Genomic DNA, 41,066 nt, shown 5'->3' on the forward strand with positions numbered 1-41,066 from the left:
GCGGTAATCTTGAACCCGGAGCCGCTTGTAACGACAATGATTCCAATACGGAGAACGATCTGATCGGGGCAAATTGCACATGCGCCGGAACACTAATTGTCCTTGATTGCAACGGTGTTGCGAACGGACCTGCTCTGCCAGGAACGGCCTGCAACGACAACAACGCAAACACCGGCAACGACACGTGGAGTGCGAACTGTCAGTGTGTTGGTCAAGTGATCGACTGCATAGGAACAATCGGTGGATCCGCTCTACCCGGCTCAGCTTGCAACGATAACAACGCGAACACTACCAATGATACATGGTCAGCAAACTGCACATGTTCTGGAACACCAGTTGTCCTTGATTGCAACGGTGTTGCGAACGGACCTGCTCTACCCGGATCAGCCTGCAACGATAACAACGCGAACACTACCAATGATACATGGTCAGCAAACTGCACATGTTCTGGAACTCCAGTGGTGCTGGATTGCAATGGTGTTGCGAACGGACCTGCTCTACCCGGCTCAGCTTGCAACGATAACAACGCGAACACGGGTAATGACACTTGGAGTGCGAACTGTCAGTGTGTTGGACAATTGATTGATTGCGAAGGAACAGTAGGAGGTTTGCAGATGCCCGGAACCGCTTGTAATGATAATAACGCGAACACTACGAACGATGTATGGTCTGCGAACTGCACATGCGCTGGAACTCCAGTGGTGCTGGATTGCAATGGTGTTGCTAACGGACCTGCACTGCCAGGATCAGCCTGCAACGACAACAACGCGAACACCGGCAACGACACCTGGAATGCGAACTGCCAGTGCGCAGGTCAATTGATCGACTGCGAAGGAACGATCGGTGGGTCTGCTCTTCCTGGAACTGCTTGTAACGACAACAACGCGAACACCGGCAACGACACCTGGAATGCGAACTGCCAGTGCGCAGGTCAATTGATCGACTGCGAAGGAACGATCGGTGGGTCTGCTATTCCTGGAACTGCTTGTAACGACAACAACGCGAACACCGGCAACGACACCTGGAACGCGAACTGTCAGTGTGTTGGTCAATTGATCGACTGCGAAGGAACGATCGGTGGGTCTGCTCTTCCTGGAACTGCCTGCAACGACAACAACGCGAATACCGGCAATGATATCTGGAATGCGAACTGCCAGTGCGCAGGTCAATTGATCGACTGCGAAGGAACGATCGGTGGGTCTGCTATTCCTGGAACTGCCTGCAACGACAACAACGCGAACACCGGCAATGATGTCTGGAATGCGAACTGCCAGTGCGTAGGTCAATTGATCGACTGCGAAGGAACAGTTGGTGGATCGGCTCTACCAGGAACAGCCTGCAACGACAATAACGCAAACACTGCTAATGATACTTGGAGTGCGAATTGCCAGTGCGCAGGTCAATTGATCGACTGCGAAGGAACTGTTGGTGGGTCTGCTCTTCCTGGAACTGCCTGCAACGACAACAACGCGAATACCGGCAATGATATCTGGAATGCAAACTGCCAGTGCGCAGGTCAATTGATCGACTGCGAAGGAACGATCGGTGGGTCTGCTCTTCCTGGAACTGCCTGCAACGACAACAACTCGAACACCGGCAATGATATCTGGAATGCAAACTGCCAGTGCGCAGGTCAATTGATCGACTGCGAAGGAACGATCGGTGGGTCTGCTCTTCCTGGAACTGCTTGTAATGATAATAACGCGAACACTACCAATGATACATGGTCAGCAAACTGCACATGTTCTGGAACACCAGTTGTCCTGATTGCAACGGTGTTGCGAACGGACCTGCTCTACCCGGATCAGCCTGCAACGACAACAACGCGAATACCGGCAATGATATCTGGAATGCAAACTGCCAGTGCGCAGGTCAATTGATCGACTGCGAAGGAACGATCGGTGGGTCTGCTCTTCCTGGAACTGCTTGTAACGACAACAACGCGAACACCGGCAACGACACCTGGAACGCGAACTGTCAGTGTGTTGGTCAATTGATCGACTGCGAAGGAACGATCGGTGGGTCTGCTCTTCCTGGAACTGCTTGTAACGACAACAACGCGAACACCGGCAATGATGTCTGGAATGCGAACTGCCAGTGCGCAGGTCAATTGATCGACTGCGAAGGAACGATCGGTGGGTCTGCTCTTCCTGGAACTGCTTGTAACGACAACAACGCGAACACCGGCAACGACACCTGGAATGCGAACTGCCAGTGCGCAGGTCAATTGATCGACTGCGAAGGAACGATCGGTGGGTCTGCTATTCCTGGAACTGCTTGTAACGACAACAACGCGAACACCGGCAACGACACCTGGAATGCGAACTGCCAGTGCGCAGGTCAATTGATCGACTGTGAAGGAACGATCGGTGGATCTGCTATTCCTGGAACTGCTTGTAACGACAACAACGCGAACACCGGCAATGATGTCTGGAATGCGAACTGCCAGTGCGTAGGTCAATTGATCGACTGCGAAGGAACGATCGGTGGGTCTGCTATTCCTGGAACTGCCTGCAACGACAACAACGCGAACACCGGCAATGATATCTGGAATGCGAACTGCCAGTGTGTTGGTCAATTGATCGACTGCGAAGGAACGATCGGTGGGTCTGCTATTCCTGGAACTGCTTGTAACGACAACAACGCGAACACCGGCAACGACACCTGGAACGCGAACTGTCAGTGTGTTGGTCAATTGATCGACTGCGAAGGAACGATCGGTGGGTCTGCTCTTCCTGGAACTGCCTGCAACGACAACAACTCGAACACCGGCAATGATATCTGGAATGCAAACTGCCAGTGCGCAGGTCAATTGATCGACTGCGAAGGAACGATCGGTGGGTCTGCTCTTCCTGGAACTGCTTGTAATGATAATAACGCGAACACTACCAATGATACATGGTCAGCAAACTGCACATGTTCTGGAACACCAGTTGTCCTTGATTGCAACGGTGTTGCGAACGGACCTGCTCTACCCGGATCAGCCTGCAACGACAACAACGCGAATACCGGCAATGATATCTGGAATGCAAACTGCCAGTGCGCAGGTCAATTGATCGACTGCGAAGGAACGATCGGTGGGTCTGCTCTTCCTGGAACTGCTTGTAACGACAACAACGCGAACACGGGCAATGATGTCTGGAATGCGAACTGCCAGTGCGCAGGTCAATTGATCGACTGCGAAGGAACGATCGGTGGGTCTGCTATTCCTGGAACTGCCTGCAACGACAACAACGCGAATACCGGCAATGATATCTGGAATGCGAACTGCCAGTGCGCAGGTCAATTGATCGACTGCGAAGGAACGATCGGTGGGTCTGCTATTCCTGGAACTGCCTGCAACGACAACAACGCGAACACCGGCAATGATATCTGGAATGCAAACTGCCAGTGCGCAGGTCAATTGATCGACTGCGAAGGAACGATCGGTGGGTCTGCTATTCCTGGAACTGCCTGCAACGACAACAACGCGAACACCGGCAATGATATCTGGAATGCGAACTGCCAGTGCGCAGGTCAATTGATCGACTGTGAAGGAACGATCGGTGGATCTGCACTTCCGGGTTCAGCCTGCAACGACAACAACGCAAACACGGGCAACGACACCTGGAACGCGAACTGTCAGTGTGCAGGTCAAGTGATCGATTGTGAAGGAACAGTTGGTGGATCGGCTCTACCAGGAACAGCCTGCAACGACAATAACGCAAACACTGCTAATGATACTTGGAGTGCGAATTGCCATTGCTTTGGTCTAGTGATCGATTGCGAAGGAACTGTTGGTGGATCGGCTGTCCCAGGATCAACTTGCAACGACAACAACGCAAACACTACAAACGATATATGGTCTGCTAACTGCACATGCGCCGGAACGCCAGTAGTTCTGGATTGCAATGGTGTTGCGAACGGACCTGCACTACCTGGCTCTGCTTGTAACGATAACAATGCTAACACCAGCAATGATACCTGGAATGTAAATTGTCAGTGTGTTGGTCAAGTGGTCGATTGTGAAGGAACAGTGGGCGGAACGGCACTACCTGGAACGCCATGTGATGATGGTCTTGTGGCCACGTTCAATGATACTTGGGGAATGAATTGCCAATGCTATGGCATGATCGAGACCGTTGGTCCGGATTGTGAAGGTATTGCGGGTGGTTCTTCGAATCCCGGAACACCATGTGACGATAATGATCCACAGACGGTGAACGATATCTGGACAGAGAACTGCAATTGCCAAGGTGAACTATTGGATTGTGCGGGTGTTCCGAATGGAACCGCTGAATTCGATGACTGCGGAGTTTGTGCGGGCGGTTCCACTGGTATTGAACCGAATGGTGACGGTGACAATGATGGGGTAATGGCGTGTGATGATAATTGCCCTTCCGTTGCAAATGATACGCAGGTCGATTTCGACGGTGATGGAGTTGGAGATGCATGCGACAATTGTGCTTGGACCTACAACCCTGACCAAGCGGATAGCGATAACGATGGGTACGGAGATGCTTGTCAACTATCACAGGTTTCCATAGAGGAACTGAGCAATGGTGAGGCGTTCAATTTCCATCCGAATCCGACTTTAGGAAATGTAAATGTCAGTTGCACGGTTCCAGGTGTCCGCACACTGAGATTCTACAGCCCAACGGGAGCTTTGGTGCTCGAACGGAGTATTGAGAACAACATGGAATTGGGTGACCTAAGTATGGGCATCTACAACGTGCTCGCGCTGGATGCGGCAGGCAGGCCGCTAGCGCGAACGAGGCTCGTCCGTCAATGACGCGAGACCAAGTTGAAAGGAAGAACCCTCTGAGCGATCAGGGGGTTCTCTATTTCAATAGTGTTACGCTTCCGAAGTGTTCTACACTTTCCGAACTGAATTGATCACGTGCGGTCAAGCGCCAAACATAGACATCTTGCGGAAGAAGCTTACCGTTATTGTTCATGCCGCCATTCCACCCTTGTCCGATCTCATTTGTTGAGAATACTTTGTTGCCCCATCGATCGAAAATGGCGAACGTGAACGACTCAGGGGCAGCACCCAGCACTGAGGGCATGAACTCCTCATTGATGTCATTGCCATCCGGCGTAAACGCATTTGGAACGAAGATGGTCAGCACATCATCCACGATGATCTCCGAACACGTTGAATTGCGGCACCCAAGTGTGTCCGTAGCGATCTTACATAGGGTGTAAATCCCAATGTCCACGGGATCTATGGTCCAATCGAATTCATTGGCACCCGGTAACGTATCGTTGTCCAAGGTCCATTCATACGATACATTGCTTTCAGGAACATGTGATACGTGAATGTTCGGCTCAAGAATGCTCACTCGTTGAGGTGTTACAATGAAATCAGCCTCTGGACCGTTCGATGTGAACACAGCATTCTGCAATACGGTTGTGCCATGACAACCATTGTTATCCACAACTTCAACGGAAATATTGAACGAGCCTATTGCATTATATGTGTGCCAGACCATGCTTGAGGCGTCTTCGCTTTCTCCATCACCGAACGACCATTCGATACTGGCCAATACTACAGGATCCGTTAACGTGAATTGAACCTGCAAAGGCACACATCCACTTGTGGTACCAAGCCCGAATACCGGCTCCGGCAAGTCATTCACGGATACATCCACAAATGATAGAGCTGCTCGGCCTATACATCCTCCGCTACCATTAACGGTATATGAGTACACGCCTGCTGGATCCTGATCGGCGTTGAACACTCCCGAAAAGTTACCTAGCGGTCCCCACCATGTTCCTGTAGGTTCTGCGTTGGGTCCAAGTAATTGAAGCAAGTTCTGCGAAGCATCCGCGCAGAGTTGTAAAATGCCGTCAACACCTGCATACGGAAGATCATCGAAGACAATCGTTACGGTTGCCTGAGCGTTCGGGCAAGGAGCTGTTCCGTTCAATGTATAGATGTAATCACCTGAGATGGCCGTCGCAGCATCCACGGAAATAGTTGCGATCCCATTTGGGTCCAACCAGATCCCGTTGGTATCCGTATTCGGTCCAAGCCATAACATGGGGTCCAACTCCCCAAGATCCTCGCATAGATCCAAGATCAGATCAGGCCCAGCATCAGGAGCTTGCACTTCAGAGAGCGTGATCGTACTGGAAACGTTCGAACAGGGAGCAAGTGCAGTTAGACTATAGGTGTAAACCCCAGGCATATCGCTGCCGGGCGCATAGGTTGAAGGATGTACTTGACCGTCAGGTGAAGTCCAGATCCCGCCCATATCCGGCGAACCACCTAGTACTCCGAATAGATCCACAAGAGTTAAAGCCGTATTGCAGACGGATGTCACATCATCAATTCCGGCGTTAGGTTGTTCGATCACCGAAACAATTACCTCTGCTGTTTGGGCTATGCACGGTGCTGGCGCATTGACCGTGTACGTATAGGTGCCTGTAGATCCAGTTGAAGGGTTGAACAAGCCGACCAAAGGGCCATTTGGTCCTTGCCAACTACCACCCGGATCCGGCGTGCCATTCAACTCAGTGAAAAGGTCAATGGGAACATCCGCTTCACAAAGCGAAACAGCACCATCCGTACCCGGAACGGGTTCAGAGACAATGGTAATATCCACGGTTGCCTGATCGTCAGTACACGGTGCAATACTGGTGACGGTATAGGTGTAAGTTCCAATAGGCGCTAATGATGGGTTCAACATGGCTGGTACGACCGATCCATTCGGTCCGGTCCATGTACCACCGGTAACCGGACTACCACCCAACAGGGTGAATAGGTCAACTGGTTCACCTGTATTGCAAAGCGTTGATACTGCATCGGTTCCTGCATATGGTTGAGGACTCACACTGACCGTTACTGTCGCTGTTGCATTGCTGCAAGGCGCTATCCCTGATACCGTATAGGTGAATGTGCCAGGTATGCTGGTTCCTGGAGTAAAGGTGCTACTTACTGGAGCATTATTGAAGCCGGTCCAGACACCTCCAGGGTCGGGCGAACCGGTCAAGAATTGATCCAGCAGAAAGGGTGGGCTTGCATTGCAAACATCCGCCATGCCGTTTCCACCAGCATTTGGAGCAGGGATTATGGTAACAGTTAGTATGGCTTGGGCCGAGATGCAAGGAGCCACACCATTCACTTGATACATATAAGCTCCACTAATTGCAGTGGCAGGATCCAAAGTTGCGGATACAACCCCGCCGTTAGGGTCTGTCCAAATTCCACCTGTGTTCGGGGTCCCGCCAAGTGAATTGTTCATGTTGAAAGCGGAAGAAGAATTACACACCGTCACAGCGGCATCTATCCCCGCATTCGTTTCCGCGTTTTCCGTAACGGTAACTGTGGCTGAACTGTTGGCACATGGTGTAACTCCGAGCACGGTGTATGTATGGACACCCTGGACATTCGTTGCTGGATCATAAGTCCCGTTGAAGATCGCTCCGCTCGGCCCGGTCCATGTACCTCCAGCATCGGGTGCTCCGCCTAATTCACCGAATAGGTTCGTCGGAGCGCCATTACTACAGATCACAAAAACTGAGTTACTCCCTGCTGATGGCGTTTGATTTACGGTAACATTAACCGTGGCTGAAACAGCGTTACAAGGAGCCGTACCCGGAAATGAATAGGTATAGATCCCTCCAGAGTTTACAGCTGGGTCGAAGGTTCCTGTAAATGGACCTGCCGGGCCGCTCCAAGAACCTCCTGGCGTAGGTGCGCCGCCCAGAAGTCCGATCAATGGGAATGCAGGATCGGAGGCGCAAACAACAGCAATTCCATTTGTTCCAGCAACAGGCTGTTGATTCACGGTAACCGCAATAACCGCTGATTGCGAACAGGGTGGAGCCACATTTGTAACAGTGTAGGTATAGTTACCGGAAACATCCGTGGAGGGTTGAAGCGTTCCGGTATGCGGTGTATTGCTTGGTCCGGTCCAGGTTCCGCCGACATCCGGTGTTCCGGTCAGTGCATTGAACAAAGGCATCGCGGCATCTGTGCTGCAAACACTAATGGGAGCACCCACACCTGGGTCCACATCGCATGCTGCTATAGAAACGAGGCCAGAGAAGACCGATGGGTTGGTATCGCCGCCGCAACCAGCACTGCCCCATGAACCGGTCTGGCTATCGCTAAAGGTATCAATAGTAACACCGCAATCCAGCCCACTGATACAATTTGGACCGGAAACAGTGGTAATGGTCCAGCAGAATTCCCAGTCCGTAGCTCCTGTACAGAAGTCACCAAAATTATTGCTCGGATCACCATCACTGTCCAGGTCAAAGAAGAACCCAGGTCCTTGTCCTCCTACATTTGTCTCCCATCCCCAAGTGCCCGTACTGATGCCGCACGTAGGAGGGGGCGCGCCCGGAACGAGCGTAGCCATATCCCAACCAGGACCAAAATTGGCCTCAATTCCATGGAACCAATTAGAGTTGGTGGAATTCCAATTGGTAACGGTGAAACAGAATGTGACGGTTTCGTTACAACCATAGGTTCCGTTCACAGGCATAGGGCTTGCCGTGGCTGTGAAGCTCGTCATGCAAGGCTGCGCCAAGACGGTACTACAGGACAGTAAAGCCAGAAATAGCGCGTTTCTCAAGAACATTTGAACTCGTGGAGATCCGTCATACCGGAAGACCAATATACGTGACACCGGCAATAGTTGTAAAGTTGCCTCAGGTCGCAAGGATACCAAGGATCCTATAAAGTTCGGGATCGGGCTGCTTTTGCTGACCAATAGCCTCGCTGAAGGGTGTGAGTGCTATGCGACCATTGATCACGCCTACCATGGCATTATGTTCGCCGACCAACAAATACTCCACGGCCGCAACGCCACTTCTGCTGGCAAGTATCCGGTCGTTCGCCGTAGGAGCTCCGCCTCGTTGCATATGACCAAGCACGGAAACGCGGATATCATAATGATCATACCGTTGTTTAACCTTTCGCGCTACATCGAATGCCCCACCCTCTTCGTCACCTTCTGCAACAATAACGATACTGGAAGATTTGGTCTTCGCACCTTCGGCAAGAGCACGCACGAGTTCATCTATCCCTTGGGGCCGCTCAGGAATGAGCACGAATTCAGCACCGGCAGCTACAGCGCATGCCTGTGCGATGAAACCACTGTTACGACCCATGACTTCAATAAAGAACAACCTGTCATGAGATGAAGCCGTATCGCGGATCTTATCGATTGCTTCTACAGCCGTATTTACAGCCGTGTCGAAACCGATCGTATGGTCCGTTCCAAAGAGGTCGTTATCAATCGTTCCGGGTAAACCAAGAATAGGTGTACCGTGTTCTTCGAATAGCATCTTTGCACCCCTAAAAGAGCCATCTCCGCCAATGACCAACAAGGCCTCCATACCGTGAGCCTTAATGTTCTGAGCAGCTTTCGCTCGTCCCTCCGGAGTGCGGAATTCCTCACATCGTGCAGTTCGTAATATCGTGCCGCCGCGTTGAATAATGTTGCTCACATCACGCGCACCGAGTGGCATGTAGCGTGCATTGGTCAATCCGCTATAACCACCTACAATACCGGTAACTCGGATATCCCGCTGCACAGCGGTACGCACAATTGCACGCACGGCAGCATTCATTCCTGGACTGTCCCCTCCGGAAGTGAGAACCCCGATATGTCGGATCGGAGTCTCTAGGCTCATTCGGCGATCACTGTTCCTAGCAACGCTCTATTGCCGCTTCGGTCGATCATCAGGCAACGATATTGACCAGCAGCAAGACCATTGCGCTCAACACGAATAACGGAGTTGGCAACACCATTCTGCCTTGCAACTTCTTTGCCGGTGGCATCGATCAGGATAACTGTCCGTGCATCATCAATAGTTGAAAGGTCCACCGTGAACCCATCCGTGAATAAGGATGGGTAAGGAGAAGGTAGTTCGGTATTGCTCAATGAATTGAGGTCAACGGTACTTCCAGTGATATAATACAGATCCTGCAGAGCACCAAGGTAGAGACGCGTACCAGCAACATGGAATTTTTCCTGAGCCACTTGATCCACCGGAGTGAGTCCGGTGTTGAATGAAGAATAGGTAAGACCATTATCAATTGAAACCGTGCAGCCCCCTTGATTACTCAAAGCGTAGATCTTTCCATCATAGGCTACCATTTCACCTTTTGTTGGGTTGGCAGGGTCTCCGGTGCTTTCGCTCCAAGCGGCACCATCATTCAACGAATAACGGTAGCCGAATGTGGTAACAGCCACCAGTCTGTTAGGCAATACTTGTAGAGCGTACATAGCGAAGTTCGATCCCGCAACGGAACTCCATTGTTGTCCACCGTCCGTACTTTTATAAAGTCCCACGCTGGTTGCAGCATAAAGATTGGTGCCATCAGTGGCAATGTCATAAGCGATCGCGTTGGAACCCATTCCTGAGTTACCTATCAACCAACTATCTCCACTGTCCGTGGTACGATGTATTCCACCGCCATTTGCGATGGAGCCGGTGAATATGGCAAAGGTTGCTACACCGAAATGGAAGAATTTGTTCGCGTAGATCTGAGCACTCGCTCCAAGTGCGCCATTTACGTTGGTCCACATGGCACCATCAGTGCTTCGGTATATACCCGATTGTGTTCCTGCAAAAAGATAGGTGGCATTGTGTCCCACCGAGCGCACATTGTATTGACCACCGACCAAAGTGATACCAGTATTCGATAGGACCCATGATGTGCCGCTATTCACGCTTTTGCTAACGCCCCCGTTATGCGCGGCATAGAGAGCGGATGAGAAGGTGGTTACGCTGCGGACAGGTGAAAGCCCGGTGCCAAGGGCATTCCATTGGCCCAAAGCAATGAGTTGGAATGATGTAGCAGCTATAAGAAGCGAGAGTCGAAGTTGTTTCATGTTCATCATTTAGTGTCGCCAAAGATACTGGATATACAAAACATGGGTCATTCGCGGTCAATGAATGACCGAACACATCCTGGTTATGGACTAATTTTGGATTGTGACGAAATACGATCCCGAATGGATATTTGCCTTGGTTCATTGCACATTGTCGAATGCCTAGCAGCTTGTAATTAGTGAAGATGTTCAGAGCGCGGCTATTTGGATCGATCGTCCTCTTACTTTATTTACCGAATACAGCAGTCCAGGGGCAAACTGTTAATTGCAAATTGGAGTTTTCCGGTACGGTGACGGATGAACACGACGGAACCCCGCTGTCTTACGCCAATGTGGTCTTGGTTGAAGCGGAACGCAGTGCAATTGCAGATGTTGACGGCCATTTCAAATTTATTGGACTCTGTCCCGGAACGTTCACATTGCGCGTTGCACACTTAGGGTGTGAGCCGGTCGAGCGGCAATTGGTCCTTGTGAAAAGTACGAGGTTGGATCTGTTCCTTGAGCATCATAGTGAGGAACTCCACGACCTGGAAGTTATACGTGAAAGACCGGATGAGAACGTTGGTCAGCCGAATACGGTTCTGGACAAGCACTCCATGGAGAAGAGCACCGGTAGGTCTATGGCCGAGATGCTTGCGGTGGTTCCTGGAGTAACAATTCTGAGCACTGGGCCAACGATCGGCAAACCCATGATCCACGGTCTCAGCGGCAATAGGATACTTACGTTGAACCAAGGTATTCGGCAAGAAGATCAACAATGGGGAACGGAACATGCGCCGAATCTGGATCCATTCAGCAGTGATAGGATCACTGTCGTTAAGGGCGCGGCCAGTGTACAATACGGGAGCGATGCAATGGGCGGCGTTATCATTACTGAACCCGTTGATCTACCGAGAACCGCGGGCATCAATGGTGAATTGCGTGGAGTTGGGATCCTCAATGGACGAGGAGGTGGTGGAAATGCGATGCTACAAGGTGGTTTGAAGGGGCTTCGCGGTTTTGGATGGCGCGTTCAAGGGAGCGGAAAAATATTAGGCGATAGCGAAGCTCCTGATTACATGCTCAGCAACACGGGTATTCGAGAACAAGGTGCGTCAGCAACCATCGGCTATCGGGATCTTCGTTTCAGGTCCACGTTGTACTTCAGTTGGTTCCAACGGGAATTAGGTATTCTAAGAGCCTCGCATATCGGAAATTTGACCGATCTCGATAACGCCATCGCCACGGGTACGCCTTGGTACGTAGGCGACTTTACCTATGACATCGATGCGCCACGTCAGACCTCGGATCATTTATTGGCCAAGGCTGAGTTGGATTATGCTTTGACCGAACGGAACAGAATCGTGGTCACGTACGCCTATCAAACCGATTCACGCAAAGAGTACGATATCAGACGTGGTGGCAGAAGCGCGCTGCCAGCTTTGGATCTAGGGCTAACGACCCATACCGCGGATGCATCGTTCAAACATTGGATCGGCAAACACATTCACGGCAGGGCAGGTCTTAGCGGATTATTCCAGCGTAACATCAATGAACCGGGCACAGGAATTCGACCGCTTATTCCGAACTACCAGAAAGAGAGTGGGGGAGTGTATCTCATCGAACACCTTCCGCTTGGAGAGCGCGTTGAAGTGGAAGCCGGGGGCAGGTTGGAAAACACCACTTTGCTCATTGCGAAGTATGATGCTACAGGAACATTGCTCCAACCCGAATTCGAATACACCAACCACGCCTTGGGTGTTGGCGTTAACTGGAGCATCCGGGATAGTGTACGTGTACGGTTCAATTTCTCCACGGCTTATAGACCACCGCATGTAAGCGAACTTTTCAGTGAAGGATTGCACCATGGTGCCGCCGCGATCGAAGTGGGCAACGATCAGCTGGACAGCGAACGTTCATTGAAAGGCACAACGGATATTGATGCGTTGTGGTTCCAAGGTCGATTGCAAACGAATTTCACCTTCTACGCGGATCACATCAGCAACTACATCTACTTGCGGCCAGCCGGTGAACAACTTACCATTCGCGGGGCCTTTCCGGTATTCGATTACGTGTCAACTGATGCGTTCTTATATGGGTTGGATGCCACGTTGCAAGTTGCGGTCACATCCCGTTGGGCAGTTCGATCACGAACAAGCATAGTGCGTGGCCGTGATCTTCGAATGGATCAATGGCTATTCCAGATCCCGAGTGATCGTACAGAAACGACTTTGCTCTATTCGATCGTGAAGACAGGCAAATGGAGAGGCATGGAATTGGGTATTTCAAGCAATTACGTTGCCCAACAAAGACGCATTCCACCAGAGCTTGATTACGCGTCTCCACCTAGGCCATATCATCTCCTGGGTTTTCAGGCGAGTGCTGCACGAAAGCTGGGTAACAACGAGGTCCGCTTCGGTCTACAAGCAACGAACCTATTCAATACCACCTACCGCGATTACATGGATCGCTTCCGATACTACGCTGCAGCAAGGGGAATTGATGTATCCTTATGGGTCCGGTTTAGTTTCGGGAGACCCCGTTGAGCACTGGAATTTTCATCCCTGAAGGCACTTCATAGGCAGCAGCCCAAAGAAAGACGCAACTTTGCACGAACCATGAAACAGCTGATCCTCTTTTTCTTTGCCGTTGTCACATTCACTTCGTGTAAGAAGGACGAGAACCCTATTGTTCCTGTTCAGCCGCCGGCCAATGAAGAAGAAGTGATCACAACACTGGTGCTCACGTTCACCGATATTCAGAGCTTCGAGGATCACGTATTCCGATTCACGGATCTGGACGGCGACGGTGGTAATGCGCCCGTTATCGAAGTCGATGATCTGCCCGGTAACCGTGATTTTGCCGTATTCATTAGTTTTCTGAATGAGAGTGTTTCTCCGGTACAGAACATCACGACCCAGATTGAGAACGAGTTGGAGCAACATCAGTTCTTTTTTCAAACCGTTGGAGTCAACCTTACAATATCCTATGGTGATGAAGATGCGAACATGCATCCCGTGGGACTGATAAACAACTCCACATCCTTAAGCCCGAGCACCGGAACATTGAAGGTGACCTTACGGCATGACCCGGATAAAAGTGCAACCGGTGTTTCTTCTGGGGATATCACGAACGCCGGAGGTGATACGGATATAGAGGTCACATTTCCCGTGGTGATCCTTTGAACCGGTAGGACGCGTTACCTACTTGGTCGAATCGCATTATCGTATACAAACGTAACGATATGTTGATCCGTCTATTAGTGATATGGGCATTGCCCGTTTGGTTATCGTGCCAAGCCACGGAACCTGAACGTTCTGCTTCATCACCTATTCTCAGCTCGAGCAGTGGAGACCCTGAACTTGCAGAAGTATCATTGGAACGCATGGTTGATAGTCTTTCCATTGCAGGAAAGGATATGCATTTCTTGGTGACGAAATCCGAACGGATCTTTCAGGTACTTGGAAAGGGCTTGGTCCTCAAAGAATACCCCTGCGTGCTGGGTGAGGTTCCTGTGGGGGATAAAATGATGCAAGGTGATCGAAGAACGCCTGAGGGTACGTTCGGGATCCGCAGTAAACGCATGCATGATAAATGGCATGCTTTCGTTTGGATCGATTATCCGAATGCGGAAAGCCGAATGCGATTCGCGGCGCGTCTTGCAGATGGTTCAATACCCGGAACCGCCAAGATCGGTGGTGAGATCGGCATTCACGGCGTGCCTGATGGAATGGATCATTGGGTCAACAATGGAAGTGATTGGACATTTGGTTGCATCGCCTTGCGCAACCCGGACCTTGATGAGATCTACCCTTACATTCAAGCGGAATACACGACGATTCAGATCATTCCTTAGGTTAGGGTCACTTATCGAACCCATTGGGGTAATGCTGCTTCAAGGCATTGATCCCTTCACGTACTTTTTCTTCCTGTTCGCCTTTGAAGGCGGTAAATCGCTCGGCTAATTTGGTATTGCTCGTGGCAAGTATTTGTACCGCAAGCAGTCCGGCATTTCGCGAGCCATTCACCGCAACCGTAGCTACTGGAACCCCAGCAGGCATTTGTACGATGGAAAGCAGCGAGTCCCAGCCATCAATGGAATTGCGGCTTTTCACGGGTACGCCGATCACTGGAAGTATGGTAAGCGATGCGATCATCCCCGGTAAATGTGCAGCGCCTCCTGCACCAGCAATGATCACTTTCACGCCACGGTCCGCAGCGCCTTTGGCGTAAACGAACATCCGGTCCGGTGTCCGGTGCGCGCTTACAACGGTCACTTCATGATCGATCCCGAATTCCTTCATGGTGTCGATCGCTTCACGCATTACATCAAGGTCACTGCGGCTGCCCATTACTATACCTACCATGCCATTCTTTTTTTGTTGTGAATCTAATATCGGTTCCAAGTCATTTCAATGGTTCCACACTACAGTGTTCCTTGGCGATATTCAAAGCTACATCCACTTCTTCAGCATTGGACCCAACCAGTGTAATGTGTCCCATCTTACGTCCGGTGCGTGTTTCTTTCTTTCCGTACAGATGGATGAAAGCGCCGGGAAACTCAAGTATTCGCTGCGAACCCACCAACGTAGGTGAGCCAGATCCATTGGTACCGACCAGATTATACATGGCCACAGGTCTGTTCAAGTGCGTTGGCCCCATCGGCCATTGAAGGTAACACCGCAGGAGTTGGTCGAACTGGGAACTGTCACAGGCCTCGATCGTATGGTGTCCGCTATTGTGAGCACGCGGAGCGGTCTCATTCACAAGGATCCGACCATCGGTGGTAAGGAATAACTCCACAGCGTAAAGACCTGGCGCTCCGAATGCATCTACAACGCGAAGAGCAAGACCCTTTGCGCTGTTCAGCACGTCGGTGGGCCTTCTTGCGGGTGCGCGCAAATGGTCCACAAGATTCAGTTCCGGGTCGAAAACCATTTCCACTGGATCGTACGCGGCCACCTCACCATTGTCTGACCGCACGACAAGTACAGCCAATTCCACTTCGATGTTGATCTGCTTCTCTAACACACAAGGACCATCGAACGCTTGCTCGGCATCGCTGAGCGCATTGATCTGCATAACCCCCTTGCCATCATATCCGCCTCCGCGGCTCTTCAAAAATGCAGGGAGGAGATGTTCATGTGCCGATAGGTCCCTACCGTTCTCAAGTAACGTAAATTCAGACGTAGGGATATCGTGGTCCTTGTAGAATTGCTTTTGAAGTCCTTTGTCCTTTATGATCCTTAGGACGGCTGGGTCAGGGATCACACGTTTGCCTTGACGTTTCAGTTCTTCCAAGGCATCAACGCTCACATGTTCGATCTCTATGCCAACGATATCGGCGTTCGCAGCAAAAGAGAGGACAGTGTTCTTATCATTAAGGTCACCTATTAGAAAACGATCCGCAATGGTCGAGCAAGGTGCATCCGGGTCGGGGTCCAGGACGTGGATCTCAGCATTGTAGCGCAATGCATTTTCGATGAACATGCGTCCAAGTTGACCGCCACCTAACAATGCGATCACTGGTTTCTTCGACATTAAGGCCAAAGATAGTGAGGGGTTGAAGTAGCAGCTCAACGCTTCCTATAACTCGTATTGATCTCTCTGAAATGCATCAGGCGATAGCCTACTGTTAATTGTACGGATCTGTTCTTCGGGAATATGGCATCATCATTCAAGAGTAACGGTATCATTCCGCTGTAATAGCGCAGCCCGATATCAACTCCTGAGTTCAGGTCCATCCCGATGCCACCGTGCAACCCGAAGTCCATGGACTTGTATTTCTCCCCGACATCAGACTTTTCGCCGTTCTCTGAACGATGTACCGCCAGTCGTTTTCCCATCTGAACGCCACCACTCAAATTGAACTCATTGCCAAGGAAAAGCTTGAATGATAGTGGTACTTGTAGATAGTATGTACGATCAACGAACTTATCTCCATCCTGTACCATATAAGAGGATCCGCCAACAGTGAGCATTATCCCAGGTTCTATTTCGAATCGTGCCCCAGCATGATAGGGTACATAGATCCCTGCAGTTGCACCAGGAATAATGCCGGTCCTAACGCGTGTTGCATGATCCGTTGACGCAAGAAGACCTCCTCTTATTCCGAAAGCGATCCGCTGCGCAGAGAGGTTTCCCACCAAGGTGAGTCCTAGTATTGCGATCAAATGTTTCGAGCGACTCATGTGCAGGACCTTATTCTGAACTTATTACGGTACAAGTGGTCCTAGGTTCCAGGAACAACGGCCTAGTTCGACAGACTGCGTTCCGGGATCGATTAAATAGGGTCGATAACAAATGGGCCGGATGAAAAACTCAACCGGCCCATTTGTATCTTTAAGAAATAATGGAGATCAATGTACCCTACTGTTCACCAAAAGGGGTTTGGTCTGTAGTTGATCGCCTTGGAGGATCCGCAATACATACGTGCCATTGGAAACACCTTGGAGGTCAAGTGTTTTTAGACTTGTATTGGACGTATAGGTCGCAACAGTTCTGCCCTGCATATCGACCAGTTCAACAAACGCGAATTGGTCAGATGGTAGGACGAGGTGAACGGTTGATCCTGCAGGGTTAGGGTACACTTGAATGGAGCTCTGATCGAACGCATTGACACCCGTATTCACATCGATCAAAATACCATAGTCTTCCGTTTCTCCGTATACATAGGCGTAGCAAGGATCGGTATCAGGTGTAGGTTCTCCTTGAGCATGATACACTCCTCTAACTCGCATGCGCGTATTCCCAATGGTAGCATTTGCCGGAACGGTGAAAACGAAGGTCATTACTTGATCCGCGGAAGAGGATACGACTTCCGACATTTTTTCCGAAGCTTCGAACGTCTCGTCCTGGTCAAGATCGATCCAGGTAGTGTAATGGTCCGGTTGATATGTGCCACCCTGTACTGTTAGCGTGTACTGGGTGCCAACGACAAGCGTTGTGCTGTGGATAGCGCTTAGATCAAAGTAGAACGGTGCGGCAGAAGCACCAGAGTTCAAGTTGTTGATGGATCCAAGTTGAACACTATTGATGAAATCACCTACAGTCGTACCTGTTGTTGACGTCGGAATGCAATAACCTGTTGTGGTAGCCGATTGAATGGTGATCCCATAGTCTTCGGTCTCGCCAAATGCATATGCAAAACAGGGGTCGGTATTCGGGGTTGGTTCACCGGTATTATGATACACTCCACGTACACGCATGCGTGTTTCTCCCAAGGTCGCTGAAGCCGGTACGGTAAATGTGAAGGTCATGGTCTGATCGGCAGCAGAAGAGGTCACTTCGGTCATTTTTTCCGAGGCTTCGAAGGTCTCATCCTGATCATGATCGATCCAAGCAGTGTAGTGGTCAGGCTGATAGGTTCCACCTTGAACGGTGAGCGTATATTGGATTCCTTGCGTGAGGTTGGTGCTGTGCGAAGCACTGTAGTTCGTGTAGGTCGGAGCTGTTATTCCACCCGTATTCAGATTGTTTATGGTACCCAGTTGTACGCTATTGATGAAGTCACCATCACCGGTTCCTGATGCTGCTGTAGGTGTACAATATCCGCTGGTGTTACCGCATGCTGAATTGCTCAACAAGCCTGATCGAACGCCAGTCAGTATTCCGGCCATGTAATTCGCTTGTTGATCAGTGAACATTGCTGAACAATTGCTGTAATCCATGAAATTCTCGTATTGCGTTAGCACACCGCATTTCATCAACGTGGTATTGGAGCAACTATAGGTTGGGCTGTTGGTGTTCGGGGTGTCGGTGAAGCCATCCGCATTGTTACATGTCCCACCGTCGTCGAACGTATGCTGCAAACCGAAATAGTGCCCGATCTCGTGTGTTGCGGTACGGTCACCAGCGTTAAGTCCATAGTTGTAATCGATAACAAGGCCATCGATCCCGGAGCCGACTACGCCACCGACCGGTAGATATGCATAACCTACCGTGATGAACCCACCAGTAGCACCACTGGTAATGTCACAGACCCAGATGTTGAGGTATTGGTTCGTGTTCCACGGCGTTTTCCCGTACTGGGCTTCTTTCATGATATTCGTTTCCGTGTCCGGGTCGAACCATGTTTGCGATGTTTGTGTACGCGTTATCCCGGTGGTTGCATTTCCGGAAGGGTCGATCTGGGCAAGACAGAAATTGAAGCCCACATTCGCCACAACACCACTGAATGCTGGTCGCACAATTCCAATATCGGAGTTGGTCTCGGAATAGTCCTGGTTCATCTGGTTGACCATTGCCATGATCGCAGCATCGGAGACATTTTCAGCCGTTGTGTTGTAAACGACGTGAACGACAACAGGTACGGTGTAGCTACCACCGCGGAACGATCCGTTCACATGCGGCAAAGCTGCCTGTAGGTCCGTACTCAAACCTTGTTGAGCCAAATAGTGTTCAGTGATCGTATGCGCTGTACAATCGTGTTGTGTCGCTTGGCCATGCGCAAAGAAGGGAATACAAGCTGTTGTAAGAAGGATAAGGTTCCGGATCATGCCGCGAAGTTACCGGTCGTGATCCATGTCATTGGGCCACATTTTTCACGATCCCACTGTGGAAAAGAGTGCCTGATTCAGATCCTTTCAAGGTCGATCAAATAATGATCGGAATAGCGGGACGCCCATTTCCAATGTGCGGCATAACGGTCCAGTTTGGCCAGATTATCCAGCGTTCCCGGTTTCTCCAGTAAGCGGGGTTCCAAGGAGATCGGTGGAACGAAAAAACCAATAGGTGCTAGCCGCACTAGCCTGAACCGGTGTGCAAATGCTGTTTCGAGGGCCTTTGGAGAATGGAACCAATTGGCCACGCCACTGCCGCTAAGACCATTCCAGATCGGGTCCTGTCTACCTCTTGCAAATGCTTTTCCGAAACGACCATGTGTAAAATGATGCACTGTTTCTGAAAGACAACGATCAGGCATGACGACAGCAATGAACCGGCCACCTGGTTTAAGGCTATCTGCAATAGGGTCCACCAAGTATTTCAAGTGATCAAGATCCACGCTATTCAACCCACCGGCACCGCTGAGAACAAGGTCGAAGCTGAACGGCCATTGACGATCCTCCAGATCATCGAGGTCCAGTTGCTCATGTACGATCCGATCCTCAACACCCATTTGTCGCGCACGTTCACGAGCGCGACTTAGCATAACGGGACTCATATCCGTGGCAATAACACGGTGACCTTTTCGTGCTAAATGGATCGATTCCTTCCCTGTACCGCAATTCAATTCCAACACGTCCATTCCTGGCAGCCGTAGTAAATGGTCCAAGTGGTCCCATAGCAAACGACGTTGCACCATGGCTACACGGCTCACGGTGTACTCGCGATCGAAGGCCGAAGGGGAAGTGCGAAGTGAAAATGCCATAGCAATGAACGTGTTCAACGGAACTTAATAGCACAAAGTTAGGATCCACAGCTTCGGAATTCGCGCCAATTGCACTACTTATCCAGTGTTCCTGTGGGATAACGTTCTCTGAATAGGATCAGTTCACGCGTACGTACTTGGTCCATCAACGAACGCATCTATCCCATCATTCCTAAGATGGATGCCGCGGGATCGTTCGCTCCGAAAACACTGTTTCCCGCCACGAGCACATCCACACCGTGATCAACGAGTTTGCGAAAATTCCCTGCACTAACTCCACCGTCCACTTCGATCAAGACTCTGGAACCTTTTTGCTCTCTCAGATCACGTAATCGATCCAATTTGGAGTACGTGTTCTCAATGAACTTTTGCCCCCCGAAACCCGGATTCACGCTCATGATCAGCACAAGGTCAAGATCCGCGATGATGTCTTCCAGCGAACCAATTGGTGTATGTGGATTCAGCGAAACGCCTGCTTTCATTCCAGCAGCTTTGATCGCTTGTACGGTCCGGTGCAGATGTGTGCAGGCCTCTTCGTGTACCGTAAGCACATCAGCACCGGCCTCTTTGAACGCGGATATGTAGCGGTCCGGGTCCACGATCATCAAGTGGGTGTCGAATACCTTTTTGGTCAAGGGGCGAATGGCTTTGATAATGGCAGGCCCGAAGCTGATGTTCGGTACGAATAAGCCATCCATTACGTCCAAATGCAGCCATTGTGCTTGGCTTTCATCCACGATTTGCACAGCACTGCGAAGTTCGGTGAAGTCAGCTGCTAGAAGGGAAGGGGCTATGATGTGTGCCATTGGCAGCGAAGGTAGAACAACAAAAAGGGCCGCACATCGGCGACCCTTTCAATTCTATCGGGATACAGTTTTCAACCTAGATAGGCTTTAAGGACCACGCTACGGCTTGTCTGTTTCATCCGGCGAATTGCTTTTTCCTTGATCTGGCGCACGCGCTCACGGGTCAAGTCGAATTTCTGACCGACTTCTTCAAGTGTATGCGGTGGGTTCCCGTTCAATCCGAAGTACAAGCGGATAACATCAGCTTCCCTACCTGCTAGAACAGCGAGCGAACGTTCGATCTCCACTTTCAGGCTGTCGGTCATCAATGTTTCCAAGGGGCTCGGTGCATCGTCGTTCTGCATAACGTCGATCATCGTACCGCTGTCATCCCCTGCACGGAGGGGTGCATCCATGCTGATGTGTCGGCCCATATTGTTCAAACTCACTTTCACCTCTTCCAACGTCATCTCCAGCAATTCTGCTAGTTCAACCGCGGTTGGGGGGCGTTCGTGTTCCTGTTCCAACTTGGCGAATGCTTTGTTGATCTTATTGATCGATCCGATCTTATTCAATGGCAAACGAACGATCCGCGCTTGCTCCGCCAAACTCTGGAGGATCTGTTGACGGATCCACCAAACGGCGTAACTGATGAATTTGAAGCCACGGGTCTCATCGAATCGTCCTGCGGCTTTGATCAAGCCGAGGTTCCCTTCGCTGATGAGGTCGGGTAGCGTAAGGCCTTGACCTTGATACTGCTTCGCAACGGATACGACGAAGCGCAGGTTGGCGGTCGCCAATTGCTCCAGTGCATCTTGATCACCTAGCTTGATCCTCCGTGCCAACTCCACTTCGTCCTGAGCGGTGATCAACTTCACTTTTCCGATCTCCTGAAGGTACTTATCTAGAGAAGGAGTATCCCTGTTAGTCACCTGTTTGGTGATCTTTAACTGCCGCATTCTTGCCATTTCACACTTTTTCTGTTACGAAGAGTGGTCCTTGAACGCTAGCAAACGGTGTAAGGTTACCGCTCTGATCGAAGTTGGTGCATATTGCGGACAGGTGTTGTACTGTAATGCATTGCCTAAGGCCACCAACGAAAAGACCGCCCGATAAAGGCGGCCTTTTCAACGAATATGAAGTTCTCAGAGTTGCGGACCGCTGCTCATTCAAGCAACAGAAGATCCTCAGCTGTCAATTAATCCCGACGCGGTCCACGCTCCCGGAATTCCCGACGTGGACGGTCAGTGCGCTCGCGGCGTTCACCATCCATTGCAGGTTCACGCTCAACATATCCCTCAGGCTTCGGCAACAGCGCACGGCGGCTCAGTTTCAACTTGCCACTACGTGGGTCTTTTCCCGTCACTTGGAATTCGACGATCTCGCCTTCCTTCAGCACATCCTCAACGCGTTCGATCCGTTTCCAGTCGAGTTCGCTAACGTGCAAAAGGCCATCAACACCAGGCAATACTTCAACGAACGCACCGTACGGCATGATCGTTTTTACCTTGCCTTTGTACGTAGCACCAACTTCTGCTTGAGGTGGGTTAGCGATCGCATTCACACGTGCAAGAGCAGCATCAATGCTTGCTTTGTTCTCGCTCATGATCTCAACGATACCACGGCCATCCACTTCATCAATGCTGATGTGTGCACCGGTCTCCGCTTGGATCTCCTGGATCACACGACCACCGGGTCCAATAACGGCGCCGATGCTCTCTTTCGGGATCTCAATGGTGATGATCCGAGGTGCATGGTCCTTGTAATCCGCACGTGGCGCATCCAAGGTCTTCATCATTTCACCAAGGATGTGCAAACGTCCTTGACGGGCTTGCTCCAATGCCTGTGCCAACACTTCGTAAGGTAGACCATCCACCTTCATATCCATTTGGGTGGCAGTGATCCCCTTTGCGGTACCACATATCTTGAAATCCATATCACCGAGGAAATCCTCATCACCGAGGATATCGCTCAGGATCGCATGACGTGTTCCGTCGCTGATCATCCCCATAGCGATACCGCTTACTGGTGCAGTGATCTTCACACCTGCATCCATCAGTGCGAGTGTTCCACTGCAGACCGTAGCCATTGAACTGGAACCGTTACTCTCGAGAATATCGCAGTTCAAGCGAATGGTATACGGGTTGGCCGGTGCTGCTGGAATAACCGGTTTCAAAGCGCGCAGCGCCAAGTTACCGTGTCCAACTTCGCGACGCCCTGGTCCGCGGATCGGCTTTACTTCACCAGTGCTGAAGCTAGGGAAGTTGTAGTGAAGCATAAAACTCTCACTGCTCTTCTTGGTAGCACTATCAATGGTCTGTTCGTCCATTGAGCTTCCCAAGGTCAGCAGGTTGATCGCCTGTGTTTCTCCACGTGTAAAGATCGCGCTACCGTGTGTTCCAGGTAGAACATCCACTTCGCTCCAGATCGGGCGGATCTGATCGGTCTTACGACCATCCAAACGCTTGCCATGATCAAGGCATACATTACGTACTGCCTTTTTCTGGGTCTTCTTGAAGAAGCGACCGAGCATCGCTTTATCCATCTTCTCTTCGTCGCTCAACGTTGCCAAGCACTCTTCTTTTATTGAAGCGAACTTGTCCATACGTGCTTCTTTAGCACTTGGCTCCATGGCGAAGTCATAGTACTGCTGGTAGCAGAGATCCATGATCTTCTTACCGATCGCCTCGTCGTTATTCTCGTGGTTATAGGTGCGCTTGGTCTGGCTTTTGGGGACCATTGCACTCAATTCATCCAGAGCTACGCATTGCTTTTTGATCGCATCATGCGCCAACTTGATCGCTTCGATCATGTCGGCTTCCTGCACCTCGTTCATTTCACCCTCCACCATGAGGATATCGCTCTTGGTACCGGCGACGATAAGGTCCATATCCACGCCTTCCATTTCGGAATGCATGGGGTTCAGGACCATTTTACCGTTCACACGTGCTACGCGCACTTCGGTAACTGGTCCACCGAACGGGATATCGCTTACGGCCAATGCTGCGGAAGCCGCGAGACAGGCCAGTGCATCGGACTGGTTGTCCTTATCGGTGCTCATTAGGGAGATCACGACCTGTGTATCGCCATGGAAATCATCCGGGAATAGGGGACGCAGAGCGCGGTCCACCAAACGACTTGTTAGCACTTCATGATCGCTTGGGCGTGCCTCACGCTTGAAGAAGCCTCCAGGAAAACGTCCAGCAGCGCTGAATTTTTCACGGTATTCCACCTGTAACGGCAGAAAATCGATACCCTCACGGGCTTCTTTGGTAGCCACAACGGTGGCCAATAGGATCGTATCGCCTAATCGCACCGTAACGGCGCCATCGGCTTGTTTGGCCAACACACCGGTCTCGATGGTTATGACCTTGCCATCGCCCATGTCGATGGTCTTCGTAATTGCTTGTGGTTTCATCTTCTTATTCCTCTTAACATCTTTCCGGACGGTCATTCCGGTCAACGAGCCGGAATCCCGTTGCCTTCTTGGCTGAATAGCCTATAAGTAAAAAGGGCGATCGTTGTCAACGACCGCCCCCTCAATTCGATCAATATGTTCCAGCCATTGCAGCCAGTAAAGCGGCCGCAGGCATGGCCTTACTTACGCAGGCCGAGTTTGGCGATGATCGTGCGGTAACGCTCGATATCGTACATCTTCAGGTAATTCAGCAATTGTTTGCGCTTACCTACCAAGGACATCAAGGCTTTTGTGGTGCCGTGGTCCTTTTTATTGGTTTTCAAATGCCCTGTGAGGTGATTGATGCGTGCTGTGAACAGCGCGATCTGGCTTTCAGAAACACCGGTATTCGTGTCGGAACCCCCGTGTTGCTTGAATATTTCCCTCTTGGCTTCGGTAGTTGGATACATCTTCTTTTTGGTAACGGACGGCAAAGATAGGGATATTACGGATCCGACAATGGCCGGTTCAATATTTACCCCCTGAGCAGGGCGAACGTCTGTCCCAAAAAGCCCTTCAGTTGCTTCCGGTGAACGATCTTATCCAGAAATCCATGCTCCTGAACGAACTCGCTCGTTTGGAATCCTTCGGGAAGATCACGGCCAATGGTTTCGCGCACAACTCGTGGGCCCGCAAAAGCAACAAGTGCCTTCGGTTCGGCAATGTTCAGATCCCCCAACATGGCAAAACTAGCCGTAACACCACCGGTAGTAGGGTCGGTGATCACACTGATATAGGGTAGCTTCTTTTTCGCCATTTGTGAGAGTTTGGCGCTGGTCTTTGCCATTTGCATTAGGCTATAACCGGCTTCCATCATACGGGCACCACCACTTTTACTGATAATGACCAACGGACACTTCCGTTTCATGGCGAGATCCGCGGCCATGGCGATCTTTTCACCTACCACGCTGCCCATACTACCACCGATAAAGCGGAAATCCATACAGGCGATCACCACGGTATGCGTATCCAACTTGCCTTCAGCAGCGCGTATCGCATCATTCAGGCCAGAGTCAATGCGGCTTTTCAATAAGCGATCAGCGTATTTTTTGGTATCCTCGAAGTTCAATGGATCACCTGCTATCAGATCTCGTCCGAACTCGGTGAATTTGTGATCATCGAAAAGAATGGCGAAGTATTCTTCGCTTCCGATCTTCTCGTGATGCTCGCACTTGCTACAGACCCAGAGGTTGTTCTCGTGCTCTTCGGAGGTCATTACCTCTTTGCATTCCGTACACTTATACCAAAGACCTTCAGGGGTTTCCTTCTTTTCTTCGGTACTGGTAGTTATGCCTTGCTTAACGCGTGTGAACCAACCCATATCCAAGCAGTGAAGGTGCGAAGTTAGGGTTTGCGATCCATGACCGCCCAAGGCTGCCTGCTTCGTTCATACGAAGTGCTTTATGGTTGATGCGTATTATCATTGATTTTTAATTTGACGGGGCAACGCGATCAGTAGATCTCATGTCTATGACCTATCCATAGTGCATGCGAATTTTGAATTGTGAGCGTGGAACGAATTGTAGATATCAGTAAAACAGATCGAATGAACAAAGTATTTCTCGTCGTAGTGCTTTTATGGAGCAGTGAATGTTCAGGACAGATATTATTGGATAACACACTGACTCCGGAGCAATTGGTGCAGAACGTCCTGTTGGGCGGTGGAGTAACTGCTAGCAATGTTACGTTCAACGGCGTTCTGAATGCTCCCATCGATGTTCAAGTTGGTAGTTTTAATGGAACGAACTGCAATGTTGGCATAGCATCCGGGGTCATTTTGGCCACTGGCGATATCGACGTTGCGTTAGGGCCGAACAACGCTGCCGGAGCAACGTTGGGTGATGGAGATGGTCAAGGCGATCCGGATCTGGATGAGGCCTCTAACTCGACTACATATGATAGAGCCGTGCTGGAGTTCGATTTTATTCCAAGTGGAGATTCGTTGGAGTTCCGGTATGTATTTGGAAGTGAAGAGTATTTGGAATTTGTGAATGCGGGCTACAACGATGCGTTCGGGTTTTTCTTGAGTGGCCCAGACATTAGCGGTCCATATTTGAATAACGCCGCGAACATTGCGTTGATCCCTAATTCCGGATTGCCGGTCACGATCGACAATTTGAATGATCTGGTGAATTCATCCTATTACGTTGACAACGGTGATGGCTTTACACAACCTAATTCCAGTGATGAGCAGTACATTCAATTCGATGGGTTCACCGTGGTATTGACAGCAAAGGCAGTGGTACAATGTGGTCAAACGTACCATATAAAGATCGCGATCGCTGATGCGGGAGATCCCATCTTGGACAGCGGCGTTTTTATTGAAGGAGGTTCGTTCACTAGCCCGAATGCGATCGACCTGGAAATAGTTACGGCAAGTGCTGACGGCACATTGACAGAAGGTTGTACCGATGCGTTCTTTACCATAACACGTCCGGAAAGTGATAGCACCTTAACCGTAAATATTGCCGTTTCTGGCACGGCGATCAACGGAACGGATTACACGCAAATTCCGAGCGCATTTACCATTCCCGATGGGCAGAATAGCATTAGTTTTCCTGTGAGTGCCTTTCTGGATGGAATTTCGGAAGGTGTCGAAGAGATCATACTAACGGCCACTTTTATCAATTTGTGCGGAGATACATCGATCAGTACGGCCAGTGTACCTATTCTGGATTATGTCCCCATTGATGCAATGACGAACAACCTTGAACTGGATTGTACCCAAGACAGCGTGTCGGTCTCGGTATTGGCAACTGGTGGCTTTGGTGAGTTAAGCTATTTGTGGAACACTGGCGATCAAATGGCAAGTACATGGCTATCGGGATTGATCGATGGCACCTATTCGGTAACGATAACCGATGATTGTGCGCAAAGCGTGACAGAACAATTGGATGTATTCAGCGGCTGTGAGATCATTATTCCCAATGTGTTTTCGCCGAATGGCGATGGATACAATGATTTTTTCGTGATCGATCATATCGAGAGTCGGAGCAATACATTGAATATTTATAACCGTTGGGGTAATGTTGTCTATGAGACCAGGAATTACCGTAACCAGTGGAACGGTCGTGATCTACCGGACGGAACCTATTATTACGTTTTACAGGTCACTGACGAACAAGAAGCACGAACTGGGCATTTGACCATCTTGGGACATAGGTAAGCAAATAACCAAACCAGCTCGATTTCACGATCCACCGCCAAGGTCGTACCTAATTGAACCAACGCCAGTTTTTCCAGTTTTAAACCACCGCCGGGTCTTTCGTCTTCCGAGACCCTGCGATCCGCAGTACCTTGATCATAAAAGTTCAGGTCCATCATTGATCGAAAGAATTCAATTGCTGTTACCGTGAGACGATCAGCCGGACCACTTGGGCGTAGTTCCCTGAAACACTCGAAGGGAACACAGCCACATACATCCCTTCCGGCTCACCGTTAAGATCAACAGTGGTGCCGAAGGTTTGCAAGACCTCTCGCCCGAATGCATCGTAGACTACGATGTATTTGGGTTGTTGCGTGTTGAAGGTGAATTGACCTGAGGATGGATTGGACGAGATACAAACCGGAAGTCCTATTGGTGCTGGGACTTCTACAACCGCTATTGGCAGTTCACCGCACGGGACTAGGTCCGGAGGACCACAAGGCGCAGTATAGAGCACATTACCACCGAGTGTGAAACATCGCAAACTGGTACCCATCTCGCCAGGTCCATAGAAGTCTGCCGTAAGGCCAGTAGTGCTTCCTATTCCTTCGATAAAGGAAAAAGCAATGCAGATCTCGGTGGTGTCAATATTGATCCTTTTACGGTAATTCGGTCCAACTAATATGGAGTCCACTGATACTACTATTCCAGTACCTCCTGGACCATTATCTGCCAAAAATCCCTCTAATGTATCGCCTACACCCAGCGTGAAGTCATAAAGCAGGTTTTCCACTCCCGACTGCATACTGCGCCAATACACCTTTCTGGCCGCCGTATCCTCTCGTAAATAACCTGGGCCATCATCTCCTGGTGGAAAGCAACAGCCGCTACCTGGCATACTCAAATAATTTTCCTGGATCTTCACGTAGTTAAACCCATTGATCAGCGTATCTCCCGCCATGTAGTTCTGGATATAGGCCCAATCTCCACACATTTGATCAAGGCAACCCGTTGTCATCCCCCATACAGCACCACTATCCGGGAAGGGGTGATAAACATTGAATTGGGCGTTGGCTCGAGGAATTAAAATGAAGACAGCTACGCATAGCAGCGAATAGTTGAAATATCCCAAGAGAGTACGGAAACTCCGGAGGAGGGATGAATATTCCATGGCACTTAAACCACCGCCGGGTCTTCTGTCTGCGGAGACCCTGCGATCCACAGTACCATTACCATGATCATAAAAGTTCAGGCCCATTATTGATCGAACGGACTACCAAGATAGTCGATCCGGGACACTAGCATTATGATGTGCCGAAATGACTTACGATCATTGCCAAAGTTGGCCGCTAAAAACGAACAAGGCCCACCGAGAACGGCAGGCCTTGCTTTAGAAGTTTAGAAGTGTGTTACGCCACAGTGATCTTCTTGTCCGCGTAAACGTCTTGGATAGCGTTCAGCAATTGGATGCCTTCTTTCAATGGGCGTTGGAATGCTTTTCGACCACTGATCAAGCCTTGGCCACCGGCGCGTTTGTTGATCACGGCTGTGCGCACTGCTTCGGCCATATCACTGGCTCCGCTGCTGGCTCCACCGCTATTGATCAAGCCGATTCGGCCCATGTAGCAATTGGCCACTTGGTAACGGCAGAGGTCGATCGGATGGTCGGTCGTAAGGTCGCTGTAGACCTTTGGATGTGTTTTTCCGTAGCCCTTCAGCGCATTGTAGCCGCCGTTGGTCTCAGGCAGTTTCTGCTTGATGATATCCGCTTGGATGGTGACACCTAAATGGTTTGCTTGGCCAGTGAGGTCGGTGGCGGTGTGGTAATCCTTGCCATCTACTTTGAACCCATTATTGCGGATATAGCACCACAGGATGGTGGCCATGCCCAACTCGTGTGCGTATTCGAACGCTTCCGCGATCTCCGTGATCTGGCGCGTGCTTTCTTCACTGCCGAAGTAGATCGTTGCTCCTACGGCAACGGCTCCCATATCCCATGCAGCCTTAACGTCACCGAACAATACTTGGTCGAATTTGTTCGGGTAGGTCATCAGTTCATTGTGATTGATCTTCACGATGAACGGGATCTTATGGGCGTATTTGCGGGAGTTGGCAGCAAGCACACCAAAGGTGGAAGCAACCGCATTGCAACCACCTTCATAGGCTAGTTTAACAATGTTCTCAGGGTCGAAATAGGCAGCGTTCGGAGCGAAACTGGCTCCGGCACTGTGTTCAATGCCTTGGTCAACAGGTAAAATGCTCACGTAACCTGTGTTCGCCAAGCGGCCGTTATTGTATAGCGCTTGCAAGCTACGCAGCACCTGTGGATTACGATTCGTCAATGCAAAACTGCGATCAACGAAATCCGCACCAGGCAGGTGCAACATTCCTTTGTCAATGGTCTCACACTTGTGTTCCAATAACGATCTGGCGTCCGTGCCTAACAGCTCCTCAATATTACCGGTCTTCAACTTTTCCATGCACTTGATGCGTTTTTCTTTAGCGCGGCAAATCTAATCAATGGGCCGTGGGGCGTAAAGCGTTTTTTGGGTGTGTTACGAGAATGATATCAGAAACGTTATGGGTGCGGGTACCAATAGTTTGCAATGTATTGCAGCACATCGACGCAATGGAACGATCGCGCCGTGTTCCGGTAGTTTTGGACAGAGTTACTTTAGCTAGTCAGTGTTCATGCAGCCAATGAGAAACGACGTCATTCCGGGCAACGACCCGGAAAACGAACAACTATCAACATTAGAACCAAGGGCAGATCAGAACGGATACCCGATTCCAAGATTGAAATTATACTGGTTCCTGTAGCGCGTCAAAGGCAGATCCAATTCTTCCAATTGCGCTTGGTACCGATCTTTTGGCTGGAATAGCCATCGTTCACCGCTGGGCAACGAAGGGTCTTTGGTCTGGAGACCGAGGTCGACCCGAACAATGAAGAAGTCGAAATTCAAACGCACACCGGCTCCGGTTCCTATTGCAAGTTCGCTTAAGAATGTATCGCTGAAGCCGCCACCGGGTCTCTTTGGATCCTCTTCCAACTCCCAGATATTTCCGATGTCGGTGAATAGTGCTCCTTCGAAAATGCCGATCAGTTTGAACCGGTATTCCGCATTGGCTTCCATACGGATCTCGCCTATGCGGTCATAGGCCAGTAGCGGGGCACTGTATGAACCGGGGCCAATGGACCGTGCGCGCCAAGCTCTAAGACCGTTAGCGCCGCCAACGAAGAAGCTGCTCTCGAACGGCAATACGGTAAGGTTCCCATAGGGTACGCCAATACCCGCAGCAATCCGGAATGCCAAGCTGCTTTTTTCGTGGATCACATGGCGCCATCGCAGGTCGCTATCCAGCTTTAGGAATTCAGCATAGCGGATGCCGGATACGGTATTGAATGTATTCCCAGCAGTGTCTTGAGATGCGGAACCCATGAATCCCAGCGGAGCCGCCCATTCACCGGTGATCCGCGCGAAAAATGAATTGCGTGCCTTGCTATTGACCTGTGTATTGTGCGTGAATTGACTGCGCATACCCACGATCAAGTGGTCTGTATAACTGTCCGTAAAAACCGGGTCGTTCGCTTGTTGAAGGTATGTTCGGAAAGCCTCCGATTTCTCCGGGATCTTGATCACATTGATCTCCAGCGGGAAAAAGCCGACCGTATTGTACCGTGATTCCTGCCATTCGAAGCCATAGGAGAATTTGGCCAATGTGCGTCCATAATCCGGACGTTTTTGATAGTTGTACAGGATGTTGATCGTTGTGCTTGGCGCGGTCGATCGTGGTGGTCGAATGAACCAAAGTGGCTGAAGGAATTTCGGGAACCGGATGCTCAATTCCGGACCAATGTCCACGGTGTTGAATAGTCCTTCGTTCACAACACCGCCGGTAGTTCCCTGCTGCGAGCCCGCGCTGGTGAAGCTTTGTTGAGCCTCCAGACCCAGCACAAGTTGCAATTGCGCGCTTGCCATACCCTTGAAGAGGTTACGGTGTTTGTAGGCAAGGGATCCGGAGATCCCGAAAAATCCACCCCTGTTCGTCCCGGAAGCCTCGGCGGATACCGATTGTTCTTTACCAGGCAGCACATCAATTCGCGCATTGGCAAGACCAGGTCCCGCTGTTAGGGTGGTATCGTAGGTAATATCGATCCTATCGAAGACCCTCAATCCGGAAAGACGCCTATAGGTCCGGTCCGCATTGCTTTGCCTAAAGCGGGAATTGGGTTCCAGATAGACTTCGGTGAGCAGTGCGTTCGGGTTATACCGGAGCTTATTGCTGTACAGGATCGCGTAGTCATGATACTTCAATGTATCAGGAATCAGCCCTTCGCTTCTTCGCGAATAGCGCTGTGTTGCAACGGTTACGTCAACGATGGAGTAGACCGATCCTTCGGGAGTTCCGGCCAACCCCTTATCGGGACCACTGACTGCGCGCTCGAAATGAAGTTCAATATCCACCTGAAGGTTTCCGACCGTGGTATCTGCATCATAATGAATCAGTTCTTTCGTAAAGAAAAGGTAGCCCTCTTCACGCAGGGTCTGTGTTATGCGCGCACGTTCAGCATCGAGTTCATCCACATCGAATCGTTGTCCTTTCTTGATCCGCGCGTTGATCGTATCCTTCAGTACATAGTACTTGATCCGATCATCATCGATCTCGTAATTGATGTTCCTGTAACGGTACATGGGGCCCGGTGTCACGGAATAGGTTACTTCTGCTTTAGGCTTGGTGTACGGTTTTCCACGGCCCCCGAAAAGTTTACGATGCGTGTAATGGACCGTATCGCTCACAATGGCTTTGAAGTAACCCTCCCGTTGCATGTAGGCACGGATCTGCTGGTTGGAGCGCGCGGTGAGCGAACTATCAAGAATCACAGGCGGCTCACCCACTACATCGCGAAGCCACTCTCCAGCAGTGCGTGAATATGGTTTGGGCAGTTTGCCATCTTCTGCGCGGTGCTCGTTCAGTTGATCTCTACGTTTATCCTTTCGCTCTCGTTTAATGGCGATTTGGGCTGGATCAGGCAGGTTATACGCAGTGAGATAAAAGCGCAGACCAAGGATCTTCTTATTCGGTTTCTGTTTGATGATACCGATCAGATCATCCTTATCGACCGAACGTTCCGCAACTTTTACGGTGTTCTTTTTCAGTAAATAACGCCCTTCAGGAACGCGTTTCGTGGGGTCGCAACCAATAAGGATCAGCAAGGCCGCGATGGAAAGCAAGATATGTGAACGATGGAGATCCAATTAAACTATGTTGCAACGTATTTTGCGCTTCCTCTGACCATTTCCATTGGTCCGCGCCAAATATACCCGACCATTGATCACTAAAGCCGAACTGAAGCACGTACGTAGCTTACAGCAAAAGAAGTACCGGGACAGCACGGGCCTTTTTTTGGTGCAGGGTCCTAAGCTTGTGGCTGAATTGTTAGCATGCGATGGACCCGTGGAAGCGCTCTTTGTTACCGAAGAAGCGCAGTTGAAGTACAACTGGCCTTCGTCCACAGTACTTCCTGCACATGAATTGGATCGCTTAGGGACATTGGATAGTGGGGTCGAAGCGATCGCCGTAGTACGTAAGAGCATCCCGGAAAAATTCGGTACAACGCGTACTAATGAATTGATCTTGGTGCTGGATGGCGTGCGTGATCCCGGGAATTTGGGAACGTTATTGCGAATTGCGGATTGGTTCGGCATTGCACGCGTGGTATGCAGTCCGGACTGTGTAGAGGTCTGGAATCCAAAATGCGTACAAGCCAGCATGGGGGCCTTGTTCCGTGTTGAAGTCCATTCCGTTGAACTTGGCTCTTTCCTAGCTGATCAAGAACGATCAGGAACTTCGCTATACGTAGCATCCATGGAGGGCCAGAACGTTTTCGATGTTGCGTTGAAGCGACCTGCCGCGTTGATCATGGGAAGTGAATCCCATGGTGTTTCCGATGCCGTGCGTACCATCAGAAATACATTGATCGCCATTCCTGGTTCAGGAAATTCCGAATCGCTGAACGTGGCAATGGCTGCTTCGGCACTTTGTATGGAATTTACAAGGCAGCTTCGTTTACCACGATAGCAAGGTTCGACCGAGTCTACTTCTTCAACTGAAGCGCAACTTGGTCCGCAACGCGTTGGCCATCCATCGCTGCACTTACAATTCCGCCAGCATATCCGGCACCTTCTCCACATGGATATAAGCCGCTGATCTCCACGTGCTCCAACGTGTTCGGGTCACGCGGGATGCGCACAGGAGAGCTTGTTCGCGATTCCACAGCAACGACGACCGCCTCATTGGTGAGGTATCCGCGCATTTTCTGACCGAAAGCTTTCAGACCGTTCCGTAACCGGCTGGCGATCTCTTGTGGCAGTAGTTCATGCACGGAATACGACGTAATGCCCGGTAAATAACTGCATGCTGGGAGGTCGGTCGAAAGCTTGCCTTCAATGAAATCGACCATGCGTTGTGCGGGTGCTGTTTGCCGTTTTCCGCCAGCGACCCATGCAGCATGTTCTACGCTTTGTTGGAAAAGCATCCCACTGAGCGGATCTTCGTGGGTGCCGGTAGGTGCCGTGACCACAATGCCGGAGTTAGCGAAGGGATTATTGCGTTTGCTCGGACTCCATCCATTGGTCACCACCTCCTCCTGTTCCGTGGCGCAGGGTGCGATGATGCCACCCGGACACATGCAGAATGAATACACGCCAAGTCCTTCGACCTGCTGCACCAAGCTATAGCTGGCCGGTGGGAGGTACGGATCGCGCACCTTGCAATGGTATTGAGCGGCATCGATGATCGCTTGCGGATGTTCAATGCGCACACCCATGGCAAAGTCCTTGCGTTCGATACGGATCTGTTTTGCATGCAGCATCCGGAACACATCGCGGGCCGAGTGACCGGTGGCCAATACCACCGCATCGCTGCGGTATTCGTTTCCATTTGCTGTGATGACACCGCGAACATGATCGTTCTCCACGATGAGGTCCACCACGTGGCAATTGAAATGTACAAGACCACCAGCAGCAACAATCGCTTCGCGCATGGCCGTGATGATCCCCGGTAATTTATTGGTACCGATGTGCGGATGGGCGTCCACCAGGATATCCGGAGGTGCACCATAAGCAACGAATAGATTGAGCACCTCTCTCACATCACCGCGTTTGTGGCTACGTGTGTAGAGCTTTCCATCGCTATACGTACCGGCACCGCCCTCACCGAAACAATAATTGCTGTTCGGATCGACGATATGCTCACGGTTTATTGCTGCTAGGTCCCTTCGTCGATCACGCACATTCTTGCCGCGTTCCAGAATAATGGGCCGCAAACCGTTGCTAATAGCGCGCAATGCCGCAAATAGTCCAGCAGGGCCGCAACCAATGATCAGCACGGTGGGAGCCGAACTCACATCTGGTAAAGCAGGTGGGTCGTAGGATACGTGTTGCTCAACTTCCGTTGAAACAAGCACGCGCAATTGGAACCGCGGGTGCTTGCTGCGTGCATCAATTGAACGCTTCAAGATCCTTGATGTACCAACTTCGCTCAATGCGAAACCAGCAGCTTCTGCGGCGGCATCGCGCACCAATACGGGGTCATTGGCCTCAGCAGGGGATAGCAGTATATCCACGGTCCTTTCCAAGCGGCCAAGGTAGGGAGGTTGTTGGATAACGGTATTTGGTTCAAGCACTCCGGAGCAACGAGGAGTTCTACCCTTCGAACGTAAACGTCAATACCCAGACCTTCGAACGAAGGCTTTGAATGGGCCTACTGAATCGTGTATCGTCGTCGATCAACAAATTCGGGATCCCTATTCCGGTCTTGAGCTCAATGCCGAATTTGAAATAGGGGAGGAACATATCGAAACCACCGCCCACTTCGGCAGCATAATCGTTCTTTTTCAGTTTGATCACCCCGTCATCCAGATCCTGATTCACATCTTTTTGGCTTGCCATATCGATTCCGAAATGACCACCAGCGATCAAGTATGCGGCGAAATTGTTGATCCTATCACTACGAAGTTTTACAAGCAGCGGAAATTCCAAGTAGGTACTTTCCACCTGTTTTTGAAAATAGACAGAACCAAGATCCGGGTCCCGGAATTCATATTGCAGGATCCTGTCCTGGAACGAAAGGGTAGGTAAGAACCGCAGGCTCAGGTTCTTGGTCATGTTCAGCGATGCAACGATCCCCAGATTGAAACCGGGTTGTTTCTGATGCTGCATTTCCAACAACGAGTCCCCGAACACCGAGTTTGGTTTCAAGCGCGTATAGAAGTCGCTGGTGTTGTAGCTGAGCAGGAACCCGAAATGAAAACGACGCTGATCGAAGTTTGGCATGTTCTTGACCTTGATACCCTTGACCCCCTGCGCACTGGACCCTAGAGAGGCCAGCAGGAAAAACAGTGGTAGCAATGTTCGAAAAAACCTATTCAGACGCATAGTATGGGCAACGAAATTAAGCACGGATCCGTATGTGGCCTTATGCATGACCAAACGGTTGTGAACCATCTATTTGCGGCCAGTGTACAGAGAAGCAATTCCTCCGGTCAATGACTCGGCCTTGCATTCGCGCAACCCGGCGCTGACCATGATCTTCAGGAAGTCCGAGCCTTCAGGGAACGCCTCAACACTTTTCGGTAGGTACGAATATGCCGCGCAGTCCTTGCTTACCGCTTTACCAACAAAGGGCATTACACGGTGGAAGTAGAACCGGAACAATTGCTTCATAGGCGTTTTCTGCGGCTTCGAGAATTCCAGCACGAAAAGCCTCCCATTGGCCTTGAGCACCCGCTGCATTTCAGTGATCCCGCGTTGGAGTTCTTCAAAATTCCGAACACCGAAAGCAACTGTGATCGCATCGAATGTTCCATCCGGGAATGGCAGGGCAACGGAATCTGCTTGTTGCAGTTTGATCTGATGGTCCAACCCTTTTTTGGTCACTTTCGTGCGGCCATGGCTCAACATGCCTTCAGAAATATCAACGCCGATCACTTCAGGAACGTGCTTGGCGGCCATGATAGCCAGGTCCGCGGTACCCGTAGCGACATCGAGTAATTTCTGAACGGGTTCCTTGGTCACTTCGCGCATCACTTTCCGGCGCCAGCCTTGGTCAATACCCAGTGAGAATAGGCGATTCAGCAGGTCGTACTTCGGCGAGATCGCATCGAACATCTGCTCCACTTGTTGCCGTTTGGAGCCATCCGGGGAATATGGTGTAACGGTCATGACGGCAGTTCAAGACGGATGCATTCGCTAAGAAAACGTGTACGATCCACGGGCACGACGCCAACTTCTTCACACACCAGACCACCGGCAAGGTTCGCCAATTCCCCGATGTGCTTGGCAGACAACCCTTGCGCCAGGGCCAATGCGGCTACCGCGATCACAGTATCGCCAGCGCCGCTGACATCTGCGATCTTCCGGCGATGCGCATCAATACGATGGGTCAATTCACCCTGATGGATATAGGTTCCGTGCTCGCTCAACGTGATCATACTGATCGCATTTCCCAATTGCGCTTCCAATAGGTTCACGGCGTCGGAAACACTGTTGTCGCTTGTTGGATCAATATCGATCTTCAGTCCTTCGCGCAGCTCCTTCAGATTCGGTTTGAACAGTGAAACGCCCCGATAGGCAAGGAAATTCCGCTTCTTCGGATCAACGGCTACCGGAACTTTGGCCGTATTCGCTAGCTCAATGATGCGTGCGATCGTGTTCTCCGCAAGCACGCCTTTGTTATAATCCTCCAATACGATCACGCCCGGCTTTTCCGATCCCAACAGTGCTTCAACACGAGCGATCAATGCGTTCGCATCGTTGAGCGATAGATCGTCCTCCTGTTCCTCATCAACTCGGACAATGTGCTGATGGCCACTGATCACGCGGGTTTTTACCGTGGTTCGGCGTTCGGGTGATCGAATGATGCCGGCCACTGAGAGGCCTTGTTCCTTGAATCGGAGATCCAAATTCTTCGCGTTCTCATCATCGCCCACTACGCTAACGACCACGGCATTCGCGCCAAGCGCTTTCATGTTCAATGCAACGTTGGCGGCACCACCTAAACGGGCGCTACGTTCGTGTACTTGTACTACAGGCACAGGTGCTTCCGGGCTTATGCGTTCCACACGGCCCCAGAGGTACGCATCCACCATAACATCGCCGATCACAAGTGCCGTAGTGCGCTGCGCGCCATCGAAGAACCGTTCACTTGCGAGCGTCATCTTTTATCAAAGTTCACCAACTGCTTTAGCAATACGACGCAGGGCTTCAACCAGTTTATCATCGCTCGTTGCGTAGCTGATGCGAACCGTGTTATCCGCACCGAAGGACAGGCCTTCGACCAAACTCACATTGGCATTATCAAGCAGGTATAAACTAAGGTCCACGGCACCCTTGATCGGTCCTCCGAATGAAGCGCTAACATCCGGCAACAAGTAGAATGCACCTTGCGGAACGTTGCATTTCCAACCGGGGATCTTGTTCACTCCTGCCACGACAAGATCACGTCGCCTACGGAAATCATTGCGCATTCCAGCAAGTATCGCGGGGTCGGCCTCCACGCACGCTTTCGCAACGCGCTGTGAGATGCTATTCGCACCGGAAGTGAATTGGCCTTGCAATTTGGTAGCAGCTTGCGCGATCCACAAGGGAGCACCCATGTACCCTAACCGCCATCCCGTAAGCGCGAACGCTTTGCTCAGTCCATTCACCGTAATGGTCCTTTCCGCCATACCGGGCAACGATCCAAAGCTGAAATGGGATCCGTCGAATACGATATGTTCGTAGATCTCATCGGCGATCACGTAGAGGTCCTTGTGCTTCGCTACTTCTTCCGCCAATGCTTCGTGTTCTGCTCTGGTAAGCACGGAACCGCTTGGGTTACAGGGGCTACTGAACATGAGCAACCGGGTCTTTGGCGTAATGGCCGCAGCGATCCGTTCCACAGGAACCTTCCAATCCTCTTCCAAAGTGGACCGCACGATCACGGGTATTCCACCTGCCAATTGCACTTGTGAGGCGTAGCTCACCCAGAACGGAGCAGGTATCACCACTTCGTCGCCAGGCCCTACCAAGCTCATGATCACGTTGATCAAAGCCTGTTTGGCACCGGTACTGATCACGATCTGGTCAGGGGTGAACGAGAGACCATTGTCGCGTTCGAACTTATTGGCAATGGCCTTTCGCACATCGGCATAACCGTTCACCGGAGAGTATTTATGCCAGTTACCGTTCAACGCTTCACGGGCGGCATCCAAAGCGAAAGCGGGTGGATCATGATCCGGTTCGCCTAGGCTCAGGTCGATGATGTCGCGGCCAGCAGCGCGCAATTCTCGGCTCCGGCGGGCCATCAGCAAGGTTGCCGATTCGGTCATCGACGAAACAATAGGGGACAGGCGCATGCGTTGATTCTAGGTCCGTGAACGGATGTTCCGGTGTTAAGGGCGCAAAACTACATAAGCGGGACGGGGTGGTCTCGAACATCTGCGCCAGTATCCCGATATTCGTCCACGACTTTATGAACATGAACGATCCTTTGATCCTGGTCCTTGTGGCCATATTGCCCTCCGTAGTGGTTTTTCTCACCTCGTTCTATGCGATAAAACAGTTCATGGGAGCGCGACAAAGTGAGCGCGTTACGGAACTGCGGAAAGAAGATCACAAGCATGCCTTGCCTTTACGTTTACAAGCGTATGAGCGTCTTGCGCTGTTCACGGAGCGCATTTCGCCGGGTGCCTTGGTGTTGCGATTGCACAAGAGCAGCATGAGTTCCGGCTCGCTGCATAGCGCGTTGATCAGCACCATTCGGGAGGAATTTGGGCATAACGTTACCCAGCAGATCTATGTAAGCGATAAGGCGTGGTCCAAGGTGATGAAAGCCAAGGAGGAGACCATTCGGTTGATCAACTTGAGCTACGAGCAGACCGGAAACGTGAACTCCGGAACGGAATTGAGCCGCAAGATCTTTGAGAATACCGCAAAATTGTCGCACACGCCAAGTCAAGAAGCCATGCAGGCGATCAAGGAGGAAGTGCGGCGCATGTTCTGATCAGATCGATGCAAGTACATCCTCCGCGGCAGAAAAGGGGTCAGCACCATTGTGTACGGCATTAACAGCATTTTCCATGGCGGCTCTCGCTTTCGGGTCTTCGCGGAAACGCTCCAAAAGGCCAGCTTCAACGGCTTTTGAAGCCAGTACAGGTCTTGCTCCTGCGCTTGGCATCAAGCATACCGGATCCCTGTTCCAGCGTGAAAAGCTCCTCGATATGATCGGTTAATTCCTTGATGCCTGTGTTTGCCAAGGCATCCGTTAAGAGCACTTGCGGATGGCGGCCGTTCATGCGTTTGGGCAAATAATGGATCGCGTTGATCAGGTCACGTTGCGTGTTTTTTGCGCGTTGTAATTCCTGCGATGCTGTTTTTGTAATGGCAACGATATCCGCTGTTTCCATGATGCCCCGTTTAATTCCTTGCAGTTCATCACCTGCCCCTGCGATCATCAGCAACAGGTTCAGATCGGTCATCCGGTCAACTTCCAATTCACTTTGGCCTACGCCCACGGTCTCGATGAGGATCCGGTCATAACCTGCAGCTTCACATAAGGTGATCGTTTCCCGCGTTCTACGTGCCACACCGCCCAATGTGCCTGCCTTGCAGACGTGGCCGGATAAAGGCATCATCATTCTGCGCCAATTTCTCCATGCGCGTTTATCGCCAAGAATGCTGCCGCCGCTGGTTACACTGCTTGGGTCTATGGCCAGCACCGCAACTTTGTGCGTTCTCTGGATCAATTCCGTTCCCAACGCATCGATCAACGTGCTTTTACCGACTCCAGGAATGCCGGTAACACCCAGTCTGTATGCTTTTCCGCTGTACGGTGCGCACCTTGCCAGCAGTGCTTTTGCAGTGTCCCTGTCCTGGGAACGTGTGCTTTCAACAAGCGTAATGGCTTTGCCAAGGGCGCCACGATCACCAGTTCGCAAGTGTTCAAATAGTTCGTTCACGGAGCCCCCTCTGCCGGGGGGGAAGCTATTCGGCGGCTTGGTCATGCGAACACTGAATTAACTGCATTCGGTCCGATGGAAGGATCGATCGGAACAGTAATGCGATCAAAGGGCTTGTTGCCAGCCTGCATCCTCGCTAGCGATGTTCCTCCCAGTATTCTTTTGGAGTTACGATTCTCGTAGTTCTGTGCGTCTTCATGGTAAAGTCATTTGTATTTCCTGTCACAATGAAGTCAGCTTTTGAAAACTGCGCCAATTCCAAAAATCGGTTGTCTGGCAAGTCTTTCTTTCTCGACCTTTACTTTGGCTCGTACATTTTTGGCCATTTCGATCAATCCGGCCATCAAGAAATCTGCATTAGCCGGAATCCCGGAAATCTCGTGAATTTAGGCCTCGCAAGAACTTCGATGTATTCCTTAACGATTCGGGAGAAACTCAAATGGTTGCGCCCTTCAATACAATGACGAACCAATAAGTATGGATAATTTTCTGGAT

Annotated in this window: 30 protein-coding genes (1 of these 30 only partly in view); 7 read left to right on the top strand and 23 right to left on the bottom strand. The window is 50.8% G+C overall.

Annotated features, from left to right (window positions below):
- Nucleotides 1–1,880, top strand: partial view of a fibronectin type III domain-containing protein gene (locus tag IPF95_18275; protein ID MBK6476628.1) — the end only. Its footprint begins 2,209 nt before the window's first position; only the last 1,880 of its 4,089 coding nucleotides appear in the window; its start codon lies off the left edge, out of view; it ends in the stop codon at nt 1,878–1,880.
- 2,940 nt (nt 1,881–4,820) lie between these two features.
- On the opposite strand, the gene IPF95_18280 is transcribed toward IPF95_18275, so the two are convergent.
- From IPF95_18280 to IPF95_18290, 3 genes are all read right to left on the bottom strand, one after another.
- Nucleotides 4,821–8,507: a gliding motility-associated C-terminal domain-containing protein gene (locus tag IPF95_18280; GenBank protein ID MBK6476629.1), complete on the bottom strand. Its 3,687-nt coding sequence runs from the start codon at nt 8,505–8,507 to the stop codon at nt 4,821–4,823.
- 136 nt (nt 8,508–8,643) lie between these two features.
- On the bottom strand, nt 8,644–9,630 hold the full coding sequence (pfkA, locus tag IPF95_18285; GenBank protein ID MBK6476630.1) for a 6-phosphofructokinase: 987 nt from the start codon (nt 9,628–9,630) through the stop codon (nt 8,644–8,646).
- A complete protein-coding gene (locus tag IPF95_18290) occupies nt 9,627–10,835 on the bottom strand; it encodes a hypothetical protein (protein MBK6476631.1) in 1,209 nt (402 codons plus the stop codon). The genes pfkA and IPF95_18290 overlap by 4 nt, the downstream gene beginning before the upstream one ends.
- Before the next feature lie 272 nt (nt 10,836–11,107).
- On the opposite strand from IPF95_18290, the gene IPF95_18295 reads away from it, so the two are divergent.
- The 3 genes from IPF95_18295 to IPF95_18305 all read left to right on the top strand — a co-directional run bounded on the left by IPF95_18295 (nt 11,108) and on the right by IPF95_18305 (nt 14,670).
- Nucleotides 11,108–13,360 (top strand): TonB-dependent receptor, encoded by a 2,253-nt coding sequence (locus IPF95_18295; protein MBK6476632.1) that lies wholly within the window; start codon nt 11,108–11,110, stop codon nt 13,358–13,360.
- A gap of 72 nt (nt 13,361–13,432) precedes the next feature.
- Nucleotides 13,433–13,999, top strand: coding sequence for a type 1 periplasmic binding fold superfamily protein (locus IPF95_18300; GenBank protein ID MBK6476633.1), 567 nt, complete (start codon nt 13,433–13,435; stop codon nt 13,997–13,999).
- Between the two features lie 59 nt (nt 14,000–14,058).
- Nucleotides 14,059–14,670 carry a L,D-transpeptidase family protein gene (locus IPF95_18305; GenBank protein MBK6476634.1) on the top strand — a complete coding sequence of 204 codons (612 nt, stop codon included), beginning with the start codon at nt 14,059–14,061 and terminating at the stop codon, nt 14,668–14,670.
- A gap of 7 nt (nt 14,671–14,677) precedes the next feature.
- Here the strand turns inward: IPF95_18305 and purE are convergent, their stop codons facing one another.
- From purE to IPF95_18355, 10 genes are all read right to left on the bottom strand, one after another.
- Entirely contained in the window at nt 14,678–15,181 is a 504-nt protein-coding gene (purE, locus tag IPF95_18310; GenBank protein ID MBK6476635.1) for a 5-(carboxyamino)imidazole ribonucleotide mutase, read from the bottom strand.
- Between the two features lie 40 nt (nt 15,182–15,221).
- Nucleotides 15,222–16,355 carry a 5-(carboxyamino)imidazole ribonucleotide synthase gene (gene purK, locus IPF95_18315; protein ID MBK6476636.1) on the bottom strand — a complete coding sequence of 378 codons (1,134 nt, stop codon included), beginning with the start codon at nt 16,353–16,355 and terminating at the stop codon, nt 15,222–15,224.
- A 35-nt stretch (nt 16,356–16,390) separates the two neighbouring features.
- The gene (locus IPF95_18320; protein MBK6476637.1) at nt 16,391–17,005 is read right to left on the bottom strand and encodes an outer membrane beta-barrel protein; all 615 of its coding nucleotides are present in this window, start codon (nt 17,003–17,005) and stop codon (nt 16,391–16,393) included.
- A 168-nt stretch (nt 17,006–17,173) separates the two neighbouring features.
- Nucleotides 17,174–19,312: a T9SS type A sorting domain-containing protein gene (locus tag IPF95_18325; GenBank protein MBK6476638.1), complete on the bottom strand. Its 2,139-nt coding sequence runs from the start codon at nt 19,310–19,312 to the stop codon at nt 17,174–17,176.
- 77 nt (nt 19,313–19,389) lie between these two features.
- The gene (locus IPF95_18330; protein MBK6476639.1) at nt 19,390–20,184 is read right to left on the bottom strand and encodes a class I SAM-dependent methyltransferase; all 795 of its coding nucleotides are present in this window, start codon (nt 20,182–20,184) and stop codon (nt 19,390–19,392) included.
- Between the two features lie 158 nt (nt 20,185–20,342).
- Complete coding sequence (locus IPF95_18335; GenBank protein MBK6476640.1) at nt 20,343–20,990, bottom strand: ribulose-phosphate 3-epimerase; 648 nt, start codon at nt 20,988–20,990, stop codon at nt 20,343–20,345.
- Nucleotides 20,991–21,061: 71 nt separating this feature from the next.
- Nucleotides 21,062–21,928 carry an RNA polymerase sigma factor RpoD/SigA gene (locus tag IPF95_18340; GenBank protein ID MBK6476641.1) on the bottom strand — a complete coding sequence of 289 codons (867 nt, stop codon included), beginning with the start codon at nt 21,926–21,928 and terminating at the stop codon, nt 21,062–21,064.
- A gap of 239 nt (nt 21,929–22,167) precedes the next feature.
- Nucleotides 22,168–24,387 (bottom strand): polyribonucleotide nucleotidyltransferase, encoded by a 2,220-nt coding sequence (locus IPF95_18345; protein ID MBK6476642.1) that lies wholly within the window; start codon nt 24,385–24,387, stop codon nt 22,168–22,170.
- A gap of 179 nt (nt 24,388–24,566) precedes the next feature.
- A complete protein-coding gene (gene rpsO, locus IPF95_18350; protein MBK6476643.1) occupies nt 24,567–24,836 on the bottom strand; it encodes a 30S ribosomal protein S15 in 270 nt (89 codons plus the stop codon).
- 65 nt (nt 24,837–24,901) lie between these two features.
- Complete coding sequence (locus tag IPF95_18355; protein ID MBK6476644.1) at nt 24,902–25,747, bottom strand: acetyl-CoA carboxylase carboxyltransferase subunit beta; 846 nt, start codon at nt 25,745–25,747, stop codon at nt 24,902–24,904.
- Nucleotides 25,748–25,972: 225 nt separating this feature from the next.
- Here IPF95_18355 and IPF95_18360 point away from each other — a divergent pair, with 225 nt between their 5' ends.
- Entirely contained in the window at nt 25,973–27,592 is a 1,620-nt protein-coding gene (locus tag IPF95_18360) for a choice-of-anchor L domain-containing protein (protein MBK6476645.1), read from the top strand.
- Between the two features lie 181 nt (nt 27,593–27,773).
- On the opposite strand, the gene IPF95_18365 is transcribed toward IPF95_18360, so the two are convergent.
- The 3 genes from IPF95_18365 to IPF95_18375 all read right to left on the bottom strand — a co-directional run bounded on the left by IPF95_18365 (nt 27,774) and on the right by IPF95_18375 (nt 32,805).
- Nucleotides 27,774–28,829: a T9SS type A sorting domain-containing protein gene (locus IPF95_18365; protein MBK6476646.1), complete on the bottom strand. Its 1,056-nt coding sequence runs from the start codon at nt 28,827–28,829 to the stop codon at nt 27,774–27,776.
- Nucleotides 28,830–28,980: 151 nt separating this feature from the next.
- Nucleotides 28,981–30,051, bottom strand: coding sequence for a class I fructose-bisphosphate aldolase (locus IPF95_18370; protein ID MBK6476647.1), 1,071 nt, complete (start codon nt 30,049–30,051; stop codon nt 28,981–28,983).
- Nucleotides 30,052–30,342: 291 nt separating this feature from the next.
- Entirely contained in the window at nt 30,343–32,805 is a 2,463-nt protein-coding gene (locus tag IPF95_18375; GenBank protein MBK6476648.1) for a BamA/TamA family outer membrane protein, read from the bottom strand.
- A 97-nt stretch (nt 32,806–32,902) separates the two neighbouring features.
- Between IPF95_18375 and IPF95_18380 the strand changes: the two genes are divergently transcribed.
- On the top strand, nt 32,903–33,652 hold the full coding sequence (locus tag IPF95_18380; GenBank protein ID MBK6476649.1) for an RNA methyltransferase: 750 nt from the start codon (nt 32,903–32,905) through the stop codon (nt 33,650–33,652).
- A gap of 16 nt (nt 33,653–33,668) precedes the next feature.
- Here IPF95_18380 and IPF95_18385 read toward each other — a convergent pair whose 3' ends face one another.
- The 5 genes from IPF95_18385 to IPF95_18405 all read right to left on the bottom strand — a co-directional run bounded on the left by IPF95_18385 (nt 33,669) and on the right by IPF95_18405 (nt 38,969).
- Nucleotides 33,669–35,210, bottom strand: coding sequence for an FAD-dependent oxidoreductase (locus tag IPF95_18385; GenBank protein ID MBK6476650.1), 1,542 nt, complete (start codon nt 35,208–35,210; stop codon nt 33,669–33,671).
- Nucleotides 35,211–35,277: 67 nt separating this feature from the next.
- Nucleotides 35,278–35,907: a PorT family protein gene (locus tag IPF95_18390; GenBank protein ID MBK6476651.1), complete on the bottom strand. Its 630-nt coding sequence runs from the start codon at nt 35,905–35,907 to the stop codon at nt 35,278–35,280.
- A 171-nt stretch (nt 35,908–36,078) separates the two neighbouring features.
- A complete protein-coding gene (gene ubiE / locus IPF95_18395; protein MBK6476652.1) occupies nt 36,079–36,795 on the bottom strand; it encodes a bifunctional demethylmenaquinone methyltransferase/2-methoxy-6-polyprenyl-1,4-benzoquinol methylase UbiE in 717 nt (238 codons plus the stop codon).
- Nucleotides 36,792–37,790, bottom strand: a complete 999-nt coding sequence (locus IPF95_18400) for a D-glycero-beta-D-manno-heptose-7-phosphate kinase (protein ID MBK6476653.1) — start codon at nt 37,788–37,790, stop codon at nt 36,792–36,794. The genes ubiE and IPF95_18400 overlap by 4 nt, the downstream gene beginning before the upstream one ends.
- 6 nt (nt 37,791–37,796) lie before the next feature.
- Nucleotides 37,797–38,969: a pyridoxal phosphate-dependent aminotransferase gene (locus IPF95_18405; protein ID MBK6476654.1), complete on the bottom strand. Its 1,173-nt coding sequence runs from the start codon at nt 38,967–38,969 to the stop codon at nt 37,797–37,799.
- Between the two features lie 122 nt (nt 38,970–39,091).
- Between IPF95_18405 and IPF95_18410 the strand changes: the two genes are divergently transcribed.
- Nucleotides 39,092–39,616, top strand: a complete 525-nt coding sequence (locus tag IPF95_18410) for a hypothetical protein (protein MBK6476655.1) — start codon at nt 39,092–39,094, stop codon at nt 39,614–39,616.
- Here IPF95_18410 and IPF95_18415 read toward each other — a convergent pair whose 3' ends face one another.
- Nucleotides 39,617–39,790, bottom strand: a complete 174-nt coding sequence (locus IPF95_18415; protein ID MBK6476656.1) for a hypothetical protein — start codon at nt 39,788–39,790, stop codon at nt 39,617–39,619.
- A complete protein-coding gene (meaB, locus tag IPF95_18420; protein MBK6476657.1) occupies nt 39,744–40,616 on the bottom strand; it encodes a methylmalonyl Co-A mutase-associated GTPase MeaB in 873 nt (290 codons plus the stop codon). The genes IPF95_18415 and meaB overlap by 47 nt, the downstream gene beginning before the upstream one ends.
- Between the last annotated feature and the right edge of the window lie 450 nt (nt 40,617–41,066).

The sequence above is a fragment of the Flavobacteriales bacterium genome (genome assembly GCA_016704485.1).
Classification (GTDB): Bacteria; Bacteroidota; Bacteroidia; order Flavobacteriales_F; family PHOS-HE28; genus PHOS-HE28.

What these genes read in the sequence shown, in the direction of transcription:
- IPF95_18370 (MBK6476647.1), bottom strand. Translation starts at nt 30,051, where the DNA reads ATGGAAAAGTTGAAGACCGGTAATATTGAGGAGCTGTTAGGCACGGAC.
- ubiE (MBK6476652.1), bottom strand. Translation starts at nt 36,795, where the DNA reads ATGACCGTTACACCATATTCCCCGGATGGCTCCAAACGGCAACAAGTG.
- IPF95_18365 (MBK6476646.1), bottom strand. Translation starts at nt 28,829, where the DNA reads ATGGGCCTGAACTTTTATGATCATGGTAATGGTACTGTGGATCGCAGG.
- IPF95_18300 (MBK6476633.1), top strand. Translation starts at nt 13,433, where the DNA reads ATGAAACAGCTGATCCTCTTTTTCTTTGCCGTTGTCACATTCACTTCG.
- pfkA (MBK6476630.1), bottom strand. Translation starts at nt 9,630, where the DNA reads ATGAGCCTAGAGACTCCGATCCGACATATCGGGGTTCTCACTTCCGGA.
- IPF95_18360 (MBK6476645.1), top strand. Translation starts at nt 25,973, where the DNA reads ATGAACAAAGTATTTCTCGTCGTAGTGCTTTTATGGAGCAGTGAATGT.
- IPF95_18345 (MBK6476642.1), bottom strand. Translation starts at nt 24,387, where the DNA reads ATGAAACCACAAGCAATTACGAAGACCATCGACATGGGCGATGGCAAG.
- IPF95_18325 (MBK6476638.1), bottom strand. Translation starts at nt 19,312, where the DNA reads ATGATCCGGAACCTTATCCTTCTTACAACAGCTTGTATTCCCTTCTTT.
- IPF95_18305 (MBK6476634.1), top strand. Translation starts at nt 14,059, where the DNA reads ATGTTGATCCGTCTATTAGTGATATGGGCATTGCCCGTTTGGTTATCG.
- purK (MBK6476636.1), bottom strand. Translation starts at nt 16,355, where the DNA reads ATGTCGAAGAAACCAGTGATCGCATTGTTAGGTGGCGGTCAACTTGGA.
- IPF95_18390 (MBK6476651.1), bottom strand. Translation starts at nt 35,907, where the DNA reads ATGCCAAACTTCGATCAGCGTCGTTTTCATTTCGGGTTCCTGCTCAGC.
- IPF95_18405 (MBK6476654.1), bottom strand. Translation starts at nt 38,969, where the DNA reads ATGCGCCTGTCCCCTATTGTTTCGTCGATGACCGAATCGGCAACCTTG.
- IPF95_18415 (MBK6476656.1), bottom strand. Translation starts at nt 39,790, where the DNA reads ATGCCAAGCGCAGGAGCAAGACCTGTACTGGCTTCAAAAGCCGTTGAA.
- IPF95_18320 (MBK6476637.1), bottom strand. Translation starts at nt 17,005, where the DNA reads ATGAGTCGCTCGAAACATTTGATCGCAATACTAGGACTCACCTTGGTG.
- IPF95_18400 (MBK6476653.1), bottom strand. Translation starts at nt 37,790, where the DNA reads ATGACGCTCGCAAGTGAACGGTTCTTCGATGGCGCGCAGCGCACTACG.
- IPF95_18290 (MBK6476631.1), bottom strand. Translation starts at nt 10,835, where the DNA reads ATGAAACAACTTCGACTCTCGCTTCTTATAGCTGCTACATCATTCCAA.
- IPF95_18340 (MBK6476641.1), bottom strand. Translation starts at nt 21,928, where the DNA reads ATGCGGCAGTTAAAGATCACCAAACAGGTGACTAACAGGGATACTCCT.
- IPF95_18330 (MBK6476639.1), bottom strand. Translation starts at nt 20,184, where the DNA reads ATGGCATTTTCACTTCGCACTTCCCCTTCGGCCTTCGATCGCGAGTAC.
- rpsO (MBK6476643.1), bottom strand. Translation starts at nt 24,836, where the DNA reads ATGTATCCAACTACCGAAGCCAAGAGGGAAATATTCAAGCAACACGGG.
- IPF95_18355 (MBK6476644.1), bottom strand. Translation starts at nt 25,747, where the DNA reads ATGGGTTGGTTCACACGCGTTAAGCAAGGCATAACTACCAGTACCGAA.
- purE (MBK6476635.1), bottom strand. Translation starts at nt 15,181, where the DNA reads ATGGTAGGTATAGTAATGGGCAGCCGCAGTGACCTTGATGTAATGCGT.
- meaB (MBK6476657.1), bottom strand. Translation starts at nt 40,616, where the DNA reads ATGACCAAGCCGCCGAATAGCTTCCCCCCCGGCAGAGGGGGCTCCGTG.
- IPF95_18410 (MBK6476655.1), top strand. Translation starts at nt 39,092, where the DNA reads ATGAACGATCCTTTGATCCTGGTCCTTGTGGCCATATTGCCCTCCGTA.
- IPF95_18335 (MBK6476640.1), bottom strand. Translation starts at nt 20,990, where the DNA reads ATGGCACACATCATAGCCCCTTCCCTTCTAGCAGCTGACTTCACCGAA.
- IPF95_18280 (MBK6476629.1), bottom strand. Translation starts at nt 8,507, where the DNA reads ATGACGAGCTTCACAGCCACGGCAAGCCCTATGCCTGTGAACGGAACC.